Consider the following 56,264-nt stretch of genomic DNA (forward strand, 5'->3'; position numbering starts at 1 on the left):
TATTATAACATGAAAAGGAGAAAAATGCTATGTTCGTAACAAAAGAAGATTTGAAAAAATTAGGTTTTGGAAATTATCAGGCTTACAGTTTGATTAAACAGGCTAAGGCTTTGATGGTACAAAAGGGCTTTGCTTACTATAATTCCAAGGGTTTGGGTCAAGTTCCTGTTGAAGCTGTTGAGGAAATTTTGGGTACAAAATTAAATTTTGAGGAAGTGGAAGAATATGCCTAAAATCCCTCATGTATATTATGACAAGGCTAGTAGTTCTTATTATGCGGTTGCTTCTCTAGGTTTTGATGAAGTGACCGGTAAAAGAATGCAGAAAAAGAAAAGAGGGTTTAAAACTCAAACAGAAGCCAAGAAATGGTATGATGATTTTATAGCGAAACACTCGAAAAAAGCTATTGTACATGGTGCAACTTTAACAGTTGAGTTATTTTTGGAAAAGTATTTTGTACCTCACTATAAGAATAAAGTAACTGCTAGGACATTTATGACCTTTTCTTCCAAGTTGAAAAGATTGAAATATTTTTATCCTATGAAAATGGTTGATGTTAAGCCTATTCATATAAAAAAATGGCATACAGACATTTTGGAAGAGGGGTTATCTAATAACTATTTGAAAGACTTACATCAAACAGTAAAAGAGTTGTTTGATATGGCTCTTACTTTGGGTGTTGTGAGTGAAAATCCTGCTCGGCAGGTTGGAAATATGAAGAGGACTAGAAAAAAGGTTGATTTTTGGACAAAAGAAGAATTTGAAAAATTTATCAAAACATTTGAAAAAAATGATGTTGTAGAACATTTGAAATATACCTGTTTTCTATTTCTCTTTATGACAGGATTGAGGATTAGTGAATTACAAGCCTTAACGTGGGAAGATGTTGATTTTGAAAATAAAGCTGTACAAGTCAATAAGTCTATGTTTTATCAAAATAAAAATAATTGGCAAATTAACCCCACAAAAACTTTTTCAAGTAATAGAAAAATCTATCTTGATGCCATGACGATTAAGGCGCTATCCTCATGGAAAAATCATCAGAAACAGCTAGGAAAAATAAGTTTTGTCTTTTCTTATAACTGTTTACCTGTGACTAAGACAATGCTTGCTAATAGCATGAAGAAACATGGGAAAATGGCAGGTGTTAAAAGTATTCGCATTCATGATTTAAGACACTCCCATGCTAGTCTGTTGCTCTCTTTGGGTATGAATGACCTAGAACTTAAAAATAGGCTAGGTCATGCAGATATACAGACGACTTTGGGAGTATATTCCCATCTTCGCCCTTCTGCTATGAAAGAGGTAGCGGATAAACTAGAGGGGGTAATATCACTTTAATTTCAATCACGGCTTTCGTATCACTAGCGAAGTCTGTTATACGAAAACGGAGATTATAAAAAGGTAGCAAGATTGTATCTTACTACCTTTTTTGTTACCAAAATGTTCCCACTCGGCTATTATTAAGTGTTTAAACGTTGATTTAACGCTATTTTCACTAATTTAACTCTTATTTAACTTCAGTAAACACTACATGTTTACGTAATTTTGGTGAGTATTTCTTCAATTGAAGACGGTCTGGAGTGTTGCGTTTGTTTTTAGAAGTAAGGTACAAGCGTTCACCAGATGCTTTGTGTTCAAGTGTGATATTTACGCGCATGATAGCTCCCTTCTATTATTCTGCTGCTGCAGCTTTGGCGATTTTACGTCCTTTGTAGTATCCTTTGAGGGATACACGGTGAGAACGTGAGTAATCTCCAGTAGTTTCGTCAAAATGTACAGATGGAGCTGTAATTTTGTAGTGAGTGCGGCGTTTGTTTTTCTTCGCTTTTGAAGTGCGACGTGCAGGTACTGCCATTTTCTTTATTCTCCTTTTAATATAAGTTCGATTCAATCTCTTTGATTTTCATCAACTGTAATAGTATATCAAAAAAAAATTGTAAAGTAAAGTTACTTGACAGATTTTCTTTTATTTTTTGGAAAATGGCAGAGCATGCTAGCTTTTTAGAGAAAATATACCGAAACAGTCCTCAAAATCTGTTACTTGTGGTAAAATAATTATATTATATGAATGAAGAGGAAAGCTATGAAATTACAAAAACCGAAAGGGACTCAGGATATTCTCCCTCAAGAGTCTGTCAAATGGCAATATGTAGAAGAATTTGCTCGCAAAACATTTAAAAAATATCATTACGCAGAAATTCGCACCCCACTATTTGAGCATTATGAAGTGATTAGTCGTTCTGTTGGAGATACGACTGACATTGTAACCAAAGAAATGTATGATTTTTATGACAAAGGCGACCGTCATATCACATTACGCCCAGAAGGAACAGCACCAGTTGTGCGTTCTTATGTGGAAAATAAACTCTTTGCCCCAGAAGTCCAAAAGCCGGTGAAACTTTATTATATGGGTTCTATGTTTCGTTATGAGCGTCCACAGGCAGGGCGTTTGCGTGAGTTTCATCAGATTGGTGTAGAGTGTTTTGGCTCCAATAATTCTGCGACTGATGTAGAGACGATTGCCATGGCAGCTCAATTTTTCAATGAAATTGGTATTCAAGGTGTAACGTTGCAGTTGAATAGTTTGGGGAATGCGAAGAGTCGCGCCACTTATCGTCAAGCATTGATTGATTATTTGACGCCGTTGAAAGACAGTCTTTCTAAAGATAGTCAGCGTCGTCTGGAAGAAAATCCTCTCCGTGTGCTAGACAGTAAGGAAAAAGAAGATAAACTCGCTGTTGAAAATGCACCCTCTATTCTGGATTATCTAGATGAGGAAAGCCAAACTCATTTTCAAGCTGTGCGTTCGATGTTGGAAGCACTGGGAATTCCTTATGTTATCAATACCAATATGGTCCGCGGATTGGATTATTACAATCACACGATTTTTGAATTTACTGCAGATGTAGCCGGTAATGAACTGACTATTTGTGCAGGCGGTCGTTATGATAGCCTTGTTGCTTATTTTGGTGGACCAGAGACGGCTGGATTTGGCTTTGGGATGGGCGTAGAACGTCTGCTCCTCGTTCTTGAAAAGCAGGGTGTAGCCTTGCCGCTAGAGGATAGTTTGGACGTTTATATTGCGGTTCTGGGAGACGGTGCTAATAACAAAGCTTTGGAAATTGTACAAGCACTTCGCAAGCAAGGATTTACAGCTGAACGTGATTATTTAAATCGTAAGTTAAAAGCGCAATTCAAGTCAGCAGATACTTTCTCTGCTAAGACTTTGATAACTCTTGGTGAAAGTGAGATTGAAAGCAATCAAGTTATCATCAAAAACAATCAAACTCGTGAAGAATTGACAGTCAGCTTAAATCAGATTCAAAAAGATTTTCAAACAATTTTTGAACAACTGGGGTTTTAATTTAAAAAGGGAGAAAGCCAGTCAAATGGCTTTTTTCTCTCATAACATAGTAGAATGTTGAAGTAGAAGTGGAGAGAACAATGAAAAAAATAATCATTCCGTCTGTAATTCAGTTTCTAATTGTTTTTTTGATTATAGGAGGAATTGCCTATTTTGTAAGAGGGGATTTCTTTTTTCGGTTTTTAGCACCGATTTTTGGCTTGGCAGCAGGGCTATTGCGCTTAGCATCAAGTTATGTGGTCAAGGTTTTGCATCCTGAATTATATGACAAAGAAAGTAAGAGGTGAGTCGTCATCTTCTTTTGTAAAAATATTACGTTAAGATATGAAGATTTTGAAAAGCATGTCTTCTTTTTCATCGCTTTTGTGGTAAAATAGTAAAAGAATTAAAAGTTTGGAGAATAAAAATGAAACGTTCAATGTATGTCGGGCGTGTTCGTAGTGAACATGTTGGTCAAAAAATCACTTTGAAAGGTTGGGTGTCCCGTCGTCGTGACTTGGGAGGACTGATTTTCATTGATTTGCGTGACCGTGAAGGCATAATGCAGCTAGTTATCAATCCTGAAAATGTGGATAAAGAAGTCATGGAAACCGCTGAAAGTTTGCGAAGCGAATATGTGATCGAAGTGACTGGAAAAGTAGAAGTCCGTACGCAGGCGAATGATAAATTGGCAACAGGAGCTGTTGAATTACACGTGGAGCATTTGACAGTTCTCAATACGGCCAAAACGACTCCATTTGAAATCAAAGACGGTATTGAAGCGAATGATGATACCCGTCTCCGTTACCGTTATTTAGACCTTCGTCGTCCTGAAATGTTGGCAAATTTGAAATTACGAGCTAAAGTAACACATTCAATTCGTAATTACTTAGATGAGCTTGAATTTATTGATGTGGAAACGCCGTTTCTTACTAAGTCAACTCCAGAAGGGGCGCGTGATTATTTGGTACCAAGTCGAGTGAACCAAGGTCATTTCTATGCACTGCCACAAAGTCCTCAAATTACCAAGCAACTGTTGATGAATGCTGGATTTGATCGGTATTATCAAATTGTAAAATGCTTTCGTGATGAGGATTTACGTGGAGACCGTCAACCAGAGTTTACACAGGTTGACTTAGAAACTTCTTTCCTATCTGATCAAGAAATCCAGGATATTACAGAAGGCTTGATTGCTCGAGTGATGAAAGAAACGAAGGGGATTGAGGTTTCTCTGCCCTTCCCACGCATGAACTATGATGATGCAATGGCTTTGTATGGAAGTGATAAGCCAGATACACGTTTTGAGATGCTGTTACAAGACTTGACAGGGATTGTCAAGGAAGTTGACTTCAAAGTTTTCTCAGAAGCACCAGCCGTTAAAGCTATTGTTGTGAAAAATGCAGCTGACAGCTATTCGCGGAAAGATATAGATAAGTTGACAGAGCAAGCAAAACAGTATGGAGCAAAAGGGCTTGCTTGGGTGAAGGTGGCATCAGGTGAATTAAACGGCCCAGTTGCTAAGTTTCTGAAAGACTTGACAAGTGAGTTGACAGATGCTTTGCAGCTTGAAGACAATGATTTGGTTCTTTTTGTAGCTGATACTCTAGAAGTTGCCAATGCATCCTTGGGAGCTCTTCGTGTTCGTCTTGCAAAAGATTTGGGCTTGATTGATGAATCGAGATTTAATTATCTTTGGGTTGTGGATTGGCCAATGTTTGAATGGTCGGAAGAAGAAGGTCGCTATATGAGTGCGCACCATCCATTCACTCTTCCACAAGCAGACACAGCTCATGAATTAGAAGGTGATTTGAGCAAGGTTCGTGCTATTGCTTATGATATTGTCTTGAATGGTTATGAATTGGGTGGTGGAAGTCTTCGTATTAACCACAAAGATTTGCAAGAACGAATGTTTAAAGCTCTTGGTTTTTCTGAAGAAGAAGCTACTGATCAATTTGGTTTCTTGCTAGAAGCAATGGATTATGGTTTTCCACCGCATGGTGGACTGGCAATTGGGCTAGATCGTTTTGTCATGTTGCTGGCTGGCGAGGAAAATATCCGTGAAGTGATTGCTTTCCCTAAAAACAACAAAGCAAGTGATCCAATGACTCAGGCGCCAAGCATAGTCGATGCTAAACAACTTGAAGAATTAAGTTTACAAGTAGAAACTCATGAAGAAAAGTAAGATTTACAAACGATTGCGTTATTATTTGCGCCGTCTAGCCTATGATTTTAAGTTGATACGAGTACTTAAGAGTATTTCTCGTGAGAAGTACGATGAAAAGATTTCTGCTTCGCTCATTTATGGTTTTCTATCTGCGGTTGCAGTGAATCTTTTCTTTCAATCGGGACATGTTTATTCAAGCGGTGCGACTGGATTGGCACAGATTTTAGCCGCTTTAAGTACGCGTTTTTTAGGATTTACTATTCCGGTTTCTGTGACTTTCTATCTCATCAATATCCCGCTGATGATTTTAGCTTGGTATCAAATTGGGCACAAATTTACGGTATTTACTTTTATAACCGTTTCCATGAGTTCGCTGTTTATCCAGTTTGTTCCTGAAGTGACCTTAACAAATGACCCGATTATCAATGCTTTGTTTGGTGGGGTTATCATGGGAATGGGAATCGGCTTTGCTTTGCGTTCCAATATTTCTAGTGGTGGGACGGATATTGTCAGCTTGACGGTTCGGAAGAAAACCGGTAGAAATGTGGGAAATATTTCCTTTATGGTCAATGGCATGATTATGATTATTGCCGGTGTGACTTTCGGCTGGAAATATGCACTATATTCGATGATTACGATTTTTGTGTCAAGCCGTGTGACAGATGCAGTCTTTACTAAGCAAAAGAAGATGCAGGCGATGATTATTACCAGTCATCCCGAAGAAGTTATTGATAAAATTCATAACAAATTGCATCGTGGTGCAACCATGGTTAATGGTGCAGAAGGAACTTACAATCATGAGAAAAAGACTGTTTTGATTACAGTCATTACGCATGCTGAATTTAATGAATTTAAACATATTATGCGTAAAACCGATCCGCATGCTTTTGTATCGGTAGCAGATAATGTTCACATTCTTGGGCGTTTCGTAGAAGAATAAAACATCAGATTGGCTAGTTTGGTCAATCTGATGTTTTTTGTTATATGACTTGCAGTCCGTCTCGCGGCCTTCGGTGCGGGACAAATAGAGGATGGGCAAAAACAAGCATAAAAGCAAAAAGGCTTAGAATCTGATTTAAATAAATCTTGATTTTAAGCCTTTTATGATGTCGTTGATTATTTATTTCAGATTAAAAATGGTGTTTTTGCCCAGCCTCACGATTATTTAAGTACGAGAACTTGTTTTGCAGGAACAGTATATTGTTTTTGGATTTCCTGAATGGGGGTATCAAGGTTGATTTTTGGATATTGGATAAAGATAGCTTGTTTTTCTTGATTTTGATAAGCAATATCTTCATTTCCAAAATTGATGAGGATAGTAATTTGTTCTTTTTGCCTTTTAATTTTGTATTCAACAAGGACATCGGTGAGCCATTGGACAGAGCAAAAGTCAAGGATTTCTGTCGTTGTTTCCAAACCGAGAAGCGGATTTGCTTTTCTGAATTGGATCAACTGGCGAACAAAATCTACGTCTTTCTCATATTCAATTGAGCGTAGCCAATCAAGACGGTTGATGGCGTCTTGAGCATTATAAGTATTATCCATGAGGTTTTTACTACGGAAAAACTCTTGCCCACTATGGATGAACGGTACCCCTTGAGCTAACAAAGTAATATGCAAAGCGAGTCGTGCATCTGCTAACCGCTCATTTAGAGAGATATCTGGCTTTTTAATTGCAAAATAATCAAAAGCCGTTGCATCGTCATGGCATTCCACGTAGTTGATAGCTTGCTGGGGTGCGATAAAATGTGCTGTTTCCGTTAATCCAACATTAGCTGTCAATACATTTTCTATCGTATCTATTGGTTTGGAATCTTGGATTTGACTGCCTTCTAAAATTGTTTCTTTGATTGTATTGCGGAAGTGGTCGCTGAAAAAACCATAGCTTGGTAACTGAGCGGCGTTGAATTGATGTGCAAGCCGATTGCTATCCAGTCCGGTGGTCATACGCCACCCTTCTCCGTACAAATAAACATTTGGATAAAGAAACTTCAATTCCTCTGCGATTTGTTTCATGGTTTCCATATCTAGAATGCCCATGAGGTCAAAGCGGAAGCCGTCCATTCCATAAAGAGTTAGCCATTGTTTGAGGGAATGCTTAATATAGCTACGAACCATTGCCCGCTCACTTGCTACGTCGTTCCCACAGAAAGTCCCATTTGTTAAATTGGCATTGTGATCATAGCGGAAGAAATAGCCTGGGACAATTTTTTCAAAAGCATAGGTTTGGGGATTGTAGACATGATTGTAAACGACGTCCATGATAACACTGATGTCGGCTTGATGATAAGCAGCGATTGCTCCTTGCAATTCAACGATTCTTGTATAAGGATCATGTGGATTCGTTGCAAAACTACCGTCAGGAAGATTGTATTGCATAGGGTCGTAGCCCCAGTTATACACGAGTTCTGGATGGTTTTCATCAACACTGCCAAAATCATACACTGGCATGAGTTGGATATGAGTAACACCCAGTTGTTTGACATAATCCATTCCCAAAGTGTGTTCTTGTAAATCAGGAGACTCTGTTAGGGACTTGAATTTCCCAGAGTAGGTAAATCCTGCTTCTTTTTGCATGGAAAAATCTCTCACACTCATCTCGTAGATAACAGCTTTTGTTATTGGAATTTGTGTTGCTGCTCGGTGAATTGGGCGAGTAATTTTCTCTGGATTGACAACATAACTAACACCAGAATTGCTTTCAGAAGATAGGGCATAAGGGTCGTGGACTTCCACCCAATGACCATTCACTTTGTGTAGATAGTAATAAGCAGCCCCATCAAAATCTCCAGAGACCTCTGTTTGCCAAACGCCCTTTTCACCAAGTGTCATCGGATAAACTTGATTTTGTAAATGGAGCAAAACTTGCTCGGAAATAGGAGCCCAGAGTTTAAAAGTCGTTACTTTAGGAGTGTAATGAGCTCCTAAGTCATCGCCATCATAAGCAAAGGTCTGGTCAAAAATCGGTTTTCTCACAATATGGCGAAATTGCAAAAAGGTTTTATTGCGATCTTGGTCGTAAATCCAATAATGACTGGTTAAATCTAACGGCTCAAGAGGAGCAAGACTGTATTGCACGAAGTCATCTTGTTCTTTCAGAGTTCTTATCTGTAAGGTTTGTGTGCTATCAATCGTTTCGATTGTAAATTGTAATTGTTCAGTATAAAATTGTTTTTCTAACTCGATCGTGATGAGACTTTGGTCATCTAAGTAGGCTTGGAATGTTCGGAAAGCCATAAACTTCCTTTCTTTATTGTTCAATAATGCGATGTGGAATTACTTGGCGATAACAAATTTGTCGATTTTCTTTGGTATCATTGATAATTTGCAGGATAGTTTTAAAAGAAATCCGCCCCAGTTCTAGCGTATTAATATCAACATAAGCTGCCAAGTCAAGTTTGGGTTTAATAGAGTCAAAAGCTAGAGTAGGAATAGATAATTGATTTTGATTTAAATAGTTGCAGACCCCTTCTGCTAGCATGCTATCTGTTGTGATAATCGCATCAATTTTTGAATCATGATTTAGAAGATGTTTTGTGAATTGATATCCTTTTTCTTCCAAAAATTCATTTGCAAATGCTGTGTTTTGAGGATCAAGCTCTAAGTGGTAATCTTCCAGCGCTTTTTGATACCCTTTATAACGATCTTGCGTTACAAATAGTCTTTTACTACCACCGATAAAAGCAATATTGCGGCAGCCTTTTTTGATAAAATATTCTGTTGCATCATATCCAGCTTGGATATTGTCATTATCCACCAAAGGAATAAACGGAGAAAGAGATTTTCCTAAAATTAAGAAAGGAAATTGTTCCTCACTAACCATTTTCACTAATGGATCATTTTCCTGAGAATAGAGAAAAATGAGCCCGTCCACACGTTTCCCTAGAACCATTTGGGAAATAGCTTCCATACGCTCTTTTTCATTTTTCCCGGTCGCAATTTGAATAGCGTAGTGAAATTCAGAAGCTACCTGAGCAATCCCACGAAATACTGAAGGGAAAAATGGATTTTGATAAAAAGCATCGGAATCATCAGGTAAAACAACACCAATGACTTGTGTGTAACTGCTAACAAGACTACGTGCATTGAGATTAGGATGATAATTCAATTCCTTCATAGCTTTACGGACTCTTTTTTTGGTCTCATCGCTGATGCTGGATTTATTTTGGACAACACGGGTAACGGTAGAAGGCGAAACTCCTGCCAATTTAGAAACTTCTTTAATAGTAACTCGCATAAAAAACCTCCTACTTTTTCATTTTTTCATCACGGAAATGTGTCCGATAGAAAATAATGACGAGATAAAGCACAAAAAGAATGTTTTGAATGGTAATCATAGTGGTCATGGCTTGACCGAACAATAACCCTGCTGCAACAGCAATCAAAGTTGGCAAACCTAAACAATTCAAAGCAAAATGATAGCATTCTTTGACGGTTTTAAAAGAAAAAAGACGTGATTTTTTCGTTAAATAAAGGAAAAAGGTAGCTCCTAAGATGATGATGAAGAAATTCAGTGTCAAAAGACCGCCAGAAAGGAGAACGAGAAATAGACTGACTGTCACACGATTTTGTTGAAACCAATCTTGTGAAATGGCGGCACTGAGCGACTTTTTATTTTTTAGAGCAGCTTGATTGATATGCTGATATTGAATGTCTGCCAGTTTTTTTCCTTTTTTGCTGATAATCAGTTGTTTGGATCCAAAAGCAAGTGTTAGTTTTTCTCCTAAGGTAGACTGTTCTTTCCCTAGAAGGACAGTTCCTGCTTTGCTATTGTGAGTTGATTGCTGACCAGCATAGCTGAATTGATAATTTTCTATTTTAGCATTCTCTGTGATATCGTCCATTACTTCCTTTGTAACAGGGTCAAAAACACCATCTACAAAAGTAGTGAGTGGATAAGTCTTGAGAGACGCGTTTTGCACAGCAACTGGTATTATGGATAAGGAAATTAAAAAGATGCTTGTAAAAATCAATTGAAACCAGGTCAGTAATTTTCGGTTGGCAAAAGGCTTTTTAAAACCGTAAATACTAGAAAAATAATTAAATGGATAAGGTAGCATAAGACACTCTTTCTAAAAATTTATAATCAGGTAATGGCTAATAAAGCAAAGTTTATTAGCTATCATACAACTATAAATAAAAGAGGGTGGGACAAGATTATCCCTTGTCGCCACCACTTGTTAAACCAGATACAAAGTTCTTTTGTAGGAAGAAGAATAAGATACAGATTGGCAAAGCAATCAAGATAGCACCTGCTGAGAAGTAAGCAATCTTCAAATTCTTCACATCACTAACAAAGGTTTGTAAACCAACAGCAACTGTATAGAATTCTTTTTCACGAAGTAAGAAACTAGATAAGATGTAGTCTCCGAATGGTCCCATGAAAGCCCAGAGAGCTTGTACAGCAATCATTGGACGAACGAGTGGCAGTACAATTTGCCAGAAGCGTCTGAAGTGACCAGCACCGTCCAATTTAGCGGACTCATCAAGCGAGATAGGCACAGTATCAAAGTACCCTTTCATGAGCCAAGCGTTCATTGGGATACCACCGCCGACATAAAGGAAGATGAGGAACCAACTGTGGTTGAGCGCATTTAACATCAAAGCCATAACGAAGAAAGCGGTCAGGGCAGCCATTGTTGGCACCATTTGAATGATTAAGAAGAAGACCAGACTTTGTTTTCTAGCTAGGAAATTATAACGACTATAAGCGTAACCAGCTAGTACAACTATACTTGTTTGGATAATCATTGTCAAGATAGCAATGATTAAAGTGTTAAAGTACCAAGTCCCATAAAGAGTTTCAGTAAAAAGCTTGCTAAAGTTTTCTAGGCTAAAATTAATATCTGTATCTAGCTTAAACGCAAGGACATTCCCTGTCTTGAAAGCAGACATAATCGTAATCAAGAGAGGATAGATAATGATAATAGATAAAGCCACTAGATAGAAATAAGTTAAAAAGTGGTTTAAACGGCGTTTAAATTTAATAGAATTATTCATCTTACACATCCTCCATATCAAATGCATGTAGTTTCTTGAACGCAATCATGGAGATTGAAATCACAATAAGAGAAATGATAAGTGTTACCGCAGCAGCCATTGAGTATTGAGGAGCTGCACCTGTCGTTAAACGATAAATCCATGAAATGAGGATGTCAGTTGAACCTGCACCACCACCAACTGTACCAGGACCGCCATCATTAAAGAGGTACATGATAGAGAAGTTGTTGAAGTTGAAAGTATACTGACTGATGAGTGTAGGAGCAGCAACTGCTAAAATCATTGGGAAAGTGATATTGCGGAATTTTTGCCATGCATTTGCACCATCAATGTAAGCTGCTTCGTAAAGATCGTTTGGAATGGATTGCAAGATACCAAGTGTCAATACATAAATGTAAGGGAAACCAAGCCAACCTTGCATCATAATTAGAGCAATTTTAGTCCAGGTCGGATCTGTTTTCCAAGGAATCAGATGTCCATTTAAGAATGGCAATACTTTACCAAGAAGCGGAATAACTTGGGTATTGATTGCACCGATACTATCGTTGAACATGTTACTGAAAGTTAAGATAGTGATGAATGCTGGGACAGCCCAAGGCAGTAGGAAGATAACGCCGAAAATGCGTTTTCCTTTAATAAATGGTTGGTTTGCAATAATAGCGGTAAAAATACCAATAACGATTTGGATAGTTGAGGCAGCCAGTGCCCAGATAATAGTCCAACCAAGAACGGCTCCAAAAGCAGAACGGAAAGTGCTAAGTCGCCAAATATTAGTGAAGTTTGTCACGCCAACCCAATCCAAGAGCTTGGTTGGAGGCAAATGTTGGAAATCATAGTTTGTAAAGGCGATTAAAAGAGTGACCAATACAGGGAAAATGATAGCAAAAGTCATTGCAATATATGAAGGAATAATCAATAGGTAAGGAAAACCATTAGCGTAAATTCCTTTTAACATATCTTTGAAAGTCGTAGGAACTGGATAATCATTATTCCAACGTTTCGCAATAGTATAAGCATCTTTTAGATTGAGAGCATAAAAGATGAAATAAACAATGACAAGAATAAAGTGGAATGCACCACGAATCAGCATGAAAAGAGAGTTATCGCGTCCAGGCATCTCACCGAGAGTAATTAAGTTTCCTAACTCAGGAGCAGCAATGGCGAAAAAGTAAATCAAAAATAAAATGGTAACTCCTAAAAAGATAGCCCCTTTTGCTTTTTGTTTATTATAAATTTGCCCAAGTCCTGGGATGAGGGAGAGCAGCAATGCTTTACGTGGCTGTTGTTGTGTAGTCATCAGAGTCTCCTTTTTCTAAAATATAGAACTCGACTGGTGCTGCCAATCGAGTTCTATCCTACCTCAATCTGTTTTATTTTTTACCAAATTTTTGATTGATAGTATCTTTAATCAATTTAACGGCATCATTTACAGCGGCTTTAGTATCTTTTTTTCCACTTACAGCATCAAAGAGCATACTTGCTGCTGGATCCCATACAGTACTCATTTCAGAGATATTTGGCATAGGTTGAGCAGATTGGAATTGTTTAATAACAGCTGAAGTCAATTCATCATTCTTTCCTTCAGCGTATTTACGAGCCTCTGTGTTTGCAGGTACTTCGTTTGTAGCATCATAGAAAGCGTTTTGTTGTTCAGTCGAAGTCAAGAAGTTAACAAACTTTTGAGCTGTTTTGGCATTTTTAGATCCTGCAGGGATGACCCAAGCTTTACCACCACCAAAGGCTTGATAGTTTTTACCATTTGGAAGTGTAGGAATAGTGGCAACACCATAGTTCACTTTAGCTTCTTTGAATGATGCGGCTTTCCAAGGGCCTTCAATGATAGCAGCTGTTTTACCTGATTGGAATTGAGTTTGAATTAAGTTTGCGGCACCTTTAGTATCTTGCATTCCTTTTGGCCATTTTGCATACCAATTTTTAGCGTATTCAACACCTTTGATAGAACCGTCATTTGCAAGTCCAATGTCTTTAGGATCGGTACCGTTCTTACCAAAGACATATCCACCATTACCCGCTAACAGACCATAAGCATAATAGAAGTTTGTCCAGTCAGCGAGGAAAGCAGTTGTTTTGCCATTTTCGTTAGCAAAAGCATATTTGCTGTCTTTTGCCAGTTCTTCTAATTCAGCAAATGTAGTTGGAGCTTTAGAAACAAGGTCTTTATTGTAGTACATTACTAATGTTTCGATAACAGCAGGAGCACCATAAGTTTTACCTTTTGTTGTTACGAGTGCTTTGGTAGTATCATCTGTCATTGAACCTTTATCAAGTTTCATTTCAGAAAGTTGGCCGTCTGAACCGAGACTACCTACGCGGTCATATGGAGACATCATAACGTCTGGAGCTTTGCCAGATTGGTTGTCAAGTGAAAGATTTTCAAGACCTTTAAGTTGGTCGCCAGTTTTAATAGTAACTTTTGTTCCACTTTCTTTTTCAAAAGCAGCAGCAGCTTTCTTCATGTAGCCTTCGTATTGTTTTTCTACGTAAACAGTGAGGTTTTTACCATCACCAGAAGAAGCTGATTTATTATTTTTGCTACCGCAAGCTACTAGTAACAAACTAGCCAATCCTACAGTTCCAAGAACTGCAACACTTTTCAACATTTTACGTTTCATGATTTATTCCTCCTAAAGAATAAAATAATAAGATAACAATTTAGAATAGTTTGCGCAAACGTTTTCTTAAACTATGCTTAGTATACCACAAATAGAAAACGGTTGCAACACTTTTTTAAAAAAATCTTAAAAATTTTTTATTTTCCACTCCAAAAATCATGATAGAATATAGAAGAAAATGATTCAATTATCCGAAATATTTTAAAAATTTACAAAAAAACTAGAAAAATGGTTGCACACATGTCGGAATTAAGTTATAATCAAATCAACGCAAACGTTTTCGTTAAATGAATGCAAAATTTAACAGAAAAATTTATTGAGGTGATAAGATGAAAGAGCGTCAAAGTGGTGTTCTCATGCATATTTCTTCTCTTCCAGGGAAATACGGAATCGGCTCATTTGGGAAAAGTGCTTACGATTTTGTGGATTTCTTGGTAAGAACAAAGCAACGCTACTGGCAAATTTTGCCTTTAGGCACGACCAGTTATGGAGATTCTCCATATCAATCTTTCTCTGCATTTGCGGGAAATACACATTTTATTGATTTTGATCGATTGATTGAAGAAGGATTGCTTGTGCAAAGTGATCTTGAAGGGTTAGACTTTGGTCAAGATCCAAGAAAAGTAGATTATGCGAAAGTGTTTAACAATCGCAGGCCTGTTTTGGAAAAAGCTGTGAAACGTTTCTTAGAACGTGGAGACTTAGCAGCCTATGAAAAATTTGTAGCAGATAATGCATCATGGCTTGAAGTGTTTGCTGAATACATGGCGATTAAAGAGCATTTCGACTTGAAAGCTTGGACGGAATGGCCAGATGCAGCGGTACGTCGTCGTGAAGCGTCTAGCTTGGCAACTTATCGCGAAAAGCTAGCTGATCGATTGACCTATCATCGTGTTACGCAATATCTCTTCTTCAAACAATGGTTAGAATTGAAAAATTATGCTAACGACCATCATATTGAAATCGTTGGTGATATGCCAATCTATGTGGCAGCTGATAGCTGTGATGTTTGGGCGCAACCGCATTTCTTTAAAACAGATGAATTAGGACAGCCTACATGTGTAGCAGGATGTCCGCCAGATGAATTCTCTGCGACCGGTCAACTTTGGGGAAACCCAATTTATGACTGGAAGGCAATGGATGAAGATGGGTATAGCTGGTGGATTGAACGCTTGCGTGAGAGTTTCAAAATCTACGATGTGGTTCGTATCGATCATTTTCGTGGTTTTGAATCTTATTGGGAAATCCCTGCTGGATCCGATACAGCCGCTCCTGGTAAATGGGTGAAAGGCCCTGATTACGCTTTGTTTAAAGCTGTGAAGGAAGAATTGGGTGAACTAAACATCATCGCCGAGGATTTGGGCTTTATGACTGATGAAGTAATTGCTTTACGTGAAAAAACGGGTTTCCCTGGTATGAAAGTGACTCAATTCGCCTTTAATCCAAATGATGAAAGCATTGATAGTCCACATCTTGCTCCGAACAATTCTGTTATGTACACAGGGACACACGACAACAATACTGTTCTTGGTTGGTACCGTGATGAGATTGATGATGCTACACGTGAATATATGGCTCAATACACCAATCGCAAGGAATATGAAACAGTTCCTCATGCAATGTTACGAACTATCTTTGCTTCTGTCAGCTTTATGGCAATTGCAACCATGCAAGATTTATTAGAGTTAGACAGTTCAGCTCGTATGAACTATCCATCAACTATCGGTGGCAATTGGTCATGGCGTATGACAGCAGATGAATTGGACCTCGTGATTGAAGCAGAGTTATACAGCTTGACGAAAACATATCGTCGTTTAAATAAAAAATTATTAAAGAAAGAGAATGAATTGTAACGTTCTTTTCTAGGTAGGAGAAAAAATGTCAAATTTACAAGAATTTATCCAACAAACTTATCAAAAAGAAATTGCTGAATGCAGCAATGAAGAATTGTATATTGCCCTTTTAAACTATACAAAATTGACTAGTGCACAAAAACCAGTTAATACTGGTAAAAAGAAATTGTATTACATTTCAGCAGAATTTTTGATTGGAAAACTGTTGTCAAACAACCTCATCAACCTTGGTCTTTATGATGATGTCAAAAAAGAATTAGCAGACGCTGGTAAAGACTTGATTGAAGTGGAAGAAGTCGAATTAGAACCTTCACTTGGTAATGGTGGTTTAGGACGTCTGGCTGCTTGCTTCCTTGATTCTATTGCAACACTTGGTTTGAATGGAGACGGTGTAGGTCTGAACTACCACTTTGGTCTTTTCCAACAAGTATTGAAAAATAATGAGCAAACAACAGTACCAAACTTCTGGTTGACAGAGCAAAATTGGTTAGTAAAATCAAGCCGTAGCTATCAAGTACCATTTGCTGATTTCACTTTAACATCAACTCTTTATGACATTGATGTGCCTGGTTATAAAACAGCTACTAAAAACCGTCTTCGTCTGTTCGACCTTGACTCAGTAGATGCAAGTATCATTGAAGATGGGATTGACTTTGATAAGACAGATATTGCTCGTAATTTGACTCTATTCCTTTATCCAGATGATAGTAATAAGCAAGGTGAATTGCTCCGTATCTTCCAACAATACTTTATGGTGTCAAATGGTGCACAATTGATTATTGATGAAGCGATTGAAAAAGGTAGCAATCTTAATGACTTGGCTGACTATGCTGTTATCCAAATCAACGATACACACCCATCTATGGTCATTCCAGAGATGATTCGTCTTTTGACAGAACGTGGTATTTCGCTTGATGAAGCAATCAATATCGTTAAGAATATGACGGCTTATACAAACCATACCATTCTTGCTGAAGCGCTTGAAAAATGGCCGCTTGAATTCTTGGAAGAAGTTGTTCCACACTTGGTTCCAATTATCAAAGAATTGGATAAGCGCGTGAAGGCTGAATACGCAGATCCAGCTATTCAAATTATTGATGAACATGATCGTGTACACATGGCTCACATGGATATTCACTATGGATATAGTGTCAATGGGGTTGCTGCTCTTCATACAGAAATCTTGAAAAACTCAGAACTCAAGGCCTTTTACGACATTTATCCAGAAAAATTCAACAATAAAACAAACGGGATCACCTTCCGTCGCTGGCTCATGCACGCAAATCCACGCTTGTCAAATTACATTGATAGCTTGATTGGCCGCGATTGGCACCATGATGCTTCAAAATTAGAAGACTTACTTGAATTTTCTGGTAAGGCTGATGTGAAAGCCGAACTTGAAAAAATCAAAGCTCACAACAAACGGAAATTAGCTCGTCACTTGAAAGAACACCAAGGTGTTGAAATCAATCCTGAATCAATCTTTGATATCCAAATCAAACGCCTTCACGAGTACAAACGCCAACAAATGAATGCTCTTTATGTCATTCATAAATACTTGGACATCAAGGCTGGAAACATTCCTGTGCGTCCAATTACAGTCTTCTTTGGTGGGAAAGCTGCTCCAGCATATACGATTGCGCAAGATATTATTCATTTAATCCTTTGCTTGTCAGAAGTAATTGCTAACGACCCAGAAGTTTCTCCATACTTGCAAGTCGTTATGGTTGAAAACTATAATGTAACAGCAGCTAGCTTCTTAATTGCAGCCGGTGACATTTCTGAGCAAATCTCCCTTGCTTCTAAAGAAGCTTCAGGTACTGGTAACATGAAATTCATGCTAAATGGTGCTTTAACGCTTGGTACTTCAGATGGGGCAAATGTTGAAATTCATGAATTAGTCGGAGATGACAACATTTATATCTTCGGTGAAGATTCTGAAACAGTTATTGATTTGTATGCCAAAGAAGCTTATAAGTCAAGTAAATTCTATGCTCGTAAAGCAATCAAACCGCTGGTTGACTTCATTGTCAGTGATGCTGTTCTTGCAGTTGGTAAGAAAGAGCGCTTGGAACGACTTTACAATGAATTGATCAATAAAGACTGGTTCATGACGCTTCTTGACTTGGAAGATTATATCGAAACAAAAGAACGCATGTTTGCGGATTATGAAGACCGTGACGTCTGGCTTGAAAAAGTTCTTGTCAATATCGCAAAAGCAGGCTTCTTCTCTGCTGACCGTACGATTGCTCAATATAACGATGAAATTTGGCATTTGAACTAGTTCAATAGCGAATTGGCCCCTTGATTGATAGTTGAGGGGCTTTCTTTTGTTTGAAAAAAATAATTGACACTAGTGAAATTTTTGTTGCCATTTTTGACTGCTTACGTTATAATAAATAAAACTGAAAACTCTTTTAAGCAGGAGGCTTATTGTGAAAAAACGACCAATTTATTTATATGTATTGCTGACGTTATCAGCCATTTTATCATCGTTTACATTTATAGGAACTTTTTTTGGCAGTGAAAAAATAACGAATACAAGTTCCTACAAAGGTTTATCTGAAACAGTTGTAAAACAAATAGTGAAAGTGACTGAAAAGAGTCTTGTCTTTCTTCATAATGGTCCCCATAAATTATTAATTATCCTTTCTATTCTGTTGTTGATAGCTGCTGTTGTTTTCATTGTTAAGAAAAACATTTTATACGCTAATTTTGCCTACATTGCCTATGTATTATTAGGAATTATTGGGACAATTTACAATTATATCGGTGGTATGCCACTCAACAATCTTTATAAAGATCAAACGATGCGTGCCACAGCAATCTCATCGACAAGAGTTTTGACCATTATTTATTTTGCATTTAATATTCTTTTCCTTGTTATTGTCTTTTTCAAGATGAAACGGCAGCAACAAGACTTAGCAAAAGAAAAATTACAATAGTTGACAAAACATATCTATCAGCTTAGAATTTTAAGAGAATGATAGATGTGTTTTATTTTTAGAAAGTGAGAAAATATGAAGATTTCCTTGGTTTATATTAGCTTAAGTGGGAACACAGCGAGTTTTATCAAACGTTTGTCCACTTTTTTGCAAGAGCGACATGAAAATGTTGAGATTGAGCAGGTGGATATAAAAGATATGGTGAAAGAGGAGCGACCATTTTACGCCATGTCTCAGCCCTTTGTAGCCTTTTTACCAACCTACTTAGAAGGTGGAAATGGTTTGAATAATGGAGATGTAGAGATTCTTACCAATGATTTAGGTGACTTTATTGCTTTTGAAGAGAATTACAAGTGCTGTTTTGGAATTGTTGGTAGTGGTAATCGTAATTTTAACAACCAATATTGTTTAACAGCTAAGCAATATGCAGAGCGCTTTGGCTTTCCAGTCTTGGACACATTTGAACTTCGTGGCTTGAATGAAGATGTCAAACGAATTGGTCTGAAAATTGAAGAATTATACGGAATGTAATAAAAAATCCTATCGTTGTAAATACCGATAGGATTTTTTGATAGGGTTAGAAAATTACATTTTTTCTGGAGCATCAACGCCGAGAAGACGAAGAGATTCTTTTAGAACAACAGCTGTTGCGTAGCTGAGAGCCAGACGGCTGTCACGTTCAGGGCTTTCGTCTAAGATACGAGTGTGTGCGTAGAATTTGTTAAATGCTTGTGCAAGACTGATTGCATATTTTGCAATGAGTGATGGGTCATAATTGTCAGCTGCACGCTTGACAACACGGGCAAAATCTTGTAGCAGTTTAATGATTTCCCAACTTTCAGCATCATCTAGGCTGTATGTTACTTCAGAACTTGGCTTGAAGTCAGCCTTGCAAAGGATTGATTGGATACGTGCATAAGCATATTGGATGTATGGACCTGTTTCTCCTTCAAAGGATACCATGGCTTCCAAATCAAAGTCGTAACCGTTGCGGCGGTCTGTTTTTAAATCGTAGAATTTAACAGCTCCTACTCCGACAGCACGAGCAACAGCTTCTTTGTTTTCAAGGCCAGGATTTTTGGCTTCAATTTGTGACTGAGCACGATTGATAGCTTCTTGAAGAGTTGGTTCAAGAAGGATGATATTTCCTTTACGTGTAGACAATTTTTGGCGGTTCTTTGTTACCAAGCCAAAGTCTACATGAATCATATCATCGCTCCAGTCAAATCCCATCTTCTTCAAAACGGCTTTTAATTGTCTGAAGTGATTAGCTTGTTCTTGACCTACAGCATAAATGTTTTTAACGAAGTTGTAAGTGCGAGCACGGTACATAGCTGTCGCAATATCACGTGTAATGTAAAGTGTTGCTCCGTCAGATTTCTTAATCATAGCTGGTGGCAGATTGACATCATCAAGGTTGACAATGCTAGCCCCCTTAGACTCTTCCAACAATCCTTTTTCTTCAAGGATTTTGATGCCTTCGTCCATCTTGTCATTATAGAAGGCTTCACCAGCCAGACTATCGAATTCAACACCAAGCAATTTGTAGATACGGTTAAATTCTTTCAGGCTTTCGTTGCGGAACCATTGCCATAATTCAGTAGCTTCAGGATCACCGTCTTCTAATTTTTTGAACCAGAGGCGACCTTCGTCATCAAGCTCAGGATCTGTTTCGATTTCCGCATTGATACGAACGTACAGTTTCAGTAATTCATCAATTGGATTTGCTTCGACGGCTTCTTTGCTGCCCCATTTTTTATAAGCCACCATTAAAAGACCGAATTGTTTTCCCCAGTCACCTAAGTGATTGATTTTAATGGTGTTATAGCCCAATTTACGGAAAATATTAGAAAGGGCATCACCGATAACAGTTGAGCGCAAATGACCAACTGAAAATGGTTTTGCAATGTTTGGGCTGGAGAGGTCAATGGTGATGTTTTCTCCATTTCCTTCATTTTGCTGACCATAGTTATTTCCTTCTTTTACAATTTCTTTGATAACTTGAGCTGAAATTTTTGATTTATCAAGGAAGAAATTAACATAAGGACCAGTTGCCACTACTTTTTCAAAGTTTGTTGAGTCAATTTTTTCTGCAATGTCTGCTGCAATTGCTTGAGGCGCTTTTCGTTCTACTTTCGCTAAAGAAAAGGCAGGAAAAGCGATATCACCTAAATCTGAGCTTTTGGGTTTTTCTAGTAAATTTAAAATAGCGTCTTGGTCTAAGCTGTCAATGACCTTAGCCAATTCACTTGCAATCAATTGTTTATTGTCCATGGTTTCTCCTTTGGTCTTTTACTAGTATTTTAACATATTTTTTGACGAATCTTCAATTTTTTTGGTATAATTTTGAGTATAAATATACATTATTGAGGATAAAATGAAAAAGAGTGAACGTCATAAACTAATTAAGCGAATGATTAAGGAAGAAAAACTGAGTACACAAAAAGATATTCAGGATCGTTTAAAGGCACAAGGCATCATTGTAACACAGACAACCCTCTCTCGGGACTTACGTGAAATTGGATTGACGAAAGCCAAGAAAAACAATGAAGTTTATTATGTTTTAGCAGATGAAACAAATAAAATCGATTTGGTTGAGTTCTTGTCTTATCATGTAGAGGGCGTTTCTCGGGCGGAATTTTCCTTGGTTCTTCATACTCGCTTAGGGGATGCTTCTATTCTGGCTAACTTTGTGGATGCCAATAAAGGTGAGCTAATTTTAGGAACGGTAGCAGGAGCTAACACGCTCTTAGTTATCTGTCGTGATACAGCAGCTGCAAAACAAATGGAAGAGCAGCTTCTTGAGAAAATGGATTAAGAAAATGAATGATGAGGCTGGGACAAAGAGCTCAGCTTCCTTTGTTTATGTAGTCAACAAGACGCAGTAGCTGATTGCTCAAAGCAATGCTTCGAGGTGGCGGATAGGACTTGCGAAGCACGTCTCAAGCTGTTGTTTTTCAAACTCGGAAAAACACCTTTGACAAAAACTTTGTTTTCTTTATCCACCATCTCAACAGTCTTCCAGACTGTTGAGCAACCTTGCGGGAGTGAGACTACGAACTGAAAATTTTCAAGATGAGTTTTGTCCTACTCCAGCTATGTGGATGTGGGATAGAAATCAAGTTTCTACGAAACTATTGATTTCTATCCCACTCTTATCACTATTAACCAACAGAAAGGATGAGAATGACAAAAGAAAAACTATCTCCAGGAATGCAACAGTATTTAGATATAAAAAAAGATTATCCAGATGCTTTTTTGTTGTTTCGCATGGGAGATTTTTATGAATTATTCTATGATGATGCGACCAATGCGGCACAGATTTTAGAGATTGCTCTGACTAGTCGCAATAAAAACTCGGAAAATCCAATCCCAATGGCAGGAGTTCCTTACCATTCAGTGCAGCAATACATTGATGTTTTAATTGAAGCAGGCTATAAAGTTGCGATTGCAGAGCAAATGGAAGATCCTAAAAAAGCGGTTGGAGTAGTCAAACGCGAAGTAGTACAGGTGATTACGCCGGGGACAGTAGTTGATTCTTCAAAACCAGACAGTCAGAATAACTTTTTAGTGGCTTTGGATAAGCTGTCAGGTATATATGGACTGGCTTATATGGATGTGGGAACGGGTGAATTTCAGGTCACAAGTCTTAGTGACTTTAACATAGTCTGTGGAGAAATCCGAAACCTGCGAGCGCGTGAAGTGGTCTTAGGGTATGAATTGTCTGAAATGGAGCGCCAAGTATTGGAGACTCAAATGAATCTCCTTTTATCGCAAGTAGAAACTACATTTGATGATGTTCAGCTACTAGGAAAGGACTTGTCGCCGCTAGAGCGCCAAGTAGCTGGAAAGTTATTACAGTATGTTCATAAAACGCAGCTACGTGAGCTTAGTCATTTGAAACAAGTTCATCATTATGAAATCAAAGATTTCTTGCAGATGGACTACTCAACTATGGCAAGTCTGGATTTAATAGAGAATGCTCGAACAGGAAAGAAGCACGGGAGCCTTTATTGGCTGATGGATGAGACTAAGACAGCTATGGGAACACGATTGTTGAGAGCGTGGATTCAACGTCCGTTGATTGATAAAGAGCGGATCGTCAAGCGGCAGGATGTAGTGCAAGTCTTTTTAGATCATTTCTTTGAGCGCAGTGACTTATCAGACAGTCTCAAAGGAGTGTATGATATTGAGCGTTTAGCCAGTCGGGTTTCGTTTGGCAAGACCAATCCGAAAGATCTATTACAACTTGCTGCGACATTGAGTCATGTGCCACAAATTAAGGGAATTTTAAAAGGAATTGATAGCCCAGTTTTGGAAGATTTGATTGCAAAATTGGATGAAATTCCTGAACTGGCGTCCTTAATTCAGTCAGCAATTTCGCCGGATGCTCCAAATGTCATTACAGAGGGTAATATTATTAAAACAGGTTTTGATGAAACCTTGGATAAATATCGAGTGGTTATACGAGATGGAACGAGCTGGATTGCAGATATTGAGGCGAAAGAAAGAGAAGCTAGTGGAATTAACAACCTGAAGATTGATTACAATAAAAAAGATGGTTATTATTTCCATGTCACAAATTCCCAGCTTGAACACGTTCCCAGTCATTTTTTCCGCAAGGCAACTCTGAAAAATTCAGAGCGTTTTGGTACGGAAGAACTGGCTCGTATTGAAGGGGAGATGTTGGAAGCGCGTGAAAAATCAGCTAATTTGGAATACGAGATTTTTATGCGCATTCGTGAGGAAGCTGGTAAATATATCAAACGCCTGCAATCCTTGGCGCAAACTATGGCAACAGTTGATGTGCTGCAAAGCTTTGCAGCTGTAGCTGAAAAGCAACACTTTGTGAGACCAGAATTTATTGAGCAGCGCTCTATCCAAATTGATAAAGGGCGGCATGCGGTCGTAGAAAAAGTTATGGGTGCACAAACCTATATTCCTAATAGCATTTCAATGGATGAGAATGTTAATGTTCAGCTAATTACAGGCCCAAATATGAGTGGGAAGTCAACTTATATGCGGCAGTTAGCGATTGTTGTGATTATGGCTCAAATGGGCTCTTATGTTTCAGCTGAAAGCGCTCAATTGCCGATTTTTGATGCAATCTTTACTCGAATTGGTGCAGCTGATGACTTGGTTTCTGGACAATCAACCTTTATGATTGAAATGATGGAAGCGAACCATGCTATTTCTCAAGCAACAGAAAATTCACTCATTCTTTTTGATGAGTTAGGAAGAGGAACAGCCACCTATGATGGCATGGCGCTTGCTCAAGCTATTATTGAGTATATTCACAATCGGACAGGAGCTAAGACACTTTTTGCGACTCACTATCACGAGTTGACAGAACTGTCAACTAGCTTGACACAACTAGAAAATGTCCATGTAGCAACCCTAGAAAAAGATGGTCAAGTAACATTTCTTCATAAGATTGAGGTTGGACCTGCTGATAAATCTTATGGGATTCATGTAGCAAAAATTGCAGGTTTGCCAAATGATTTGTTGACAAGAGCGGATCAAATATTGACACGATTAGAAAGCCAAGTAAATGAGAAGCCATCTTTTGGCATCTTTAATACATTACCTGCGGATGCTCGTGAAAAAAATCAAGTGGCTGAGCAGATGTCTTTATTTACAGAAACAACTGAATCACCTATTTTAGACGAGTTGCGCCAGTTGGACATTTATAATATGACCCCAATGGAAGTGATGTTGGCTGTGGCAGAGATAAAGAAGAAACTTTAAAATGTTGAAGCTATAGTGGATGTGACTGACTAACAGCTTAATTTGCTGAAATGTCATACCAGAATTGCAGCTAGGGTCTAATCTTCAAACCACAACAATTTAGTAAGCTATGATCGTTTTCTATCAATCTGCATTCTAAGTTGGGCTCAAATAACCGCCGTGAGTTTTTTCACAGCGGTTATTTCTTGCTATTTGCTTTGTTTGTTTAAGTGATGATTGATTTTCTCAATTTTCTTCTTAGTCAGATAAGACAGGATTGCCCAAAGGATGAGATAAACAACAGTAAATTCCAAAATCAACTGTAAGATGAAAATGGGTTCACTTGGGAACCATCCGGCTAATAGAGCTAGAGGGATAAACCCTAAAATCATAAGCCCATAGTGGTAGATTGTTGCTTTGAGAATGCTCCAATCTTTTTTGAAAAGCTCTTTTCCTAAGCTAAAGAGCAAGCCGATTAGACTCCAAATTACTGCGCAATAGAGAACGACTAAGGCGCCGTGAATATGATGCTGTTCCATCCAAAGACCAACTGCTGAATAAGGGTTGAGCGGATGATAGACAGGTGCAAAAAAGTAAGAAAAGATGACGGATAGGAGGAGTCCGATAACAATGCCTCCTAGAGCATCTCTGAATAATGTTTTTTTCATAGTTGTAATTTCTCCTTTATAGCTTTGAGATAACGGCGAGATGAATAAGTTATCTGACCGTTTTTTAGTGTAATCTGAATCAGACCGCTGTCGGTCAATTTCAGATGATCAATCTGTTTGGTATTGATGATTTCAGATTGGGAAATCTGTAGAAAATCAGCAGGAAGCAATTCCAAAACTTGATAAAGTGGAAGCCCTAAGTGATAATTGTCTGTTACTGTTTCAGCCCAAACTTGGCGATTTTCAATATAAACCCGCTGAATTTCAGTAGTATCTAATAGGTAAATCTCTTCCTCTTTTTTGGCTCGAATAACTTTGTTTTTATCGAGTTGTTGAGCAAATTTCAGCAGTTGCTGAATGGTATCTGACAAAGCCGGTGCTTCGATAATGACTTTTTCCTCTGAAAACTTTTCGTCAATATGCAATTGAACTTTCATAAACATTCCTTCTTTCCAGATGTTGGTTTGCTGCTGATTTTCGTTAATACCAAGAGGTCACTAACTACCTCCTTCTTCCTAAATCTATTAAACATTATTTCGACTAGGAAAACAAGGACTTTTACCTAAGTGGTTGCTTTGCTTGTCTATTTGGTTCTTTCTAGGAAGCGATGTGTGTTCCCCTCACATCGGGCTTCTGATAGAAAAACAGCTTTATGTTATAATAATAGCTAGAATACTTACGGAGAAAACTATGTCAAAAATTATTGAACTGGACTTTAGCTAATCATATACTAGCATAGAACCCTTGGAACGTTGATATTGCAGGATTTCTGGAAAACCTGTCTCCTTACATTTTTACTTATTTTTATCAAAAGTCCACAAAAAGGGGAGTAAATTTTACGAGTTCAGCAGGCAAGAAACTAGCACCCAAAAGGTGCTTTTTTTGGTTTGGTATAATATAGTTGTTCTTGATAAACTTTTGATACCTAAAAACTGAGCTAATCATATTGTTAGCTACCTAACAAATAGCATAACAACAAAACTCAATGCAAGTGATGACACCCCTTAAAAATCTGAAAAATTGGCGTGCGACGTAAGAAGACACCTTGTGGCGGCTCTCCTCGGCACGAGATAGGGGCGGGGGTTAATTTAACCACTCGGATAATATAATTATACCCCAATCACTTAAAACGTCATACAGGGCATTTTAGGGGCTAATAATGACGTGCTAGAAAAATCAATAAATTCACTGTGTAATCTAATTAAATAAGGAATTGGTTTGGCACCCTAAGATCTCTTTGAGATTGGCGCCTAAGTCAATTCCTTTTTTTGTATGATGTCAACTGAATGTTTTCACTCATTTTATCAACTTATTAGCGTATTTTGTTAGGATTAGTTAGGAAAATGTTAGGATTAACTTTTTTGATTTTTTCCTGTTTTTTTGCCGCACGCTTTTTCTTCATCAGTTTCCGCTGATTCTCTCTAGCCCCGTCCTTACGGCGTTTCTCACTGCAATATTTTGACCGACTAGATGTAGCCGTGAACTTTTTACCACATATCGAACACTTAATTTTTTTCATTTCCTAACTCCCAAATCCTAACGCGAGAAAAAATGTACAGTGACGGCGTGAAGCTCCGCGCTTGCCAAGGGTAGGGGGTCACCCCCCTATCTTTTTAAGATTAAAAAATATTCAGAGAAGAATTATTTAGAAAGTTTTTTTAACATTTCTCTTAATCCTTCTTCAAATTGTTTAGTCTTTTCCGTTTTTACTCCAAATTTTCGTTCAGCTTCTTCCTCTGCTTCACGCGCGGCTTTAGCTTTAGCAAGTGCAATCTCGTTTTCTTTTCGTTCTTCGTTTTCGTCATGCATTCTTTGCAGTGCTTTGTTGAGAATTTTTTGATTACCTCGTTGCTTGGTCTCTGCTTTTTCTCTAATTCCTCTCAAGAAATTACTAAACTCTTGGTTTTGTTTCTGTCTTTCGCGTTCTGCGCCTGTCTCTATATCTTCAAAAAATTGATAAGGATTGCGTTCTTTTTCCATTATTTAATTACCTCGTTATATCTTTCAACAAAATTATCTAAAAGCAATGAAACATTTCTTCTAAGATCATACGATAGGCCATTAAAACGCCCAGAAAGCAAGTGACCGTCATCATCGTATTTGTAATCCTCTGTATTGCGGCCGATGAAATTTTCAAGTAAAGCTAAGACTTTATTAGCAAGTGTATAGTTTTCAATATGTCGCTCTCTTAATTTTTCAAACTCTGGGAAGAAGTCTTCAACTTTTTTAATAATCGCATCATTTTCTGTGTCGGCGACTGTTTTAATTTCATCTACCAGTTTGTTGTATTCTTCTTTGGTGACTAGAGGTTGATGTTGTAACTCATCTAATTTATCTTCTAGCAATTCTTTTGTATTGGTTGCAGTCCATAGTTCACGCTTTGCGATGTCATAAGCGGCAGCATCGACTTTCTTTTTTGCCTCAATAATATCCTGCCTAGCTTTTTCAATTGTCGGCTCAATAGCTTCTAGTTCTGTCTGATACTTTTCAATCTCCTGTAAATTAGATTCTTTTAATTGTTCTAATTTTTGACTAATTTCTTTAAGTGTTTGTGTCATGTTTTTTTCTCCTTTATTATTTCTAATATGTTGATTACTCATTTTAGTCATTGTAAGGGATCATCTCGTATTTTTTGAGTCTGTAAAATTTTTGCCAGATTTTCCACACCCTTTCTCTTAATTCTGTAAATTGTTGTCTTTGATTTGCTTATGCTATCCTCAATCTCCCAGATTTCTAAGTGGTTGACGTAGTACATTCGTAAAACTGCTCTTTCAAGGGGGTCGCTCAACTTATCAATTAAACCAACGGTGTACAGTCGTTCTTTTATAACTCTATCAAGTCTTTTCTGTATATTTTCTTTTAATTCTAAGATGTTTACTATCTTATTCTCTACGTGGTTTATCCTGCTAGTTTGTACGCTTGCCTGTGTGAGAGTTGACTTTTTAAAAAGTTTTTCATCTAGGTATTGCATTTCTAATTGTAGCCCTTGTATTTCTTTATCAAGCCACTTGATAACCTCTAATTTTTGTTTCAGTTCCTGGATAGTCATTCTCGCTGCTCCTTTGTGTTATAATAGTCTTATAGTTTTCATTCACAAAGGAGTCAGCCTTGTGCTGGCTTTTTTTGCGTTTTCTCTCGCTTCGCTCTTGGTTCGTTTCTCTATCCAAGATAAGAAGCCTACTGATAATCAGTAAGTTTCTTATCTTGCCTTTGCTGTCTCGTCTGTTGATACTATGATGACATACTTTGCTTTAATCTTCTTTGTTTAGATTTGTATTGTAATACTCTAAACCTTGATATTCATTGTCAATGTCTACAGACTTGAATAAGTCAACCGCTTCATCATCTAGCATATCAAGCGTTCCAATTGCTGTTTCACTATCTGCGTTCAATGGTTCATCACTTAACAAACGTTCTGCATAATCTAACAACTCACTCTCATATAATGCAACCTTGTTAATCAATTCCTCAAACGTTGCTTGTTCCTTTAGTTGTTCTGTTCGTTTGTCAATGTACTCATGAATAGTATCATCATAAGCAATCTCACGCGCTTCCTTGTCGCTGTCCTCTACTTCTTTCATCAGCTCGTTATATTGTGCCATTTCATCAACTTGGTTATCCAAGTCACTTTCTTCCTCAATTGGCTTTGGTTGATAATGTAATTCATCATCTTCTAACATCATTGAGAAGCTTTCCAAACAATTGAAAACACTAAAAGCGATTGCTTCAAATTCTTCTTGTTTCTCTTCAGGAAGATAGCTCTTATAGTCTTTGGTCTGTAATAGCTCGGATAGCTCGCAAGTTTCTTCTACCCATGCTTTGAGTTCTGTTAGGGGCATTGGTGCTGTTGTTTTGTTTGTGTTAGTCATATTAGTTACCTCTTTCATCTTTTGATTGTTTGTAGCTTAATTAGTTTGCCAGATAGCGCTAGCAATGCTTTCTAATTCGTCTTGGATTTTATCAGCATTTCTATCTTGTCTGTTCAAGCGTTCTAGGTCTCTAAAACTATTGTACAGCGTTGCGGATAGCTTACAGATTTCTAGCGCTGTCTGTTCATCAAGTTTGTATCTTTCCTTGATTGTCAGAACCGTATCAACCAACTCATCCACAAAAGCCATGCTATTGTTATAAGTCATTTTCACATCTTGATTATCCATTTCCTTAATTTACCTTTCTTGTTTTTCTTATTTTTTAATAAAATATCAATTCATGTATATACTTTTGTTTTTATTAGGAAAAATATTAGTTTCCGCCTAATATTTCAAATCCCAGTCATAGCAAGGGATTAGAGCTGTTTGTTAGTTATTAGTTTTTGTTTTTACTTCTGCGTCTATATATAATAGCTACTTTCTTTTTTACTATATATATATTATGTTTTAAAAACTAATAAACTAATATTACATGGCTAAGCCCTTATAGTAACTGGTTTTATTGGTATTAGGTTTTAAAAAAATCACCACATTACAAAACTAATAAACTAATATTTTATTTTTCTAGCTTGATACCCCAAACCCCAATAAATTTGTTACCGTAAAAGCCGTTAGGGTCTAGTGTGTTAAGTGTATAAAATTCTAGCGATTTCTTTTTTTATATTCTGGCCAATGATTATAATACCCACGTTCATTTTTGGGCTTTTTCTGTTTTTCAGGGGTTGCTCTACCATTAGAATAATTAAGGCTTGCGAAAAATGGGAGGTCTTTCTTAGGGTAAAATGCCTTGGGGTAGTTTTGGGTTAGATTTTTAGCTAACCTGATAAATCCCTTGGTACATAAGGGTTTGAGGGGTCAGATTATGGGTTAGTTTCACTTTTTACTTCTCTACACATATAGGGGAGGTATATATTACTATTACTTGCTTAATATATTTTACCTAACCTAACTAACCTAATACTAATAAAGTCAATAATATCAAGGGTTTAACTGGGTTAGTAAAGGGGTTAGGAGTGAAAATCTTTACTAACCTAAACTTTGAAAACTGTTGGTACTATAGGGTTTCTGCTTTTTAAAAGCCTAACCTAATCACTATTTTCTAAATGTATTCCCCACACCCCTTTGATAAATCTATCTCTATGAAAGCCGTAAGGGTCTAGAATATCATAAAATTCTTGGGCTACTGTGCCATTTTTTGCTTTGTATTCATTGCCTGTATTCCTTTCTAGTTCTATGATAACTGCCTTGCTGAATTGTCCTAGCTTTGGTTTATCTATGCCCATGTCCTCGGCGAATTCTTTGAGTTTGTTCCGTGCTATAAACATTGGTACATGATTGACTTCATGCCAACCGTTTGGAATATAGTAGTTTTCAACCCAGACCTTAATATAATCGTTGTTGTTCTTGTATTCCGTTAACGTTTCCTGTACTGCTTTAGGTTCTATGAATTTGTCAAAATCAGCCATATTTAAAATTTCAAACAGTATCCACTCCAACAGCGCTTTATCTTTGATAAATTCGTCTTTGATTTCAGGGCGTTCTGTCTCACCGTTAAAATCAGCATTGAAAGGAATGATACACAAGCGCCTATACCAGCCTGCGGTCTTGTTTCTAGCGCTTGGTAAGTCGTTCCCTGAAAAGATACACAAAAGCTTAAAACGTGCTTCTATTGGTTGCTTGCCTTTCTTATTGACCTGTACAGGGTCACCGCTAACAATACTCATAAGGTCGGATACTTCATCAAGGTATTTATTTGATATGTCATCGCCAATATTACACACTTTACCCTCAAGCGCTCCTAAATAAAATTCTTTTCCGAATTGGTCGGGTTTTAGATTGCTTATGTTCTCCCTGCCTATTAAGTTTTCTAGCAAGGCTTGGAAAGTTCCCTTACCATTATTACCGTCACCAACAAGCAACACCATTTTTTTACGTGTTCGGTTCGGATTGATAGCCTCATTCATGACCTGCCATAAGAGCGTTACAAGCTCTTTATCATTACAAGTCAACGTATCAAGCCATTTATCAAAATCAAACCAACCGCCTAAAGTTGGCTTCTTGGCAAATGGATTGCAAGAAGTTTTAATCTTACTTGTAATAATGAATTTAGGGCTAAACTTTTCTAATTGCTTTGTTTTGATATTATATACGCCATTAGCGACTGGAATATAGCGATAGTCGCTTAATGGTGGCTGTATTTTGGTTTCTGTACGGATATAAGCTATTAATTCATTGAAAAATCTATGGGAAGTCAGGCGGTTGTCATATTTTAACAACAATTTTCTAAAAATATCATCACTTGACACATAGTAACCTAGGTCTAAATGATAGATATACAACTTACTAACGTCACTAATTGCACCCTCTCCGATAAAAGTAAAATAACAATGCTTTTTCAGTACTTTAGCCACTGTAGACACATTAGGCTGTGGTGTGACCGTACGTTCGTTTTTTTGTCCCTCGTTGACAATATAGGCGTTTTCTTTTCGCCACGCGCTCCCTAGCTGATACAATAAATTATATAGCTCTGCCATGGCCTTGGGTGGCTCTATTCTTTCTTCACGCGCCTCTAAGATTTCACTTTCAAGGCTTTTCAAATCTTCTTTTTCTATGGCTCTATCCTCTCTTTCTAAATTCTGCTCTTGCTATACTGGTAAAAGTGCGGTCTAACTCCTCAATCGGTAATGGGTTATCTGTCACACTGTTAGCTATCTTTGTCAACTCGTAAGCTGTTTCTATATCACAATCAACCCACTTATTAAAGAGTAGCCCGACAAAGCGCGTGAGTGCCACGTTACGCCCTCCCTCGTCTCCAAATCCGTTGAAAAGCGTGTCAATAATTCTCATGGTCATTGACCTCTGTCCACTTGCTCTAGGCTTGTAACGCTCAGTAGTTTCTTGCTTCGCTCTTGGTTCAACCTTTGGTACTGGATAATCTAGACCATGCTCTACGATTTTTTGATACTCTGCTCGGTCTCCTGTTGTTATTGGTAGCCCTTGGAGCTGTGACCAAGTAAGGCTGGCCATATCAAAGGGTAGCCCAATCTTATCAGCAATTTCTTTCACTACCTGCTTATAGGATTCTTCGTTCATGATGCCACTGGGCTTCACTACAAGCCGATAACGGGGTTTTTCTGCCGTGTGTTTGATTGTGGGATAAATGATATAAGAATAGCCAAAAAGTGCGTCAGAAACGATTTTAGGTAGGTCTATGCCTGTGTTAATCTCGTCATAATCCAGAAAAATTAAATCACGATAGACAAGGCTTGTATTATTGCGCTTATAAGTTCCATTCTTCTCTGGTGTTACTTTTCCGCTTAAGCAGTAGGGGGCTTGTGTGCGTTTGTATTCTGCAATATCTGCTCCCTCTGGGACAACTAAAGGACTAAAGTTTGCGATATATTCAAATGGTTCTAGTTTTCCCTTGTATGGTCTTAGAATTGAGCTAAAACCTTTACTTTCGTATACTGCCATTTTATCGTCCCTTTCTGCGTTTTTTCTTCAACTTTTTAAGCCTTTTTTGTTCTTCTTGCTGTTCCAATGTAGGGCGACGGTCTTTATAAAGCTTTTCATTGTGATAATGTCCGCTCTTTTGTGCGGGGTGTATATTATATCTTCCCATTATCCAACTCCTCTAAAATTTCAACAATCCGTGGTATTTTTTGTTCAACTAATCGTAAAACTGCTTGACTAGTGTTCAAATTATCATCAACCAAAGCTACAGTTGCTAACGTCTGTAGGTCATTTAATTCTGGTATAATATCATCAATCATTTTTCTACTCCTAAAAATAATAAAACGTCATCAATTTTGTAGAATACGGTGCGCGTGCCTTCGATTGGTGGCATGTATCGTTTTAAACCTGCCTGCTCCCACCGTTGCAACGTGTTAAAGCTAACAGATAAGTCTGTTAGTAGTTCATCTTGTGTGATTAGTCCTAATGTTTTGGACTTTGGCTTGGTATAGGACTTTAGAAAACCAGATACCAGCTTCAGCACTTCCATTTTTAGGCTTTCTTCACTCTCTCTGCTCAAACTAAACATACTTACACTCCCTCTAACAGTTTATTGACAAGTTGCTTATATTCTTCTGGTTCAGCATTCATTAGAACGTTTAAGCGTTTCTGTTCGTCTTGTAATTGATTGTAGAAAGACTTAGCACCGTCCAATAATTCAGCTTTATCTTCTGGAATAAAATAGCCACGATTAAAACCATGTCTAACACCAACAATAGGAATACCATATCTTGTGATTAGTTGGCTGATAATCTTCTGTACCGTTCTTTCCTCTAATTTTAAAGTTAGGGCTATTTCTGCTCCTGTGATTGGATTATCTGCCCCCACTTTGATTTGTCTTAACACGCGCTTATAATTTACTGGTAAAGTTGGAAGTTTCATTCAATCGTCTCTCTTTCTTTGCTGGCTAGGATAATCTGCCCTCTTTCCCACATATCGCAAAAATCCATTAAAGTTTCTAAAACTCGTTCTAGTTGGTTTCGTTCCTCAATACTGTAACAGTCAAATTTATTTTCTAGAGAAAAATCTAACATAGTCTGATAGGCTTCTTCTAGCCAAATACCAAAGTTCTTAGCTCTTTCATTTGCAAGGTCAAACTCTTTTTTATCTGTCATGGTCTGTCTCCTTAATTATAATATCGTCCCTGTGATTGAATATAAGCCCCGTAACGCTCTTTAACATGGTTGTCAGGTATTTCTTCCTTAACTTCTTTTGGAGCTTCTACAGGCTTGATTTTAGCTATTTCAATGCCAATTAGGATAAGTAAAACCATGATGACTAACTGCCCCCATATTGGTAAATTAATTTCTTGGTATAGCATGCCTTAACCTCTTCTTTCTTGCTTCTTGCTGGTAAACCGTTAACTACTCTGTAAACAATATCAGTTGTAATCTCATAACCTAGAGTGTTCCAAGCCTGCTCAAAGGTTTCTGCCCAACCTGTATAGATGTTGTGGTACGTAACCATTACATTAGCAACAATCACCCAAGCCGTTGATTGGTCGTACATTGCTTTAAAAAATTCCTCTGCTCTTTTTTTGGTTTCATCTCGTTTTTTAAAGACCGCTTTCTGTTCGTCTGTGTAATGCTCTAAACTAAATAGATTTGCTTTGTTTTCTACGCATTTAAATTTCATAATTATTTTTCCTTAATCGCCTTTTAATGCTGTTTTCTTGTATTTATGCCCTTTTTAAGGGTTAGCGCCCTCCGTATGGTCAAAATGTTTAAAATCTGCTATAATAGACACATAAAACCTTTTTAATAATGGCTTGCCTGCTTTATTAATCGTGTTTTATTTCCGACTTAAGGCTTTTCTGATTGGTTTCGGTAAGCCTTTTTTCTTTGCTTTCACGCTCCTTGTGAGAGCTTTTCTTTTTGTCTAAAGACCATTGTTTTTATCTCTTGATAGCTAAAATTCAGATTGATTAGAGCTATTGTCATGTCCTCTAATGCTTGATACTGCGCTAACTCAATACTATTCAAGCAATCAATACCAGTTTCCCCACCTCGCTTAGTGGTTAATTGTGTTTTGTTATAGCCCGTAACACCTTTTAGCAAAAGATTATAAACAGTAGAATAAGCCATTTTAGGGGCGTTCTCCCAACGGTTAATAACTTCGTTAAGTGCCAAGCGTTTAGGCCTTTCGGAAGCTCGCTCTATCCTAATCTTGGTTAACTCGTCCCTCATCTCAAAGAAAGCACTAACTAAATTCTTTTTAAACTCTCTTACGGGTTTGGTGTTATCCAAGTAAGTGATAAGTAGTGTCGCTTGTTGTTCGTTAAGATGATAAATTTTTCTAGGGCGACCACGACCGTCATTTATTTTTGTCATTTCAAATGACAATATTCCAAACACCTCTAAATCTTCTTTATGGTTTTCAATCAATTTTCTAACTGAAATACGTTCAATTTCAGCACATTCTGCGATAATTTCATTCGTTGTGTACGGCTCTTTCTTGCCGTCTAAATAAACTAGATTCATTTGTGACCTGCCTTTCTAGTCTTGATAAAATAGTTCATCAATGGTGATATCTGGTTTAATTTCAGCAACCATTGACTTAATCGCTAGGCGCTCTTTGTCATTGAAGGGCGTTTTCTTCGTCTCTTTGTTATTGTAAGACTGCAAAGAGATATTCAGCTTGTCTGCCATTGCTTGCTGTGTTAGCCCAAGCATGACACGATAGCCTTTTAATTTGCTCATGGTGTTTCTCCTTTCTAGATGAATAGATTGAAAAAGTGAAAGGTTTTGGTGAATTTTTTGTGCAACTTATGTTGCTGCTTTTGATTATAGTGTACATTTTATTCAATGTCAATAGTTTTTTGAAAAAAATTGTATTTTTCGTTCACTTTTTTCAAAAAATGATTTATAATCAATCGTGAAAGGTCGTTAAATTATGAATAGATTGAAAGAACTCAGAAAAGAAAAAAGCTTGACCCAACAAGGTCTAGCTGATGAAATAGGTATCACAAAAAGAACTTATATCTATTGGGAACAAGGAGAGCGCCAAATAAAACCAGACAAAGCCCAGCAATTAGCTGACTACTTCAAGGTAAGCGTTGGGTATCTGTTGGGGTATACTAATAATCCCAAGCTATACAGTGATGAAATAGCAATTGAACCAGAGGAAGGGGTGGTGTTAACTCATTCAGAACAACGAAACAATGAAAAGCTAGACTCGATAAGAAAAAAAACACAAAAGCAAAAAGACGATTTTGTTAACTTCCTGTCTGAAAATCAGTTCTTTTTAGATAATCAGACCATAGATAGCATTTTGATACTGATAAAGAATTTAGATTTAGATAGCTCTGACCCTTGGCGGGTAAAACTCTCGGAAATGATTGTAAATGATACTTTACCCGCTGACTTAAGGCAAAAATATAGTTATATAATTGATAAAGGAATGTATTGACCCACGCGCCAACATTTTGCTACATTTTGGCTTACAGTAGCGCTCAATATTTCGCTATTTCTATACTAGGATTTTCTCGTATTTTCTAGTATTTCTAACCTGCTTTCCTAATTTAGGACTACAGTTATCCCAACATTTCCCAACAATTCATATAAACCTAAAATCTTGTCACTTTTTAGGGTGGATAAAATGGCTGATTTTCTTTTTTTAAGGCGTCAGCAATGTCATTTTTTTAAAGGTGTCTAAGATTACTATGATACATTGCTATTAAGAAATACATAATAAAGAAAGTGTGAAAATATGGATGAATTAATGCAACAAATGGCTGATAAATTCGGTGATATGGTCCAGGCTGTAATCATTGAAAAAACAAAAGTCATTGATATTGATCAGACATTGCCCCTGGAACTTAACCAAAAACAATTGGCAACTTTGCTCGGTTGTTCTACAAGTCGCTTACCTGAATTTATTTATCGGAAAGATTTTCCTAAGATTGATAGAGGATATGGAAGGAGATTAGCTTTTCCGAGAGATGCAGTAAGGGAATGGTATAATAATAACTGGCACAAGTTATAAACAAATTAACTAAGATGATTTTTAAACTTTCCCGCGCGTGTGCGAATGCGTGTGCGAATAGATTGTTATCGATAAATCCTTTAATAACGCCTTTTTCTAACAGGAAACAAACTTATTAGTCTGCGCGTGTGCGAATGCGTGTGCGAATAGATTGGAGAAAAAATGAGAAAATACGATATACAAAAATTGTTATTATCAGGGGAGAACCAAAGTATCGAATTTAAAGAAGCTAAAAATTCTTTCCCTAAAGACGGTATGAAAACAATTTGTTCCTTCGCTAATACAAATAATGGTCTGTTAATTCTAGGGGTCTCAGAAAATACAAAGAGTAAAGATTTTTATATTTCCGGCGTTAATGATTCCGATAAAGTACTGGACGAATTATATAGTTTACTTAATAACCCTAATAAAATTAATAGAAATGTGATTAATGAAGAAAGTGTTGAAGTCACAAATATAAAAGGAAAAGAGATTATCATTATCCCTGTTAACAAGGTTGACTACAAGGATAAACCTATATATCTTAATAACAATATAGCATCTACCTATTTTCGTCAGGGGACTGGTGATTTTAGGTGTTCACAAGAACAAATCAATGCGATGCTAAGAGATTCTGCAAAAGAAAGTTTTGATAGTACACTTGTTCAGGATTTCTCTATTTTAGATTTAGATAGAGAAACAATAAACCGTTATAGAGAAAAGTTCGATAATATTAATGCTGAGCACCCTTTTTCCAAATTAGACACCGAGCAATTTCTCTTAAAAATAAACGCTCTACGAAGAGATCGTACAGATAATAAAATAAAACCAACTGTGGCTGGATTATTAATTTTTGGAACACATAATGCCATAAAAGAGTTTATTCCTCACTATAACGTAGAATATGTTTTAAAAGAATTTACCGAAAATAATCGATTTAAAGACCGAGTAATTTATGATGGTACGTGGGGAGAAGATAATCTTTTTAATTTCTTTCACCTAGTTATCGAAAAATTGTATCTAACTTTAAATGACAACTCTAACATTCAAGAAAATTCTATGAATAGAATTGGGATTTCAAAGTTACGAATTGCAATTCGTGAGGCATTCGTTAACAGCCTTATTCATAGTGATTATAAAAGCGAAAAAGGGATAATGGTAATTAGATATTCTGATAGATATATATTCACAAATGGCGGAACACTTAGAATTGACTTAAAGGACTTTTTTAGTGGAGCACATTCTGATCCAAGAAACTACTTAATACAAGAAATTTTTAGGTTTTTAAATTTATGTGAAAAAGCGGGAACTGGTATACCTAAAATAATGGAAGCAGTTAAAGAGAGCCATTTAAAGTATCCCAAATTACGAACTGAATTAGACTCAGTTGAACTTACATTATGGGATACTTCCCTTATAGATAACCTAGATATTGATAACGAATATGAGAAAAAAATATTAGAGTTAATAATCGAAAACCGTTTCATAACAAGAGAGACTTTGGAAGAAAAACTAAAAATCCATAAAAATACAATTTTAAAATATTTAAAAAAATTAGTGGAAAAACAAGCTATCGATAAATTCAAATCTGGTAGACAATACGTATACTTTATTGCACAAAACCAAGATCCTGAATTTCAAAAATATAACCACATTGATGCTATGTATTCTCTACTGGAAGAAATGAAACGAAAATAGGGCTATTCTCGTAGCTCTACGCATGATATAAACCAACTCAATCTAAAACCTTTTTAATAATGGCTTGCCTGCTGTAGAAAGGTTTATCATGAATATCAAAGAAGTTATTAAAAAAAACGGTACAAAAGTGTACCGCTCAAATGTTTATTTGGGAGTAGATAGCATTACAGGAAAGAAAGTTAAAACGACTGTAACAGGGCGAACGAAAAAAGAAGTCAAAGTTAAAGCCCAGCAAACCCAGATAGATTTTAAACTGAATGGTTCAACCATTCAAAAGGCAGTCACGGTCAAGAATTTTCAAGAGCTTGCTGATATATGGCTAGAAAGCTATAAGCTGACCGTTAAGCCTCAAACCTATGAGGCGACATTGAGCAATCTAAGAACCCATATTTACCCAGTTTTTGGGAACAGACAACTTGACAAGATAACGGCTAGTGATATACAAGTTTTTATCAATCAGTTATCAAGATATTTTGAAAACTTTGTGACAATACGGTCAATCATCAGGAGGATTTTTCAGCAAGGAATATTGCTGCAGCTTGTCACTAATAACCCAGCTAGAGATATTATACTTCCTAGAAGACAAAAGAAGGCTGATAACAAGGTAAAGTTTATTGCTCCAGATGATTTGAAGGCTTTTCTTGATAATCTAGAAAAGAAGCAGTACAAGCGTTATGGTTTGTATTATGAGTATGTCCTCTATCATTTGCTCTTGTCTACAGGATTACGGATCGGTGAAGCCTGCGCCTTAGAATGGACTGACATAGACCTTGATAAGAGTACAATCACAGTAAATAAAACGTATAACAAAGGCTTAAAGGCGGTTAGTACAGCCAAGACAAAGTCAGCCAATCGAACCATTAGCATAGATAATAAAACTATTCTCATGCTCAAACAGTACAGGAACAGACAACGCCAGCTATTTTTCGAGACTGGGGCGCGTGCTCCGTCTGTTGTCTTTGCCACCCCTACAAGAGAATATTTTGATTTGGCAATCAGGCAAAGTGCTTTAGATACCCGTTGTAAAGAAGTAGGTATCCCTCGCTTTACCTTTCACGCTTTCCGCCATACTCACGCTAGTTTATTGCTGAATGCTGGTATCTCATACAAAGAATTACAATATCGATTAGGTCATTCTAATATTACAATGACCTTAGACATCTACAGCCACCTATCAAGAGACAAAGAAAAAGAAGCAGTAGTTTACTTTGAGAAAGCTATTAGCTCCCTTTAGTCCACAAAAAGGTGAACAAATTGTGTTTTTGATAGTTGTAAACATCATCAGAACCTTATTAAATCAACGTTTAGAAAGGGTAAAACCAAAAACTATGTCAAAAATTATTGAACTACCAGAAAATCTTGCTAATCAGATTGCAGCAGGTGAGGTCATCGAGCGACCTAGCAGCGTGGTCAAGGAGTTGATAGAGAATTCCATTGATGCTGGTGCTACTCGGATTATAGTTGAGATTGAAGAAGCGGGACTCAGGAGCATTCAAGTCATTGATAATGGTGAAGGAATTGAGCATGAGGAGGTTTCCTTGGCTTTGCGGCGGCATGCTACTAGTAAAATCAAGAAACAAGCCGACCTTTTTCGAATTCGGACATTGGGCTTTCGGGGAGAGGCACTTCCATCCATTGCCTCTGTTTCACGTTTGACGATTGAAACTGCGACAAGTAGTGGTGCACATGGAACGCTTCTGATTGCGCAAGGTGGAGAAGTTGAGACTTTAGAGCCAAGTAGCTGTCCTAGGGGCACCAAAATCAAAGTGGAAGACCTTTTTTTCAACACGCCTGCTCGCTTGAAATATATGAAAAGTCAACAAGCGGAACTATCTCACATTGTAGATGTGATTAACCGTTTGAGCTTGGCTCATCCGGAGGTCGCTTTCACTCTTGTTAATGACGGTAAAGAGATGACACGGACAGCAGGAACAGGAAATCTGCGTCAAGCAATTGCTGGCATTTATGGACTGACAACAGCCAAAAAAATGATTGAAATTTCAGCTTCTAATCTGGATTTTGAAGTATCAGGCTATATTAGTCTACCAGAGTTGACGCGTGCCAATCGTAACTACATCACCATTTTCATCAATGGTCGTTACATCAAGAATTTCCTGCTCAATCGAGCTATTCTTGATGGTTACGGTAGTAAGCTCATGGTTGGGCGATTCCCGATTGCTGTGATTGATATTCGGATTGACCCATATCTTGCTGATGTCAATGTTCACCCGACCAAGCAAGAAGTGCGGATTTCAAAGGAGCGAGAGCTCATGACCTTGATATCGCAAGCTATTGCTGCAAGTTTGAAAGAGCAAGATTTGATTCCGGACGCATTAGAGAATTTAGCCAAATCAACCATTAACCGAGCAATTAAGCCTGAGCAGACCAGCCTCCCTCTCAAAGAGAACCGACTTTATTACGATAAAGAAAGAAATGACTTCTTTGTGAAACCACAAGTGTCAGAAGCTCAACCTTCTTTTGAGGAATCTGCCCGATTAGACCAACAATCTGCTGATACAGATGAACTCAATTCAAAAGCTGCTTCTGTCAAATTTGCAGAAAGGCAATCTCCTTCTTACAATCAACTAGATCATCCAGAGCTGGATCAGGCGAGCTTAGAGAGAGCTTTAGATAAGCTAAATAGAGAAGAAACTTCAACGTTTCCAGAATTGGAATATTTCGGGCAAATGCACGGCACCTACCTTTTTGCTCAAGGAAACGGTGGTCTTTATATTATTGACCAACATGCAGCTCAAGAGCGAGTAAAGTACGAATATTATCGTGAAAAAATCGGAGATGTAGATGCTAGTCAGCAGCAGCTTCTGGTTCCCTATATCTTTGAATTTCCAGCTGATGATATGTTGCGTCTGAAACAACGAATGACTCTTTTAGAAGAAGTCGGTGTTTTCCTTGAAGAATACGGAACTAATCAATTTATTCTTCGTGAACATCCCATTTGGTTTAAGGAAGAGGAAATCGAATCAGGTATTTATGAGATGTGCGATATGCTGCTTCTAACCAAGGAAGTCTCTATCAAGAAATATCGCGCTGAGCTGGCTATTATGATGAGTTGCAAACGCTCTATTAAAGCCAATCACAGTTTAGATGACTATTCAGCGCGTGATTTGATTTTTCAGTTATCACAATGCGACAATCCCTACAACTGCCCTCACGGTCGTCCCGTTTTGGTCAACTTCACCAAATCTGATATGGAAAAAATGTTCCGTCGGATTCAGGAAAATCATACTAGCCTGAGAGAATTGGGCAAGTATTAAAACTATTTATAAAAGCTCTAAAACAGAGAGTGGGACGATGAAATCAGTAGTTTCGTAGAAACTTGATTTCATCATCCCACCTCCGCACAGCTCGAAAGGTTTGGGGAACCCTTCGAGGCTGGAAATAAAGTCAAGTGAAACTTGGGTCAAAAGGACTGGAAAAGTTGAGTTATCAACGTATTAGAGTCCACTCAGCAGTGATTGATTGGCACTAAAGTGCCTAATCAATTGTGCATGGGAAACTCTACATTGACTAAAGTCACTAAAGCTTCTCCAAACCACTGCGTCTTATAATTCTGGCTATATAAACAACAGAAGCTGAGCACTTTTGTCTCAGCTTCTGTTGTTAAGATTTTATCTGTAATTGAGTTTCAGCAGTGATTTAAGATGTTTGGCTATAGGAATGGGGTTCTTGATGTTCAGCACTTTCTACTTTAAAGTTTGTTATCTAGTCCAAGTAAGTTTTCTTGATGGTCAGATACCTCTTGCAGGCTAAGGCTGCGCCGGCAGATAGAAAGAAGAGGAAAAAGATGAGGGATGGATTCCAGGGAAGATAGAGTCCTCCTGCGAAAAAGAAGAGGGTGATGGCCAGAAAGAGGATATAGAGGACGTTGACCAGACCAAAGCTTCTGACCTCCTGTTGATAGCCCTCGCTTTCCGAAGTAGTCCACTTGGGTCTGGCTTCTTTCTCATCTGCCTGATCCAGTAGCAGATAATCCGTCGTCACCTGAAAGATTTTGCTCAGTTCGATGACCTTCTCGATTTCCGGCAAGGTCTGAGCAGATTCCCACTTGGAGATGCTCTGCCGGGAGACATTGACCTTTTCCGCCAGTTGATCCTGAGACCAGCCTCTTTCCTTTCGCAGTTCAAAAATTCGTTTATTGATTTGCATTTGCTGAATCTCTTTTCATATTTCTCTACTTGTATTGTACCATGATTGAGAGAACTTGAACATATAGCCAGCTTTCCTTTTTGTCAACCGGAGGTTGCACTTTTATTTGCAGTTTCTGCGCTCAGAATATGATATACTAAAAGGGTTGAAAAGGAGAAGTCATGTACGAATATTTTAAAGGAATTTTAAGTAAAATCACAGCCAAATATATTGTAGTGGAGGTGGGGCAAATTGGCTATATCCTGCATGTGGCAAATCCCTATGCCTATTCAGGTCAGGTCAATCAGGAGATTCAAGTTTTTGTTCATCAGGTGGTTAGAGAGGATGCCCAGCTCCTCTACGGTTTTCGCACAGAGGATGAAAAGCAGCTTTTTCTCAATTTGATTTCGGTTTCTGGTATTGGACCTGTTTCTGCTCTTGCGATAATCGCTGCCGATGATAATGCCGGTTTGGTGCAGGCTATTGAGCAGAAAAACATCACTTATCTGACAAAATTTCCTAAAATCGGCAAAAAAACAGCCCAGCAGATGGTGTTGGACTTAGAAGGCAAGGTTGTGGCAACAGGTGTTGCTCCTAAGCAAGTTGCTGTTGCAGCTACTAGTGACAATAAAGAATTGGAAGAAGCCATGGAAGCCATGCTAGCTCTGGGATACAAGGCGGCTGAACTCAAGAAAATTAAGAAATTCTTTGAAGGAACCAATGATACCGCGGAAAACTATATCAAATCTGCCCTCAAAATGCTGGTAAAATAAAGGAGAAAAGATGAAACGATGTAGCTGGGCAAAAGAGAATAACCCTTTATATGTCGCTTATCATGACCAAGAGTGGGGGATTCCTTTGCATGATGAGCGGGCTTTATTTGAGTTGCTCTGCCTAGAGACCTATCAGGCAGGACTGTCTTGGGAGACTATTCTTAATAAACGAGCAGCCTTCCGACAAGCTTTTCATGGCTATGATGTTCATCAGGTGGCAGTCATGACAGATGCGGAGTTAGAAGGCATTTTACAAAATCCTGCCGTCGTCCGAAATCGTCGGAAAATCTATGCAACACGTGCCAACGCCCAAGCTTTTCTGAAAATACAGGCAGAATTTGGCAGTTTTGATCATTATCTCTGGTCTTTTGTAGACTTTACACCGATTGACAATCCTGTCAAGGATTACAAGCAGATGCCCTCAAAGACTCCGTTGTCTGAAAAACTGGCTAAAGATATGAAGAGACGAGGCTTTGAATTTGTAGGACCAGTCTGTGTCTATTCTTTCCTGCAGGCGGCAGGTCTTGTCAATGACCATGAGGAGACTTGCGATTTTAATTCAGCAAGAAAAATAATCAAACGATTTTAAGAGCTTTGCTATCTTTTATGTGAGCAGTCAGTGCAATATTTATTGGCCGATACTGTTTTATATTTTTCATAATGTTGCTGTATTTATGATGATATGATATCACTACAAAACCATGACCAAAGTTCCAATCGTAATCAAAATGCTGCCAATCAAGGATTTCATAGTAAAATCCTTGTGTAGAAAGATAAAAGCAAGAATGAGTGTGAGGGCAACACTAAGTTTATCAATAGGAAGACCTTGGATGCTTCTCCCTCCTGCAATGCTCGGTAATAACAGAGCCAGGAAGCGCCCGTCGCCAATCCATATAAAATCAAGTAAATCCAACTTTTCTTGCTGATGTTAGCAAGACCGAGTTGCCCTTTGGTCAAAAAGACCATACCCCAAGCCATTAAAACAACGACCACTGTCCGAATAGCTGTCGCTAGATTAGAATTGACGCCAGAAATCCCGATTTTGGCTAAGATATAAGATAGATGTTAGTGCTGCAAATAAAGCAGAAAGGAATGCAAAAACTGCCCACATCATTAAATCTCCTTAAATGTTTTGTTTTCTTTATTTTATCACATTTGATTCTATCTAACACAGCAAACTAAGGGCACTCAGGCAGTACAAAATTCTCTGTTTTTTTATATAAACCCTAGTTTTGCTAAGCTAATCCTCATTTTTGAAGAGGCTGGGGCGAAAGTCTCCAACTTCAAAGTATATAAAGCGATAAATCAATGATGTAGTAGCTGATTGCTCAAAGCACGGCTTTGTGGTGATGCGAAGCAAGTCTCAGGGTATTAGCTTTTCAAGCTCGCAAAAACACTTTTGACGAAAACTTTATTTTCTTTATCCACCGTCTCAACAGTCTCCCAGACTGTTGAGCAAGCTTGCGGAGGTGAGATTACGAACTAAAAATTTTCAAGATGAGTTCTACCTCACTCCCATAATCGAGGTAATCATATTATTGATGTGACACAATTATAGTTATAAATTAGAAGGCTGGCAATTCCAGACTTTTTCTTTTTGAAAAATTCTTAGTCTTATCAATTTGCTTACAGATTCTTTTCTTAAAATGAAGTTTTTAAGATTTTTTGTGATAAAATAAAATCAATTGCGAATAGTAAGGTAGGAGGTTCTATGAAAGCAGAAATTATTGCTGTGGGTACTGAAATTCTGACAGGTCAGATTGTCAATACAAATGCCCGATTTTTATCGGAAAAATTAGCGAGTCTGGGTGTAGATGTGTATTTCCAAACAGCGGTTGGAGATAATGAAGCTCGTCTGTTATCCATTTTAGAAATTGCTCGAAATCGTAGTAATTTGGTCATCTTAACTGGAGGATTAGGCCCAACAGAAGATGACTTGACTAAGCAAACTTTGGCAAAATTCTTAAATCGTAGGTTGGTATTTGACCGAATGGCTACGGAGAAATTGGACTGCTTTTTCGCAAGTCGACCGGATTATGCTCGAACACCAAACAATGATCGGCAAGCTCAGATAGTGGAAGGATCGACTCCTCTCCAAAACGAAACCGGACTTGCGGTGGGAGGCGTGATTGAAGTCGGTGGCGTGACTTATGTTGTTCTCCCCGGACCGCCTAGTGAATTAAAGCCTATGGTAAATAATGAGCTGGTTCCGCTGTTAGCAACTGGTCAAAAATTGTATTCAAGAGTCTTGCGATTCTTTGGTATCGGTGAAAGTCAATTAGTAACCCTTTTAGGAGATTTAATTGATAATCAGACCGATCCGACCATTGCTCCTTATGCTAAGACGGGAGAGGTGACATTGCGATTGTCCACCAAGGCTGCTAGTCAAAATGAAGCAGATATTAAGTTTGCCCATTTAGAAAAGAAAATTTTATCTGTACAGACTTTTGAGAAACAACATTTAGCAGATCTTTTCTATACTTATGGAGATGATAATTCTCTGGGACAAACAGCTTTTGAACTGTTGAGAAGAGCAGGAAAGACCGTCACAGCAGCTGAAAGTTTGACTGCAGGACTCTTTCAAGCAACTTTGTCAAACTTTGCTGGAGCCTCCAATGTTTTTAGTGGTGGCTTTGTTACCTACAGTATGGAGGAAAAGAGCCGAATGCTGGGCATTCCCTTGGCAGACTTAGAAAAGCATGGGGTAGTTTCAGCTTTTACAGCGGAGAAAATGGCTGAGCAGGCAAGAAAATTGACCGCTAGTGACTATGCGGTGAGCTTGACAGGTGTGGCAGGTCCAGACAGCTTAGAAGGACATCCAGCAGGGACAGTTTATATCGGTTTAGCAACCACAGGGGATGTTCAGTCTATTAAGGTTAATATTGCCGGTCGCAGTCGGACAGATGTACGTAAAATAGCCGTTCTGCATGCTTTCAATCTGCTACGAAAAACTTTATTAAAAAACGAAAATATGCTACAATAATTAGATAGGCAAAAAAATAATTTATCATTATACAGGAGAAATAAATGGCGAAAAAACAAAAAAAATTAGAAGAAATTTCAAAAAAATTTGGCGAGGAACGTCAAAAAGCGCTAGACACTGCACTTAAAAATATTGAAAAAGATTTTGGTAAGGGAGCAATTATGCGCCTAGGTGAGCGTGCTGAACAAAAAGTTCAAGTTATGAGTTCAGGTAGTTTGGCATTAGATATCGCTCTTGGTGCAGGAGGGTATCCAAAGGGGCGGATTATTGAAATCTATGGACCAGAGTCTTCTGGTAAGACGACCGTAGCTCTTCATGCGGTGGCGCAGGCTCAAAAAGAAGGCGGTATTGCAGCTTTTATTGATGCAGAACACGCTCTTGATCCAGCTTATGCGCAAGCTCTTGGGGTTAATATTGATGAACTCTTACTTTCTCAACCTGACTCAGGCGAGCAAGGCCTTGAAATTGCTGGTAAATTGATTGACTCTGGTGCGGTAGATTTGGTAGTTATTGACTCCGTGGCTGCCCTCGTACCGCGTGCTGAAATTGACGGAGACATTGGAGATAGCCACGTTGGCTTGCAAGCGCGGATGATGAGTCAAGCTATGCGTAAATTGTCTGCTTCTATTAACAAAACGAAGACAATTGCGATTTTCATCAACCAATTGCGTGAAAAAGTTGGTATTATGTTTGGAAATCCAGAAACAACACCTGGTGGTCGTGCCTTGAAATTCTATGCGTCTGTTCGTTTGGATGTTCGCGGAAATACCCAAATCAAGGGAACTGGTGATGAAAAAGATACCAATGTTGGTAAGGAAACTAAGATTAAGGTTGTGAAGAATAAGGTTGCTCCGCCATTCAAGGAAGCTTTCGTAGAAATCATGTATGGTGAAGGAATTTCTAAAACAGGCGAGTTGATTAAAATTGCGACAGACCTTGATATTATCAAAAAAGCGGGTGCTTGGTATTCTTATAATGATGAAAAGATTGGTCAAGGGTCTGAAAATGCTAAGAAATACTTGGCGGATCATCCAGAAATTTTTGATGAAATTGATCATAAAGTTCGAGTGCATTATGGTTTGATTGAGGATGATGCTGAAGATGAAAAAAATGCAGAAGCAACCAAATCAACAAACAAAGTAGAGGAAGTCACACTAGATTTGGATGACGCGATTGAGATTGAGGAATAATTTTTTAAAAATAGGTCGCAAGACGGAGGGATTTTGTGGTATAATATAGTATGATAATAGTACCGTGTGGCGAAAGGAGTACTTACATGATTACAATTTATACTGTCTCAAGTTGCACTAGTTGTAAAAAAGCAAAAACATGGCTCAATGCTCACCAGTTAACTTATAAAGAACAAAATCTTGGTAAAGAAGGGATTACAAAAGAAGAGTTGTTAGATATTCTAACAAAAACTGAAAATGGAGTTGCAAGTATTGTGTCTTCAAAAAATCGTTATGCAAAAGGTTTAGGCGTAGATATCGAAGAATTGAGTGTGAGTGAAGTGATTGATTTGATTATGGAAACGCCACGTATTTTGAAAAGTCCTATTCTAGTAGATGATAAACGTCTTCAAGTAGGATACAAAGAAGATGATATTCGTGCATTCTTACCTCGCTCGGTTCGTAATGTTGAAAATACAGAAGCGCGTTTACGCGCAGCCTTGTAAAGAGTGGAATTTCCACTCTTTTTTTATTTCGATGTTTATTGATATTAAAAATATGATAAAATAAAGAATGAGGAGGAGTTAATCCATGAAAAGAAGCCTGATTCTATTAACCATTATTCTCACAGTCTTAGCAGGTTGTGGTCAAAAGAAAGAAACAAAATCAAAAACAAGCAAGCAATCAATTGATAGTACGTTGCCAGTTATTGCAAACGCTGAAAAAGAAACAGTTGTGACAAAAAACTTATCATTCCCTAAAACAGCTGAAGGGGTTCAACAAACACAAACAATTACTTACAAAGGCGATCAATTTTTAAGTTTAACGATTGAGCAAATCATGCCGATGAAAGAAGAATTGAAAAAAGTAATTGCGGAAGTTGGAGTTGCTGAGGCGCAAAAATTATTGGAAAAATCTTTGGCTGAAGATGAAAAAGTTACACAAGCAAAAAATTTGCAAGGCTTTTCAACCTCTTTGGAAATTATAAATGAGCAAGAATTGAAGCGAACTCATACGTTTGATTTTCAAGTTTTGGATGTTAATAAAGCCGCAAATACTGAGTATTTAAAGAATATGAAATTAAAAGAATTTTTAAAAATGAAACCAAAAGAATATGTTGAAGATCAGATTGCCAGTGGTGCAACGGAAGTCAATCAATAACTGTCAATCATTGGTTGCCTTTTTAGACAGGTCGTTTTAACAACGTTTACAAAAGCTGGTATACTATTCTTATAAAGTTCTAAAATACAAGGAGGATATTTTTATGAGAAAATCGGTTGTTTTGTTAGGAGCAAGTTTGTTGCTGCTCACAGCTTGTGGTCAAAAATCCGGTCAGAATCAGTCAGGGGATAGTAAGACTGGTTTGAGTATTGTGAAAAAGGATTCTGTTGTGACCAAGTCTTTTCAACAAAAACAGACTGTCCAAGGGATTGAACAAACACTTACGCAAACTATTTCTTATGAGGGAAAACCCTTTAAGAAGTTTGTGATAAATCTTGAACAAATACTTCCTGAAAGTATGAAGAGTGTATTAGCGGGTCAAGATTTAGAAAGCACTAAGCCGCACTTGATTTCTGCTTTTGAAAAGGCTGCAGGATTGGATAAATTTAAGTCTTTAGGCGGTGTTGATGTTAAAACAGACATTACAAAAGACTAAATTATTAAAGTTACAATCAATATTGATATGAGCAAAATCAACCTTGATGAAGCATCAAAACTGGATACATATGGCTCTATGTTTTCAACTATTAAAAATTTAACAACCAAACAATATATTGAATCTGTCAAAGCAGCTGGAGCTAAAGAAGTTGCAAATCCATGATTTTATAGGTGTATAATGAAACAAAAAGAGGCTGGGACAAAAATCCTTAACCTCGGCAGATTTTTATGAGTTTCTTGCAAGTTGCAGTGGTTGAGTGAGTTCTATGCGGTTGATAAATCAACCGTTACAGCCCTACTCAACTGTGCGGGGGTGGGACGACAAAATCAAATTTCTTCGAAATTACCGATTTTTGTCCCACTCCCTTTTTCAACACCTTTCATTTGTGAAAAGTCTTGAAATGTGCTATAATATGGGTATTCTAGTGAAAGAAGGTGTAATTGTGGGATTTACAGATGAGACAGTACGTTTTAATCTTGATGATTCAAACAAAAAAGAGATTAGTGAAACATTGAAAGATGTCTATGTGTCGCTGAATGAAAAGGGCTATAACCCAATCAACCAAATCGTAGGATACGTACTTAGTGGTGATCCTGCGTATGTACCTCGCTATAATAATGCACGAAATCAAATTCGTAAATATGAACGTGATGAGATTGTAGAAGAATTAGTTCGTTATTATTTGAAAGGGCAAGGCATTGATCTCTAATGAGAATTATGGGGTTAGATGTTGGTTCAAAAACAGTCGGTGTCGCGGTTAGTGATCCACTTGGTTTTACAGCTCAAGGACTTGAAATTATTCCTATTGATGAAGAAAAAGGGGAATTTGGTTTTGATCGTTTAAGTGAGCTTGCAAAAGAATATAAGGTTGAGAAGTTTGTTGTAGGACTACCTAAAAATATGAACAACACAAGCGGACCACGTGTAGAAGCAAGTCAAGCTTATGGTGCTAAGATTGAGCAATTATTTCATTTGCCAGTTGAATACCAAGATGAGCGTCTAACAACGGTAGCTGCGGAGAGAATGCTGATCGAGCAAGCGGATGTGAGTAGAAAGAAGCGAAAAAAAGTGATTGATAAGCTCGCAGCGCAGCTCATATTGCAGAATTATTTAGATCGAAATTTTTAATAAATAAAGGAGAAAACATGGCACACGATCATAACCATGACCATGAACACGAAGAGCGTGAATTGATTACGCTAGTAGACGAGCAAGGGAATGAAACTTTGTTTGAAATTCTCTTGACCATTGACGGAAAAGAAGAATTTGGTAAAAACTATGTTCTCTTGATTCCAGCTAGCGCAGAAGAAGATGAAAATGGCGAGGTAGAAATTCAAGCCTACTCGTTTACTGAAAATGAAGACGGAACAGAGGGTGACCTCCAACCAATTCCAGAAGATTCAGATGCTGAATGGGATATGATTGAAGAAGTTTTCAATAGCTTTATGGAAGAATAAAAATTGCGTACACTAGCTTTTCGTATTACAAACAATGAAGAGATTGAAAGGCTGTGTGAATAGTTATTTTTATGGTATACGAATGAGTGGTTGGTTAATTCCCATGTGGAGCAAGAGTTCCAGCCATTCAAGTGAATTGTGGGGTGTGACATGAACCAAAGTCTGGTTCTGTTTCACTCCCTTTTTGCTGGGAGAAGAATATGAATGAAATTGAAACGTGGCTAGAGAGTCGCATTGGTTTAAATTTTCGCTCTGGTTTAGAGCGAATGAGACAGGCTATAAGTCTTTTGGATCATCCCGAAGAAAATTATCCCATTATTCATGTGACAGGAACGAACGGAAAAGGCTCAAGCATTGCTTTTATGAGTCAATTATTTGCAGAGCATAAAAAGAAGGTGGGAACCTTTACGTCACCTCATATGGTAAGTGTTCATGACCGGATTTGTATCAATCAAAAACCCATTTCCGATGAAGACTTCACTCGACTGGGACGCCAAGTTCAGGAAATGGAAAGACAGCTTCGACAAACACATGACCCACTTTCTTATTTTGAAATTTTAACCCTTATAGCTTTATTGTATTTCGAAGAAGAGCAGGTAGATGTGGCTTTAATTGAGGTGGGAATTGGTGGACTTTTAGATGCAACAAATGTAGTGATAGGAGATGTTGCGGTTGTAACGTCTGTAGGATTGGAACATCAAGAAACATTAGGAAACTCCATAGTAGCAATTGCGGAGCAGAAAGCAGGGATTTTTAAGGAGAAAAAAGTGGCTGTCATCGGACCGCTGACTGAAGAAGCGAGAAGAGTTTGTGAACTGTGTGCGAAAAAGCTAGATGTTGTTTTGTACGAATATGGCAGAGATTTTTCGTTTTCAAAAGGACAATTTTTCAGCTCAGATGTGAATATTCCTCATCTAAAGTTGAGCCTAGTAGGTACTTATCAAGAAGAAAATGCCACTGTTGCTTTGCAAAGTTTTCTTTTATTTATGAAACAGCAAAATTGGCAACCACAAGTGAAATGGATACGAAAAGCTCTGCAAGAGACACATTGGGCAGGGAGGCTGGAATATTTTGAGCGAGGAATTTATCTGGACGGGGCTCACAATTTACCAGCTTTATCCCGTTTGGTGGAGTTTATTCTCCAGCAAGAACGGCAAGAAATCTTTCTCTTATTCGGTGCTTTGAAACGCAAAAATTATCAGGGGATGCTGTCTTATCTTCAGCAGGAATTGCCTCATGTGCAGTTGTTCGTAACGACTTTTGAGGATGACGGTGCAATAGATAAGCAGAATCTTACAACCGAAACCTACGTTTCCTCTTACCGGGAGTTTATCGAACAATTCATTAAAAGCGCTAATGACAATCAGCTCCTTTTTGTAACAGGTTCTCTTTATTTTATTGCGGAAGTTCGTGCTTTTCTTTTGGAGAAAGAAATTGACTGATTAGAATGGTGAATGGCATAATAGAAATGTAGATAAAGGAGGGGAAATGGCACATTTAAAGAAATTCAGCTACGTCACATTTTTTCTGATAGGACTTATCATTTTGACATCGTGTACCAAGTCTAACCAAACTTCACCGTTCTCTCAATCTGTCTCAAGCAGCCAATCAACTACAGTCTCAAGTGAGAGTAGTGTTTCGCCAACTATTGCAGAAAATTCGTCAGAAAAATTAGACGGTACTTATAGAGGTATGGACGAAGAAGATGAGATTACTTTGGTTATCAAAGGAAATAGTGGTACGTGGACAGAAAAAGAGCCAAACGGTAAAGAGAAAGTAAAACAGGTGAGCATTGATCCGACAAATCAGCGAATGACGATTGGTGATGACATTGAGCATTATATGATTGATGGCAAACAGTTAACGATTGAGGATATTGAGCAAGAAAATGGAGAAAATGATACAGTTGTTTTAACGAAGCAATAACTTGTCTAATGTTGGTGCAAAATTTCTTGATAAAAATTTGATATAAGCTTGCGAAAACTAGGACGCGTTAGGCTTTAAGTTTATTGATTCATACAAGTCGATATGAGAAGCTGCATTTGTTTTAGCGAATTATTCACAAAGGGGCTTGCTTCATGAACTTTATCTGTTGCTTCTAACCGCTTTCTAAATTGGTAGTGGACAACAATCAGTATTCTAGTTAAAATGTAGAGATAGGGGGTAGGAGTGAAAGTGGCTGGTTACGAACCACAACTTTTCTTTTACTCTTTTTTGCTCTAATGAAAAAATACTTTGAATATCGAAGAATGAGTAATTCTGGCTTGATTTATTAGGGATTCCCCGTTATACTAGTACTAAATAAAAACAGGGAGAGAACATGAATTTTAGGAAATTTCAGCTATTGATGTCAAAATATGGTTTTAGCATCATTATTATGGCGCTAGAACTGGCACTTGTTTTTTGGTTTTTCTTTTGGCTTGGTCGCTGGATGCCTACTTTATGGATTGTCTTTGTGATTTTCTTCAGTCTGGCAACGATTTTAGCGATTGTCAATCGTTCAATGACACCGGAAAGTAAAGTAACTTGGCTCTTGGTAGCGTTTGTTCCAGTCATTGGCCCCTTGCTTTATTTGATGTTTGGCGAGCGCCGATTGTCTAGAGGTGAACTGAAACAGCTAAAAAATATGGATCAGATGAAATTTCGTGAGGACAATAGCTATGAGTTGCGGTTATACTTGAAAAAAACAGATAAATCAGCTTACGGGATTATCAAGTCGCTTCTCAGCATGGATCATAATGCGGATGTTTACGATGGCACGGAATCGCAATTTTTCCCTTTGGGAGAAGAGATGTTCCAGAAAATGCTGGAAGATTTACGCAAAGCAGAAAAATTTATTTTTTTGGAATATTACATTGTGGAAGAAGGTATCATGTGGAATAGTATTTTGGATATTCTGCGTGAAAAGGCAGCCCAAGGTGTGGAAGTGAAAATGCTCTATGATGACATTGGCTGTATGGCAACTCTTCCGGGAGATTATACCAGCCGATTGCAGGCTATGGGGATTGACGCTCATAAGTTTAACAAAGTGATTCCGCGGATGACGGTGGCTTATAATAATCGAGATCATCGGAAAATCCTCGTCGTTGACGGGCAGATTGGCTATACTGGTGGTATTAATCTGGCAGATGAATACATCAATCACATCGAGCGATTTGGTCACTGGAAAGACGGTGGGATTCGTCTGAACGGGCGCGCTGTAAAAGCCTTGACACGGCTGTTTCTGATGAACTGGTATATCAACCGTGGGAAAATCAGTGATTTCGATCGCTATCATTTGGACAACAAAGCTGTAGATGCGTCAGGGCTCTATATTCCGTATGGAAGCGGACCGAAGCCCATGTATAAAGCTCAAGTGGGTAAAAATGTCTATCAAAATATAATCAGCCAGGCGACAGATTATGTGTATATTGCCACGCCGTATTTAATCATTGATTATGATTTGACGGAAGACATCAAAAATGCTGCTATGCGGGGGGTAGATGTCCGCATTGTGACACCTTATATTCCGGATAAAAAAATCATTCAGCTTATTACGCGAGGAGCTTATCCTGATTTAATGGCGGTTGGGGTTCGGATTTATGAGTATACACCGGGCTTTATTCACAGTAAGCATGTAGTGGCTGATGATGATTTTGGTGTTGTCGGAACAATCAATTTTGATTATCGCAGCTTAGTTCATCACTATGAAAATGCTGTTTTGATGTATAAGACGCCTTCTATGTTTGACTTGAAGCGAGATTTTGAGAAATTGTTTGAAACCTCACAAGAAATACATGAAGATACCATTAAAAACACCTGGTATCAACGCTTGATTAAAGAAATTGTCGAATTATTTGCACCGATGCTATAAAATTTCTCTTGTAATGAGAGGAATTTTTCTTTTTTACGAATAATCTAGTAAAAGGAGGCAGAATGGTTATCGATTTAACAAGTGAAGAAAAGGAATTTTTGAAAGAGTATGTGGCTGTAAGTTATCATCGTTTTCGAGAATTGGAATACTACACTTTACTTTTGAAAAAGATGCAGAACCTGTCAGAATCAAGCTGACAGATAGGGAAGATTTTGATATACTAGATAAGACTGATATCAAGGAGAATCTTTATGTACGATACAATGCCTGAACAAGAGATGAAAGAGACAGTAGTAGAGACGCTTCACGAAGAGAACGAGAAAAAATCGGTTTTTATAGAGCCAACGTCGACTCCTTTTGTCGTTTTATTTTTGTGGAGCTTATTATTGAGCGTTTTAAGTGTTGCCAATCCATTTTTGACCAACCTTTCTACTAATCTGCAATCTCAAAATTTATATGCAGGTTGGGCAATGGCGCAAGGGCAGGTTATTTATAGAAATATTTATGGAACGAGTGGTCTGCTTTATTATCTAGCTAATTGGGTGGGTAGTCTCTTTATGGGCAATATTTTCTTTGTGGCAATGCAATGCTTGGCTTTGTTTGTTGCAGGAATTTATCTGTTTAAAATCGTATATCAATTAACGGCTGTAAAAAACACTTCTATCAAAATCCTTTCTTTATTCTATTGTTTGACGCTCGCTTTAGGCTGGGGCGGCTTATACTCTAGTATTTTTGCTTTCCCATTTGTCTTTGGATCGCTGTACTTTCTGATGCGTTATGTGACAGGAGAAGCAAGCGACAGAGGTTTTATTGGCTTTGGAGCACTTGGTGCGCTGATCTTTATGATTGATCCGGTGACGAGCCTTGTATTTTATTTGGTGACTTTCCTTGCTCTGCTAGTTTATAATATTTGGGCAAAGAAAAAAGCGCACGGTCTGTATCAATTATTTGCCATTTTGGTAGGATTCTCGCTTGTATTTTATCCGCTAGGTTATTATACGGTTTTGAATGGCAGTTTTGGGCTCGCCATTAGTCAGATTCTTTATCCTTGGGATAGCTTGCATTTTTCAGGGTCGCATTTATTGTACAATGGTTTGCTTTATGGAGGACTTATTATTGGACTTGGTATAGTTGTGACTTGGGTGAGAAGTTTTTCATTGCCAACGAATTCTTTAGAACGATTTCTACAACTCTTTAGTTTTTTAGCCTCTCTCTTTCTTGTTGTGTTTGTTTTCTTTTTGCCAGATCGGGGAGCCTCTCAACTGTTGCCGATTTTGCCATTTTTTATAGTTCTAGTCAGTATGTGGCTTGGAAAGCAGTCATTCCATAGAGGTGGAAGGCACAGTAGAGTTCAAAAATCTTCGTCTGCTTTCGGAACTTATATTACAAAGAATGCTTTTTTACCGCTTTTAGTCATGATTTACTTAATTGGTTTTCCGTTTGTCAATCAGTATGTTTTATCGACAGGCGAAACAAGTGAGCGTATTTCTGCGGCAAATTATATCAAGAGCAAATCAAAGAATACTGATAAAATCTATGCTTGGGACACAACGGCAGCTCTCTACCAAGCGAGTGGGCGCCTATCTGCGGTACCGATTTTAACCCCTAGCTTGTACCAAGGAACAGATGAAAATCAAATGTCCCTAGTGAATAACTTGAAAGAAACGCCTCCAACTTATATTTTGGTCAACGATCAAGTGTCTCTTCTGCAAGATATCAAAAAACAATTAAAAGAAAATTATCAGCAGACAGACCTAAAACTCAATCATTTCAAGCTCTATAAG

Annotated in this window: 61 protein-coding genes and 1 pseudogene (1 of these 62 running past the window's edge); 32 read left to right on the top strand and 30 right to left on the bottom strand. The window is 37.8% G+C overall.

Annotated elements, in window-relative coordinates:
• Positions 1–29 precede the first annotated feature (29 nt).
• Both HMPREF2876_RS02325 and HMPREF2876_RS02330 read left to right on the top strand, forming a co-directional pair.
• Positions 30–233, top strand: a complete 204-nt coding sequence (locus tag HMPREF2876_RS02325; RefSeq protein WP_000498227.1) for a DUF3173 family protein — start codon at positions 30–32, stop codon at positions 231–233.
• On the top strand, positions 226–1,341 hold the full coding sequence (locus HMPREF2876_RS02330; protein ID WP_001124256.1) for a site-specific integrase: 1,116 nt from the start codon (positions 226–228) through the stop codon (positions 1,339–1,341). Before HMPREF2876_RS02325 ends, HMPREF2876_RS02330 begins: the two co-directional genes overlap by 8 nt.
• A gap of 169 nt (positions 1,342–1,510) precedes the next feature.
• Here the strand turns inward: HMPREF2876_RS02330 and rpmG are convergent, their stop codons facing one another.
• Positions 1,511–1,660, bottom strand: coding sequence for a 50S ribosomal protein L33 (gene rpmG, locus HMPREF2876_RS02335; protein WP_003026692.1), 150 nt, complete (start codon positions 1,658–1,660; stop codon positions 1,511–1,513).
• Between the two features lie 15 nt (positions 1,661–1,675).
• Entirely contained in the window at positions 1,676–1,858 is a 183-nt protein-coding gene (gene rpmF / locus HMPREF2876_RS02340) for a 50S ribosomal protein L32 (RefSeq protein ID WP_003026691.1), read from the bottom strand.
• Between the two features lie 228 nt (positions 1,859–2,086).
• Between rpmF and hisS the strand changes: the two genes are divergently transcribed.
• The 4 genes from hisS (at position 2,087) to HMPREF2876_RS02360 (ending at position 6,450) form a co-directional block, all read left to right on the top strand.
• Positions 2,087–3,367: a histidine--tRNA ligase gene (gene hisS / locus HMPREF2876_RS02345; protein ID WP_070584082.1), complete on the top strand. Its 1,281-nt coding sequence runs from the start codon at positions 2,087–2,089 to the stop codon at positions 3,365–3,367.
• An 80-nt stretch (positions 3,368–3,447) separates the two neighbouring features.
• Complete coding sequence (locus HMPREF2876_RS02350) at positions 3,448–3,654, top strand: hypothetical protein (RefSeq protein WP_003027825.1); 207 nt, start codon at positions 3,448–3,450, stop codon at positions 3,652–3,654.
• 119 nt (positions 3,655–3,773) lie between these two features.
• Positions 3,774–5,528, top strand: a complete 1,755-nt coding sequence (gene aspS, locus HMPREF2876_RS02355; RefSeq protein WP_070584084.1) for an aspartate--tRNA ligase — start codon at positions 3,774–3,776, stop codon at positions 5,526–5,528.
• Positions 5,515–6,450, top strand: a complete 936-nt coding sequence (locus tag HMPREF2876_RS02360) for a YitT family protein (protein ID WP_024053240.1) — start codon at positions 5,515–5,517, stop codon at positions 6,448–6,450. The genes aspS and HMPREF2876_RS02360 overlap by 14 nt, the downstream gene beginning before the upstream one ends.
• Positions 6,451–6,671: 221 nt before the next feature.
• Here the strand turns inward: HMPREF2876_RS02360 and pulA are convergent, their stop codons facing one another.
• From pulA to HMPREF2876_RS02390, 6 genes are all read right to left on the bottom strand, one after another.
• On the bottom strand, positions 6,672–8,747 hold the full coding sequence (gene pulA / locus HMPREF2876_RS02365) for a type I pullulanase (protein WP_070584087.1): 2,076 nt from the start codon (positions 8,745–8,747) through the stop codon (positions 6,672–6,674).
• Positions 8,748–8,760: 13 nt separating this feature from the next.
• Complete coding sequence (locus HMPREF2876_RS02370) at positions 8,761–9,747, bottom strand: LacI family DNA-binding transcriptional regulator (protein WP_070584089.1); 987 nt, start codon at positions 9,745–9,747, stop codon at positions 8,761–8,763.
• Positions 9,748–9,757: 10 nt separating this feature from the next.
• Complete coding sequence (locus HMPREF2876_RS02375) at positions 9,758–10,570, bottom strand: DUF1189 domain-containing protein (RefSeq protein WP_070584092.1); 813 nt, start codon at positions 10,568–10,570, stop codon at positions 9,758–9,760.
• Between the two features lie 97 nt (positions 10,571–10,667).
• Positions 10,668–11,510: a sugar ABC transporter permease gene (locus HMPREF2876_RS02380; protein WP_003026676.1), complete on the bottom strand. Its 843-nt coding sequence runs from the start codon at positions 11,508–11,510 to the stop codon at positions 10,668–10,670.
• Between the two features lies 1 nt (position 11,511).
• Positions 11,512–12,807, bottom strand: a complete 1,296-nt coding sequence (locus tag HMPREF2876_RS02385) for a sugar ABC transporter permease (protein WP_070584094.1) — start codon at positions 12,805–12,807, stop codon at positions 11,512–11,514.
• Positions 12,808–12,880: 73 nt separating this feature from the next.
• On the bottom strand, positions 12,881–14,143 hold the full coding sequence (locus HMPREF2876_RS02390; RefSeq protein ID WP_070242133.1) for an extracellular solute-binding protein: 1,263 nt from the start codon (positions 14,141–14,143) through the stop codon (positions 12,881–12,883).
• 329 nt (positions 14,144–14,472) lie between these two features.
• Between HMPREF2876_RS02390 and malQ the strand changes: the two genes are divergently transcribed.
• The 4 genes from malQ (at position 14,473) to nrdI (ending at position 19,472) form a co-directional block, all read left to right on the top strand.
• Positions 14,473–15,996, top strand: a complete 1,524-nt coding sequence (malQ, locus tag HMPREF2876_RS02395) for a 4-alpha-glucanotransferase (protein WP_070584096.1) — start codon at positions 14,473–14,475, stop codon at positions 15,994–15,996.
• Positions 15,997–16,021: 25 nt separating this feature from the next.
• Positions 16,022–18,280 (top strand): glycogen/starch/alpha-glucan family phosphorylase, encoded by a 2,259-nt coding sequence (glgP, locus tag HMPREF2876_RS02400; protein ID WP_070584098.1) that lies wholly within the window; start codon positions 16,022–16,024, stop codon positions 18,278–18,280.
• Between the two features lie 151 nt (positions 18,281–18,431).
• Positions 18,432–18,941: an ABC transporter permease gene (locus HMPREF2876_RS02405; protein WP_024053231.1), complete on the top strand. Its 510-nt coding sequence runs from the start codon at positions 18,432–18,434 to the stop codon at positions 18,939–18,941.
• A gap of 75 nt (positions 18,942–19,016) precedes the next feature.
• Complete coding sequence (nrdI, locus tag HMPREF2876_RS02410) at positions 19,017–19,472, top strand: class Ib ribonucleoside-diphosphate reductase assembly flavoprotein NrdI (protein ID WP_024053230.1); 456 nt, start codon at positions 19,017–19,019, stop codon at positions 19,470–19,472.
• Positions 19,473–19,526: 54 nt separating this feature from the next.
• Here nrdI and argS read toward each other — a convergent pair whose 3' ends face one another.
• Positions 19,527–21,215 (bottom strand): arginine--tRNA ligase, encoded by a 1,689-nt coding sequence (argS, locus tag HMPREF2876_RS02415; protein WP_024053229.1) that lies wholly within the window; start codon positions 21,213–21,215, stop codon positions 19,527–19,529.
• A 103-nt stretch (positions 21,216–21,318) separates the two neighbouring features.
• Between argS and argR the strand changes: the two genes are divergently transcribed.
• Complete coding sequence (argR, locus tag HMPREF2876_RS02420; RefSeq protein ID WP_003027809.1) at positions 21,319–21,759, top strand: arginine repressor; 441 nt, start codon at positions 21,319–21,321, stop codon at positions 21,757–21,759.
• A gap of 368 nt (positions 21,760–22,127) precedes the next feature.
• The gene (gene mutS, locus HMPREF2876_RS02425) at positions 22,128–24,689 is read left to right on the top strand and encodes a DNA mismatch repair protein MutS (RefSeq protein WP_024053228.1); all 2,562 of its coding nucleotides are present in this window, start codon (positions 22,128–22,130) and stop codon (positions 24,687–24,689) included.
• A 188-nt stretch (positions 24,690–24,877) separates the two neighbouring features.
• On the opposite strand, the gene HMPREF2876_RS02430 is transcribed toward mutS, so the two are convergent.
• From HMPREF2876_RS02430 to HMPREF2876_RS02515, 19 genes are all read right to left on the bottom strand, one after another.
• Positions 24,878–25,336 carry a DUF3021 domain-containing protein gene (locus HMPREF2876_RS02430; protein WP_024053227.1) on the bottom strand — a complete coding sequence of 153 codons (459 nt, stop codon included), beginning with the start codon at positions 25,334–25,336 and terminating at the stop codon, positions 24,878–24,880.
• Positions 25,333–25,773: a LytTR family DNA-binding domain-containing protein gene (locus tag HMPREF2876_RS02435; RefSeq protein ID WP_070584100.1), complete on the bottom strand. Its 441-nt coding sequence runs from the start codon at positions 25,771–25,773 to the stop codon at positions 25,333–25,335. Before HMPREF2876_RS02435 ends, HMPREF2876_RS02430 begins: the two co-directional genes overlap by 4 nt.
• A gap of 875 nt (positions 25,774–26,648) precedes the next feature.
• Positions 26,649–26,855, bottom strand: a complete 207-nt coding sequence (locus HMPREF2876_RS02440) for a hypothetical protein (protein WP_070584102.1) — start codon at positions 26,853–26,855, stop codon at positions 26,649–26,651.
• A gap of 122 nt (positions 26,856–26,977) precedes the next feature.
• Complete coding sequence (locus HMPREF2876_RS02445) at positions 26,978–27,316, bottom strand: hypothetical protein (protein ID WP_070584104.1); 339 nt, start codon at positions 27,314–27,316, stop codon at positions 26,978–26,980.
• Positions 27,316–27,894, bottom strand: coding sequence for a THO complex subunit 7 family protein (locus HMPREF2876_RS02450; RefSeq protein ID WP_070584106.1), 579 nt, complete (start codon positions 27,892–27,894; stop codon positions 27,316–27,318). The genes HMPREF2876_RS02445 and HMPREF2876_RS02450 overlap by 1 nt, the downstream gene beginning before the upstream one ends.
• A gap of 47 nt (positions 27,895–27,941) precedes the next feature.
• Positions 27,942–28,385 (bottom strand): DUF1492 domain-containing protein, encoded by a 444-nt coding sequence (locus HMPREF2876_RS02455; RefSeq protein WP_070584109.1) that lies wholly within the window; start codon positions 28,383–28,385, stop codon positions 27,942–27,944.
• A gap of 202 nt (positions 28,386–28,587) precedes the next feature.
• Positions 28,588–29,205, bottom strand: a complete 618-nt coding sequence (locus HMPREF2876_RS02460) for a hypothetical protein (RefSeq protein WP_224785020.1) — start codon at positions 29,203–29,205, stop codon at positions 28,588–28,590.
• 36 nt (positions 29,206–29,241) lie between these two features.
• Positions 29,242–29,493, bottom strand: a complete 252-nt coding sequence (locus tag HMPREF2876_RS02465) for a hypothetical protein (protein WP_070584111.1) — start codon at positions 29,491–29,493, stop codon at positions 29,242–29,244.
• 857 nt (positions 29,494–30,350) lie between these two features.
• Positions 30,351–31,799, bottom strand: coding sequence for a DNA primase family protein (locus HMPREF2876_RS02470; RefSeq protein WP_070584138.1), 1,449 nt, complete (start codon positions 31,797–31,799; stop codon positions 30,351–30,353).
• Between the two features lie 82 nt (positions 31,800–31,881).
• Complete coding sequence (locus HMPREF2876_RS02475) at positions 31,882–32,739, bottom strand: primase alpha helix C-terminal domain-containing protein (RefSeq protein WP_070584113.1); 858 nt, start codon at positions 32,737–32,739, stop codon at positions 31,882–31,884.
• 1 nt (position 32,740) lies between these two features.
• Positions 32,741–32,887, bottom strand: a complete 147-nt coding sequence (locus tag HMPREF2876_RS10595; RefSeq protein WP_181970976.1) for a hypothetical protein — start codon at positions 32,885–32,887, stop codon at positions 32,741–32,743.
• Complete coding sequence (locus HMPREF2876_RS02480) at positions 32,874–33,038, bottom strand: hypothetical protein (RefSeq protein ID WP_041326058.1); 165 nt, start codon at positions 33,036–33,038, stop codon at positions 32,874–32,876. The genes HMPREF2876_RS10595 and HMPREF2876_RS02480 overlap by 14 nt, the downstream gene beginning before the upstream one ends.
• The gene (locus HMPREF2876_RS02485) at positions 33,035–33,307 is read right to left on the bottom strand and encodes a hypothetical protein (RefSeq protein WP_070584115.1); all 273 of its coding nucleotides are present in this window, start codon (positions 33,305–33,307) and stop codon (positions 33,035–33,037) included. Before HMPREF2876_RS02485 ends, HMPREF2876_RS02480 begins: the two co-directional genes overlap by 4 nt.
• 2 nt (positions 33,308–33,309) lie before the next feature.
• On the bottom strand, positions 33,310–33,660 hold the full coding sequence (locus HMPREF2876_RS02490; protein ID WP_070584117.1) for an HTH domain-containing protein: 351 nt from the start codon (positions 33,658–33,660) through the stop codon (positions 33,310–33,312).
• Entirely contained in the window at positions 33,657–33,893 is a 237-nt protein-coding gene (locus HMPREF2876_RS02495; RefSeq protein ID WP_070584119.1) for a hypothetical protein, read from the bottom strand. The genes HMPREF2876_RS02490 and HMPREF2876_RS02495 overlap by 4 nt, the downstream gene beginning before the upstream one ends.
• A gap of 11 nt (positions 33,894–33,904) precedes the next feature.
• Entirely contained in the window at positions 33,905–34,099 is a 195-nt protein-coding gene (locus HMPREF2876_RS02500; RefSeq protein ID WP_070584121.1) for a hypothetical protein, read from the bottom strand.
• Positions 34,057–34,413 carry a hypothetical protein gene (locus tag HMPREF2876_RS02505; protein ID WP_070584123.1) on the bottom strand — a complete coding sequence of 119 codons (357 nt, stop codon included), beginning with the start codon at positions 34,411–34,413 and terminating at the stop codon, positions 34,057–34,059. Before HMPREF2876_RS02505 ends, HMPREF2876_RS02500 begins: the two co-directional genes overlap by 43 nt.
• A 212-nt stretch (positions 34,414–34,625) precedes the next feature.
• Positions 34,626–35,258, bottom strand: a complete 633-nt coding sequence (locus HMPREF2876_RS02510; protein WP_070584125.1) for a Rha family transcriptional regulator — start codon at positions 35,256–35,258, stop codon at positions 34,626–34,628.
• 15 nt (positions 35,259–35,273) lie between these two features.
• Positions 35,274–35,477, bottom strand: coding sequence for a helix-turn-helix transcriptional regulator (locus tag HMPREF2876_RS02515; RefSeq protein WP_003066809.1), 204 nt, complete (start codon positions 35,475–35,477; stop codon positions 35,274–35,276).
• A gap of 193 nt (positions 35,478–35,670) precedes the next feature.
• Between HMPREF2876_RS02515 and HMPREF2876_RS10100 the strand changes: the two genes are divergently transcribed.
• The 5 genes from HMPREF2876_RS10100 (at position 35,671) to mutL (ending at position 41,714) form a co-directional block, all read left to right on the top strand.
• Positions 35,671–36,186 carry a helix-turn-helix transcriptional regulator gene (locus tag HMPREF2876_RS10100; protein ID WP_083306990.1) on the top strand — a complete coding sequence of 172 codons (516 nt, stop codon included), beginning with the start codon at positions 35,671–35,673 and terminating at the stop codon, positions 36,184–36,186.
• 300 nt (positions 36,187–36,486) lie between these two features.
• Positions 36,487–36,762 carry a helix-turn-helix transcriptional regulator gene (locus HMPREF2876_RS02525; protein ID WP_070584127.1) on the top strand — a complete coding sequence of 92 codons (276 nt, stop codon included), beginning with the start codon at positions 36,487–36,489 and terminating at the stop codon, positions 36,760–36,762.
• A 162-nt stretch (positions 36,763–36,924) separates the two neighbouring features.
• Positions 36,925–38,439, top strand: a complete 1,515-nt coding sequence (locus HMPREF2876_RS02530; RefSeq protein WP_070584129.1) for an RNA-binding domain-containing protein — start codon at positions 36,925–36,927, stop codon at positions 38,437–38,439.
• An 88-nt stretch (positions 38,440–38,527) separates the two neighbouring features.
• Positions 38,528–39,673, top strand: coding sequence for a tyrosine-type recombinase/integrase (locus HMPREF2876_RS02535; RefSeq protein WP_070584132.1), 1,146 nt, complete (start codon positions 38,528–38,530; stop codon positions 39,671–39,673).
• 94 nt (positions 39,674–39,767) lie between these two features.
• Positions 39,768–41,714, top strand: a complete 1,947-nt coding sequence (gene mutL / locus HMPREF2876_RS02540; protein ID WP_024053225.1) for a DNA mismatch repair endonuclease MutL — start codon at positions 39,768–39,770, stop codon at positions 41,712–41,714.
• 448 nt (positions 41,715–42,162) lie between these two features.
• On the opposite strand, the gene HMPREF2876_RS02545 is transcribed toward mutL, so the two are convergent.
• On the bottom strand, positions 42,163–42,606 hold the full coding sequence (locus tag HMPREF2876_RS02545; protein ID WP_024053224.1) for a helix-turn-helix domain-containing protein: 444 nt from the start codon (positions 42,604–42,606) through the stop codon (positions 42,163–42,165).
• Between the two features lie 161 nt (positions 42,607–42,767).
• Between HMPREF2876_RS02545 and ruvA the strand changes: the two genes are divergently transcribed.
• Positions 42,768–43,358, top strand: coding sequence for a Holliday junction branch migration protein RuvA (ruvA, locus tag HMPREF2876_RS02550; protein ID WP_003026647.1), 591 nt, complete (start codon positions 42,768–42,770; stop codon positions 43,356–43,358).
• A 10-nt stretch (positions 43,359–43,368) separates the two neighbouring features.
• Positions 43,369–43,947, top strand: a complete 579-nt coding sequence (locus HMPREF2876_RS02555; RefSeq protein WP_070242127.1) for a DNA-3-methyladenine glycosylase I — start codon at positions 43,369–43,371, stop codon at positions 43,945–43,947.
• A gap of 102 nt (positions 43,948–44,049) precedes the next feature.
• Here the strand turns inward: HMPREF2876_RS02555 and HMPREF2876_RS02560 are convergent.
• Positions 44,050–44,469 (bottom strand): annotated as a pseudogene (locus HMPREF2876_RS02560) (EamA family transporter).
• Positions 44,470–45,069: 600 nt separating this feature from the next.
• Between HMPREF2876_RS02560 and HMPREF2876_RS02565 the strand changes: the two are divergent.
• From HMPREF2876_RS02565 to HMPREF2876_RS02620, 13 genes are all read left to right on the top strand, one after another.
• Positions 45,070–46,341 (top strand): competence/damage-inducible protein A, encoded by a 1,272-nt coding sequence (locus tag HMPREF2876_RS02565; protein WP_070242126.1) that lies wholly within the window; start codon positions 45,070–45,072, stop codon positions 46,339–46,341.
• Positions 46,342–46,385: 44 nt separating this feature from the next.
• On the top strand, positions 46,386–47,531 hold the full coding sequence (recA, locus tag HMPREF2876_RS02570; protein WP_003026640.1) for a recombinase RecA: 1,146 nt from the start codon (positions 46,386–46,388) through the stop codon (positions 47,529–47,531).
• Between the two features lie 86 nt (positions 47,532–47,617).
• Positions 47,618–48,016 carry a transcriptional regulator Spx gene (spx, locus tag HMPREF2876_RS02575; RefSeq protein WP_003026638.1) on the top strand — a complete coding sequence of 133 codons (399 nt, stop codon included), beginning with the start codon at positions 47,618–47,620 and terminating at the stop codon, positions 48,014–48,016.
• Between the two features lie 85 nt (positions 48,017–48,101).
• The gene (locus HMPREF2876_RS02580; protein ID WP_024053219.1) at positions 48,102–48,671 is read left to right on the top strand and encodes an SP0191 family lipoprotein; all 570 of its coding nucleotides are present in this window, start codon (positions 48,102–48,104) and stop codon (positions 48,669–48,671) included.
• Between the two features lie 103 nt (positions 48,672–48,774).
• Positions 48,775–49,167 carry an SP0191 family lipoprotein gene (locus HMPREF2876_RS02585; RefSeq protein ID WP_024053218.1) on the top strand — a complete coding sequence of 131 codons (393 nt, stop codon included), beginning with the start codon at positions 48,775–48,777 and terminating at the stop codon, positions 49,165–49,167.
• Positions 49,168–49,612: 445 nt separating this feature from the next.
• Positions 49,613–49,879 (top strand): IreB family regulatory phosphoprotein, encoded by a 267-nt coding sequence (locus tag HMPREF2876_RS02590; protein WP_009569646.1) that lies wholly within the window; start codon positions 49,613–49,615, stop codon positions 49,877–49,879.
• On the top strand, positions 49,879–50,298 hold the full coding sequence (ruvX, locus tag HMPREF2876_RS02595; RefSeq protein ID WP_003031265.1) for a Holliday junction resolvase RuvX: 420 nt from the start codon (positions 49,879–49,881) through the stop codon (positions 50,296–50,298). Before HMPREF2876_RS02590 ends, ruvX begins: the two co-directional genes overlap by 1 nt.
• Before the next feature lie 17 nt (positions 50,299–50,315).
• Entirely contained in the window at positions 50,316–50,627 is a 312-nt protein-coding gene (locus HMPREF2876_RS02600; RefSeq protein ID WP_003027765.1) for a DUF1292 domain-containing protein, read from the top strand.
• 200 nt (positions 50,628–50,827) lie between these two features.
• Complete coding sequence (locus HMPREF2876_RS02605; RefSeq protein ID WP_024053215.1) at positions 50,828–52,069, top strand: bifunctional folylpolyglutamate synthase/dihydrofolate synthase; 1,242 nt, start codon at positions 50,828–50,830, stop codon at positions 52,067–52,069.
• A 46-nt stretch (positions 52,070–52,115) separates the two neighbouring features.
• Positions 52,116–52,553 (top strand): SP_0198 family lipoprotein, encoded by a 438-nt coding sequence (locus HMPREF2876_RS02610; RefSeq protein ID WP_024053214.1) that lies wholly within the window; start codon positions 52,116–52,118, stop codon positions 52,551–52,553.
• Between the two features lie 394 nt (positions 52,554–52,947).
• A complete protein-coding gene (gene cls / locus HMPREF2876_RS02615) occupies positions 52,948–54,480 on the top strand; it encodes a cardiolipin synthase (RefSeq protein WP_024053213.1) in 1,533 nt (510 codons plus the stop codon).
• Between the two features lie 62 nt (positions 54,481–54,542).
• Positions 54,543–54,677, top strand: coding sequence for a hypothetical protein (locus HMPREF2876_RS10830; protein ID WP_024053212.1), 135 nt, complete (start codon positions 54,543–54,545; stop codon positions 54,675–54,677).
• Between the two features lie 54 nt (positions 54,678–54,731).
• On the top strand, positions 54,732–56,264 hold the 5' portion of the coding sequence (locus tag HMPREF2876_RS02620) for a hypothetical protein (RefSeq protein WP_024053211.1). 9 nt of this gene lie beyond the right edge of the window; 1,533 of the gene's 1,542 nt are visible here — the first part of the coding sequence; it begins with the start codon at positions 54,732–54,734; the stop codon falls past the right edge of the window.

It is taken from the genome of Streptococcus sp. HMSC073A12, from assembly GCF_001812815.1.
Classification (GTDB): Bacteria; Bacillota; Bacilli; order Lactobacillales; family Streptococcaceae; genus Streptococcus; species Streptococcus vaginalis.

Bases quoted from the DNA above. Each gene is read 5' to 3' on its own strand.
- HMPREF2876_RS02325 (WP_000498227.1), top strand. From the start codon at position 30: ATGTTCGTAACAAAAGAAGATTTGAAAAAATTAGGTTTTGGAAATTAT.
- HMPREF2876_RS02330 (WP_001124256.1), top strand. From the start codon at position 226: ATGCCTAAAATCCCTCATGTATATTATGACAAGGCTAGTAGTTCTTAT.
- rpmG (WP_003026692.1), bottom strand. From the start codon at position 1,660: ATGCGCGTAAATATCACACTTGAACACAAAGCATCTGGTGAACGCTTG.
- rpmF (WP_003026691.1), bottom strand. From the start codon at position 1,858: ATGGCAGTACCTGCACGTCGCACTTCAAAAGCGAAGAAAAACAAACGC.
- hisS (WP_070584082.1), top strand. From the start codon at position 2,087: ATGAAATTACAAAAACCGAAAGGGACTCAGGATATTCTCCCTCAAGAG.
- HMPREF2876_RS02350 (WP_003027825.1), top strand. From the start codon at position 3,448: ATGAAAAAAATAATCATTCCGTCTGTAATTCAGTTTCTAATTGTTTTT.
- aspS (WP_070584084.1), top strand. From the start codon at position 3,774: ATGAAACGTTCAATGTATGTCGGGCGTGTTCGTAGTGAACATGTTGGT.
- HMPREF2876_RS02360 (WP_024053240.1), top strand. From the start codon at position 5,515: ATGAAGAAAAGTAAGATTTACAAACGATTGCGTTATTATTTGCGCCGT.
- pulA (WP_070584087.1), bottom strand. From the start codon at position 8,747: ATGGCTTTCCGAACATTCCAAGCCTACTTAGATGACCAAAGTCTCATC.
- HMPREF2876_RS02370 (WP_070584089.1), bottom strand. From the start codon at position 9,747: ATGCGAGTTACTATTAAAGAAGTTTCTAAATTGGCAGGAGTTTCGCCT.
- HMPREF2876_RS02375 (WP_070584092.1), bottom strand. From the start codon at position 10,570: ATGCTACCTTATCCATTTAATTATTTTTCTAGTATTTACGGTTTTAAA.
- HMPREF2876_RS02380 (WP_003026676.1), bottom strand. From the start codon at position 11,510: ATGAATAATTCTATTAAATTTAAACGCCGTTTAAACCACTTTTTAACT.
- HMPREF2876_RS02385 (WP_070584094.1), bottom strand. From the start codon at position 12,807: ATGACTACACAACAACAGCCACGTAAAGCATTGCTGCTCTCCCTCATC.
- HMPREF2876_RS02390 (WP_070242133.1), bottom strand. From the start codon at position 14,143: ATGAAACGTAAAATGTTGAAAAGTGTTGCAGTTCTTGGAACTGTAGGA.
- malQ (WP_070584096.1), top strand. From the start codon at position 14,473: ATGAAAGAGCGTCAAAGTGGTGTTCTCATGCATATTTCTTCTCTTCCA.
- glgP (WP_070584098.1), top strand. From the start codon at position 16,022: ATGTCAAATTTACAAGAATTTATCCAACAAACTTATCAAAAAGAAATT.
- nrdI (WP_024053230.1), top strand. From the start codon at position 19,017: ATGAAGATTTCCTTGGTTTATATTAGCTTAAGTGGGAACACAGCGAGT.
- argS (WP_024053229.1), bottom strand. From the start codon at position 21,215: ATGGACAATAAACAATTGATTGCAAGTGAATTGGCTAAGGTCATTGAC.
- argR (WP_003027809.1), top strand. From the start codon at position 21,319: ATGAAAAAGAGTGAACGTCATAAACTAATTAAGCGAATGATTAAGGAA.
- mutS (WP_024053228.1), top strand. From the start codon at position 22,128: ATGACAAAAGAAAAACTATCTCCAGGAATGCAACAGTATTTAGATATA.
- HMPREF2876_RS02430 (WP_024053227.1), bottom strand. From the start codon at position 25,336: ATGAAAAAAACATTATTCAGAGATGCTCTAGGAGGCATTGTTATCGGA.
- HMPREF2876_RS02435 (WP_070584100.1), bottom strand. From the start codon at position 25,773: ATGAAAGTTCAATTGCATATTGACGAAAAGTTTTCAGAGGAAAAAGTC.
- HMPREF2876_RS02440 (WP_070584102.1), bottom strand. From the start codon at position 26,855: ATGAAAAAAATTAAGTGTTCGATATGTGGTAAAAAGTTCACGGCTACA.
- HMPREF2876_RS02445 (WP_070584104.1), bottom strand. From the start codon at position 27,316: ATGGAAAAAGAACGCAATCCTTATCAATTTTTTGAAGATATAGAGACA.
- HMPREF2876_RS02450 (WP_070584106.1), bottom strand. From the start codon at position 27,894: ATGACACAAACACTTAAAGAAATTAGTCAAAAATTAGAACAATTAAAA.
- HMPREF2876_RS02455 (WP_070584109.1), bottom strand. From the start codon at position 28,385: ATGACTATCCAGGAACTGAAACAAAAATTAGAGGTTATCAAGTGGCTT.
- HMPREF2876_RS02460 (WP_224785020.1), bottom strand. From the start codon at position 29,205: ATGACTAACACAAACAAAACAACAGCACCAATGCCCCTAACAGAACTC.
- HMPREF2876_RS02465 (WP_070584111.1), bottom strand. From the start codon at position 29,493: ATGGATAATCAAGATGTGAAAATGACTTATAACAATAGCATGGCTTTT.
- HMPREF2876_RS02470 (WP_070584138.1), bottom strand. From the start codon at position 31,799: ATGGCAGAGCTATATAATTTATTGTATCAGCTAGGGAGCGCGTGGCGA.
- HMPREF2876_RS02475 (WP_070584113.1), bottom strand. From the start codon at position 32,739: ATGGCAGTATACGAAAGTAAAGGTTTTAGCTCAATTCTAAGACCATAC.
- HMPREF2876_RS10595 (WP_181970976.1), bottom strand. From the start codon at position 32,887: ATGGGAAGATATAATATACACCCCGCACAAAAGAGCGGACATTATCAC.
- HMPREF2876_RS02480 (WP_041326058.1), bottom strand. From the start codon at position 33,038: ATGATTGATGATATTATACCAGAATTAAATGACCTACAGACGTTAGCA.
- HMPREF2876_RS02485 (WP_070584115.1), bottom strand. From the start codon at position 33,307: ATGTTTAGTTTGAGCAGAGAGAGTGAAGAAAGCCTAAAAATGGAAGTG.
- HMPREF2876_RS02490 (WP_070584117.1), bottom strand. From the start codon at position 33,660: ATGAAACTTCCAACTTTACCAGTAAATTATAAGCGCGTGTTAAGACAA.
- HMPREF2876_RS02495 (WP_070584119.1), bottom strand. From the start codon at position 33,893: ATGACAGATAAAAAAGAGTTTGACCTTGCAAATGAAAGAGCTAAGAAC.
- HMPREF2876_RS02500 (WP_070584121.1), bottom strand. From the start codon at position 34,099: ATGCTATACCAAGAAATTAATTTACCAATATGGGGGCAGTTAGTCATC.
- HMPREF2876_RS02505 (WP_070584123.1), bottom strand. From the start codon at position 34,413: ATGAAATTTAAATGCGTAGAAAACAAAGCAAATCTATTTAGTTTAGAG.
- HMPREF2876_RS02510 (WP_070584125.1), bottom strand. From the start codon at position 35,258: ATGAATCTAGTTTATTTAGACGGCAAGAAAGAGCCGTACACAACGAAT.
- HMPREF2876_RS02515 (WP_003066809.1), bottom strand. From the start codon at position 35,477: ATGAGCAAATTAAAAGGCTATCGTGTCATGCTTGGGCTAACACAGCAA.
- HMPREF2876_RS10100 (WP_083306990.1), top strand. From the start codon at position 35,671: ATGAATAGATTGAAAGAACTCAGAAAAGAAAAAAGCTTGACCCAACAA.
- HMPREF2876_RS02525 (WP_070584127.1), top strand. From the start codon at position 36,487: ATGGATGAATTAATGCAACAAATGGCTGATAAATTCGGTGATATGGTC.
- HMPREF2876_RS02530 (WP_070584129.1), top strand. From the start codon at position 36,925: ATGAGAAAATACGATATACAAAAATTGTTATTATCAGGGGAGAACCAA.
- HMPREF2876_RS02535 (WP_070584132.1), top strand. From the start codon at position 38,528: ATGAATATCAAAGAAGTTATTAAAAAAAACGGTACAAAAGTGTACCGC.
- mutL (WP_024053225.1), top strand. From the start codon at position 39,768: ATGTCAAAAATTATTGAACTACCAGAAAATCTTGCTAATCAGATTGCA.
- HMPREF2876_RS02545 (WP_024053224.1), bottom strand. From the start codon at position 42,606: ATGCAAATCAATAAACGAATTTTTGAACTGCGAAAGGAAAGAGGCTGG.
- ruvA (WP_003026647.1), top strand. From the start codon at position 42,768: ATGTACGAATATTTTAAAGGAATTTTAAGTAAAATCACAGCCAAATAT.
- HMPREF2876_RS02555 (WP_070242127.1), top strand. From the start codon at position 43,369: ATGAAACGATGTAGCTGGGCAAAAGAGAATAACCCTTTATATGTCGCT.
- HMPREF2876_RS02565 (WP_070242126.1), top strand. From the start codon at position 45,070: ATGAAAGCAGAAATTATTGCTGTGGGTACTGAAATTCTGACAGGTCAG.
- recA (WP_003026640.1), top strand. From the start codon at position 46,386: ATGGCGAAAAAACAAAAAAAATTAGAAGAAATTTCAAAAAAATTTGGC.
- spx (WP_003026638.1), top strand. From the start codon at position 47,618: ATGATTACAATTTATACTGTCTCAAGTTGCACTAGTTGTAAAAAAGCA.
- HMPREF2876_RS02580 (WP_024053219.1), top strand. From the start codon at position 48,102: ATGAAAAGAAGCCTGATTCTATTAACCATTATTCTCACAGTCTTAGCA.
- HMPREF2876_RS02585 (WP_024053218.1), top strand. From the start codon at position 48,775: ATGAGAAAATCGGTTGTTTTGTTAGGAGCAAGTTTGTTGCTGCTCACA.
- ruvX (WP_003031265.1), top strand. From the start codon at position 49,879: ATGAGAATTATGGGGTTAGATGTTGGTTCAAAAACAGTCGGTGTCGCG.
- HMPREF2876_RS02600 (WP_003027765.1), top strand. From the start codon at position 50,316: ATGGCACACGATCATAACCATGACCATGAACACGAAGAGCGTGAATTG.
- HMPREF2876_RS02605 (WP_024053215.1), top strand. From the start codon at position 50,828: ATGAATGAAATTGAAACGTGGCTAGAGAGTCGCATTGGTTTAAATTTT.
- HMPREF2876_RS02610 (WP_024053214.1), top strand. From the start codon at position 52,116: ATGGCACATTTAAAGAAATTCAGCTACGTCACATTTTTTCTGATAGGA.
- cls (WP_024053213.1), top strand. From the start codon at position 52,948: ATGAATTTTAGGAAATTTCAGCTATTGATGTCAAAATATGGTTTTAGC.
- HMPREF2876_RS10830 (WP_024053212.1), top strand. From the start codon at position 54,543: ATGGTTATCGATTTAACAAGTGAAGAAAAGGAATTTTTGAAAGAGTAT.